Source organism: Nitrospira sp. T9 (assembly GCF_052156535.1).
GTDB lineage: Bacteria > Nitrospirota > Nitrospiria > Nitrospirales > UBA8639 > Nitrospira_E.
Genome location: NZ_JBQKUP010000018.1, coordinates 1 through 48,534, shown reverse-complemented (window position 1 = coordinate 48,534; position 48,534 = coordinate 1). Strand labels below are relative to the sequence as shown.

Here is a 48,534-nt window from a genome sequence, read left to right as displayed (position 1 = left end):
CCCAGCCTTTCGGTGCCATGGGTGCGCGTGATGCTGGTCCAAGAAACGGAAGGACCCTATCATCCCCCCATTGCCCACAGTCAGGATGTCGCTCGGTTATGTGCGGACATGCTCCGCCTCGACCGGGAAGAATTTCGCGTGCTGTTGCTCAATGCCAAGCATACGGTGATCGCTCAACATACCGTTTCAATCGGCTCGTTAACCGTCTCGATTGTCCATCCACGGGAAGTTTATAAAGCGGCCCTTCTGGCCAATGCCGCCGCCATCATTGGTGTTCATAATCACCCTTCGGGCAATCCCGACCCAAGCCCGGAAGACCATGCTCTCACCAAGCGATTATCAGAGGCTGGAGCGTTGTTAGGTATTACGCTCCTCGATCACGTCATTATCGGGGAACATACGCATTACAGTTTTGCCGACCAAGGACAATTGGCTACAGCTCAACCCGTTCCCAGCCCGTAGCTTTCCCCATTTTATTACTCTCAAATAGGGTTCCCCTGAAATTCGATTTTGAAAACGCCCATTTTCAGCGGCTGTTCCAATATGAATTGTTAATTTTAATTTAAGTCCGTGGCCCCAACCTCTAGAGCCCGATTAAACAAAATATTATATTTCTGTTCTGGAATTTTATCATCCTCGTAGTGCTTCTTAATAATGGGGTATGGGTTTAGCAGTAGAATATAGTCGTATTGCCCACCAGTCCCTTCCTTGGTCAGCACGAAACCTAAGTCAACGAGTGAAGACATTCGTTGTTTCCATAGAGTCACAGCGCGCTGCCCACTAAAGCCAGCCTCATACGCCAAATCTGGGTAGCTTTTGATTTCCAAAAATGCCTCATCAAAAACTCGACACCAAAGACTCAAATACACTTTTGATAGTGGAGTGCCTTTCCCTCCGAGATCGTCTAAAATTTCGCAAATATGGGGCATTGTACGTGGTAGAGTAGTAAACCCTTTAGCAGTCTTACGATCCCAGAGAAGTGATTCGTCCAATTTTGGCCAAAATTGTTTTCGAAGCTTCAGTGTTCGTGAACTCATTTTAGAAGCTCTTAGTTGGGTCTGCTTTTTAGTAGCCATGGTATACTCCTTTTTAAAGGCGGGCGGGCTTGGCTAGGTTTTGGAGGCCTAGCCCTATTTTTCTTTTTTGCTGAGCTTGGAGGTCAGTAATGTTCACAGAAATAGTGCCCGCCCACCTTTTAATATTACTCCATAATTCGCTAAAAAGCCAATAAAAACAAAGACTTATATAATTTTTTGGTGAAATTATTCATCACTGAAAATATTAACTCAAAGTTCTAGTTGAAATATAAAAAACTTTTAATCATCTTTAATTGTATTATTTAATTACATTAACTAGCAATATGTTCAGTAATGATAATGTATTTGCGTTACAAGGTAGTGCTCGTAGTGCTCTGTGTGCTTATGGTGATCAGCGTGCTCAATGGTGCTCATGGGGATTCCCAAGGGGACATGAACTAGGCTCGACAAACAGAAAAATATTTTTATTTCCTTAAATTTTTATCCGTTTGGCCAAATCGAGAGCCTTCCTTTGGTCCACGCCCAAATACAGGGCGGTGCTTCCAATACTTTTATGTCCTAAGAGTTGCTGACAGGCTGCGAGGTTCTGAGTTTTGTCATAGATGACTGAAGATTTCGTGCGGCGCATGGAATGTGTGCTATGCCGTTTTGGGTCTAGGCGGGCGAGATAGGCCCATTGTTTGACCAAGTTGGCATATTGTTCTCTGGTCAAGTGAGGGCGGGTTTTGCGATTGCCGATACTCGTCCACAAATAGTCCTCTGATTTCTTCCCACTGTGCAAAATCCAATCGGCCAGACTGTCTCGCGTTTCGGATGACAAGGCCACCAGATGCCCTCGGTTGGTTTTCTTCTGCCGGATATTAATCTCACTCACCACATCGCCGTTATGATCGGTGACATCGGCGGTTGAAAGCCGAAGCAGGTCAGATGCCCGCAACATCGTATCGATCCCCACATTAAAGAGCGCCAAATCCCGAATTTTTTTTTCCGTCGTTAACAAAGAACGGATGACCTGCGCTTGTTCCGGAGTAAACGGCGTCATTTGGCCAACGGCTTTTCCCTTGTTCCATGGCGCATTTTCAATTTGTGCTTTTTTGTTTTTTATCATAAAAGCCAAAATAGCATGAGAATTAAATACTGTAAAGTGTTGGTTTTGTGTAGTTCCCTATTTCTGGTTTTTACAAAAGCAAAAATAGGATATTTTAAACATTCCACATTCTTCATAAAAACAATTGGCAATTGAGTTTTAACGAGTAGCAATTAGTTTCTTTTATTGGTTTACGGCTGCCTCCTTGAGCATGCTAGCGATGTGGGGAGTTCTTGCCACACTGAGTGCATTGTTGCCATCTGATGTTTGAATATTCACTTTGGCCCCTGCTTCGAGCAGTAGTTTCACTATTTCTTCATGGCCATGTTCAGAAGCTCCTATCAATGCCGTCCACCCACTACTATACATTTGTTGGTTAACATGAGCTCTGTGAGCCAAGAGTAGCTTAACTATTTCTTTGTGTCCCCTTTCAGCAGACACCATTAAGGCCGTTGCGCCATATTTCCCCTGAATGTTTACCTCGGCGCGCTCGTCTAATAAAGTTCTTACAACACTCAGATGACCATTCGCAGAGCCCCAATGTAAGGCCGTCCACCCAAAACTGTTTTGGTGGTTCACTCTTGCTCCCTGAGCCAAGAATGCCTTAACCATATCTATGTACCCCCGCGAAGCGGCCGCGGACAAAACGGTTTGTGAAAGTTGTGTTTGAAGGTTGACATCAGCACGATGAGCTAAGAGCGTCCTGACCATTCCCATGTTCCCTATCTGAGTTGCCATCATCAAGGCCGTATGGCCGTCGTTGGCTTGGTGGTTCACCGTCGCCCCTGCTTCGAGCAGGACTTTCATCACGTCTTCATGGCCATATTCAGAAGCCAAAAGTAACGCTGTCTCGCCATTAAAATTTTGTTGGTTTACATTCGCACCTTGTGCTAACAGAACCCTGACTTTCTCTATGTTTCCCTCATACGCAGCTGTTATTAGGATACCGGGATTTCCTGAAACGGTTTCAGTTACACCACAGATACCACCAATGAACAAAAGGATTAGGAAATGTTTCCACGAGGTTGGGTTTAAACGCATATAACTCTCAATAAGGGTCTCCTACAAATCTCTTAATATCGTTATCCATGAGTCTTTTTTAGCTTTTTGGGAAATTTTTCGACCATCTCATTTAGCGTGTACCCTAACTAGGAGGAGCATAAATATCATTTGTCCCTTAATAAATCTATAAATACTGCTAATAATAGTGCTGCAAGCATTCCACATATGCTAGCACTCGGGTTTTCCCAGTTTATCGTTTGGTTAATGAGTAATAATGGATTTGATGTCCAAACCTTTCTAGTGGCGGCAGTGTAAATCGCAATAGGGATATTTATGAGTAATACTGGTATTAAAAAAAAATCCTGCTATTAATTGTTTAACGTTAATCACCAAACCAATAATGCTAACTACAATAAGAACAATTCCTGCATCTTTATAAGAAATGGTCTGTTGTTTTTTTGGTGTTTGCATAAAAAATTTATAAGATAATTCTTTACCGCAAACATTAGAACGGGTATTGCCCGGAAACTGGACCGACTAGGTCACAAGCACCATGAAGGCATTAACGTCAATTGCCTATTGATCCCATTGAATGAATAAGCCATTTTCCAGAAGTTTTTTTCATTTCAATCGTTACGGGCTGGGCACGGCCTCTATTTTTGGAAATGCCATGTATTTCAACTATGTCACCATTAATGTTTTGTGATTTAAATCCATATTCATCCGTTTCCCTAAGAGAGAGCAACATATCGAACGCTTCATAATCTGAAAAGTTTTTTCCTTTCTTTAATTTAAGGCCTCCCATCGTTGCGATAGCCCTCATAAGTGCTCCTGTTTGCTATTTCGCATGGTCATCAAGGTAAAGAAAGGCCCTCTGATGATCTCCCGCATAAACCAGTTCCCTAAAATGAAGGTAAACAGCTTTAGGAATATTTTCTACTTTCTTTTCTGCCTGCTTTTCACATCCTGGCAGAAGCAAAATAAAAATGAGAAAAACCCCAAAAGCTCTAACAAATAAGGTTTTTAACTTTTTTTTGAATTGTGCATAAGTAACTCATTTTAAAATTGTTAATAACATGATCGCTGTTTATATTCGCATATCTTCCCACAGCCAAAAAACCGATAGCCAGAAAGCGGAAATCGCCCATTGGCTCACCAGTCAAAAACTTCCAGCCAAACAGATCATCTGGTTTGAAGATATGAAAGCGGACGGAATTTACAACGGCCCGCCTTTCAAAAATTGCAGGAAGCAATATTTGACGGCTCAATTAAAACTGTCATTGTCTGGAAATTGGATCGTCTGGCGCGAAATCATCGGGAGGGCGCGTCGTGTCGGTCACGCAGCAAATAGACCTGAAAGGTACGATCGGCCATATCGTGGCCGGGGTGCTCTTCGGGTTGGCGCAAATCTAATTACAGCATACGAAAGAGCGCCAAGCCGCCGGGATCAAGCTTGCAAAGAAAAAAGGCATCTATGCCGGCAGGAAGGCCGGCACGATGAAAGCCGACCCCACACGGGTTACCGTCTTACGCAAACAAGGGATGACCGATTCCGAAATTGCCAAAGTATTAGGCATCAGTAAATCGTCTGTCTATCGGTATTTGACTCTGGCCAAACAAAAGCGTTTATAATTCTGGTATGGACGATAAAAAAATATAGCATTCAAATGGGCGACAAAAAATTCGTTGTGGAAAAAGTCAGCCCTGCCGTCAAGATCGAAACCGATGAACAGGGTCGCGAGTTTATTGCCAACCCGGACACAGGCAAGAGGATGTATTTTTTTGGTATTGCTAAAAATTTCGAAGAGGCTTTGGCGTTGACGATTGAAGAACGGGAGAAAGAAAAACGTAAGGAACAGAATCCCGATTCGACTTTTCCCCAAGATCACGCCTAACGCCACCATCCTCACATCTACCAAGACCCTGCCGCTCAAGCCGGAACCTTCTAATCACCCTTCCCTTCCTGTTTACACCATGAGAGCGTTTTTCTGTCATTTTGGGGAAAATGCCCGTTTGCATATCCCGTCCGCTTGCGGCTGGTAAGGCATTGATTATTAAACATTTATTGTGGTTGTGTTTAAGTTTCACGATAATTATCCGAATAATTATTATTATGATGATAATTTTTATTGACATGATAATATTTTTCGCGTACGATCAGCTTCATCTTATTAATCACTCTAATAGATTCACTTGAGCTGACCTCGGATTGCTCCAGTAGTGAAGATTCATTTGTTAAACCAGTATTGGTTTAATTTCGATCGTGTGTTTATGTACCCTACAGAGTGAAGATTATTATTACCGACTGAAATAAGGGAGGTTTTATGGGTGTTGAAAAATTAACAGAAAAAGTCCTAAAGCAGGATTTAGCAGTTAGGAAAATGTTTGCGGATACGTTGGCCGAAAATGATTTTATAAACTCCCTTAAAGACGATCCAGAATCATTTCACGAAATCCTTGTCTTAGCAAAAAAAAGAAATTGGATACATCCGACTCAGTTAGCGAAAAGCTTGAACCTTTCTGATTCCAATGTTTATAAGTGGTTTCAAACACATCACGAAAAGGATTTACGTTCTACGCCGAATTTTCCAACGATGCGCTCAGCAATAGAAGCTTTGAAAAATATTATAAATGAAGATAGAAAACGAATAATTAAAAACCAAAGTCCTATAGGACATACTATTTGTAGAGAGTTAGCTGGGGCAGCTAGATAATAATTAAACTTCCCTAATTCCACTCACCTAAAAAAACTCCGCACTAGCAAATGCTTTGCGGAGTTTTTTGCCTTCCTCTCTAGTTTATTAAATTCATTGTCTATCCTATAATGGGTCCCAGTCCTGACCATTAACCCGCGGATTGTTTTATTTTATCAGTCTTCTATTTATATTGCTCTTCTTAGCAAAGGGAATGATATGCGATTATTAAAGTCCTAATTTAAATCGAATGAACTTTAGAGAAGGAGAATTTATGTCATATGAAAATTTGTCTGTTTCTGCTTCTGGATTAAAGTACAAGGAGTTTAATGACCCCGGAAAGGCGATTAGAGCAGTGGCTTCGGGTATATGTCATGCTGCTAAAGTACCTAAACTAATGGACCCCAAAGAAGCGGATAAACAGGCAGAAATTATCTTAAGTGATTATGATTTACGGAGTGATGGAGTTCCGGGAGGGACCTTAGGAGCAAGTCTTTTTGGGTTTCCTAATAACCCACTTGAATATTTCAAGGAGTCCATAAAAGCTAATGCTCGAATTTTAAAAAACATTGGTGGCGTACAAGTCCAATTACAGAATGCTCTTGATTCGTTCGAATCTCTATCCCAAGATGAAATGCATCCAGAGAATAGTTATCGAATAAAGCCAGTAACACATAGAGGGATGAGTGCCGCTTTTTATCGCGCATTAATTTTTTCAAGCCGAAGTACTGTGATAGTTCCTATTCATGAAGATTTAGCTAATGTTAGAGCCCTCGCTCCCTACAATTTTGAAATTGCATCAACTGATATGATCTTGGCCCACAACCTCTATCTACGCAATCGTCCCGGCGAGGGGACGTTGTTTGTTTATGGGAAACAATTAACTGAACAAGATAAAAGAGACTTGGATGCTGCGAGGGGTTTAAATATTTTTAAAACAGGCTACCCCTATCCAGAAGATATATTTAAAGATAGTTTCATGCAAGAAATTGAAGTTGAAACAGGTGATTATGTCGTTTTCAGAGCTGATTATCCCCATAAAGTGGCCAATAAAAATATAGCTAAAAATACGGACGAACATTTTCGAGTGAGTTGGAATGGTTTTATGACATTACTTTATGGCCAAGAGAACCAATTGGTATATTGGACTTGAAAAATACCTGTCTTTCTCGAAAAATTTTCAACGTGTTTGGCTTTTAAGGCCACTTAAACATTTTCCGTGATGTCTAGCATCCACTGATTTCCTCCCTCTCTCAGCTTTGTTCCCTTCAGAGGAGTTTTTTAAAGGGCCTTGCGCCCGGCACCGCCCACGCCATCCATTTCAGTCCCTTCCATTCCTGTCATGTTCGGCTGCTCACCCGGCGCGGCGGCGCTCGCCTGAAACATTTTCTCCGGGTTGATGAAATTGGCTTCCGTTCCTTGTGAGAAGCCAAGTTTCAACAACCAACAAAGGAGAAAACATCATGGCGACCAAAAGTAAAAACCCACCACTTCACAAAATCCGTATCGGAGCCATTCAAGCGGATATCTGGGAGCAGACCCCGGAAAAAGGTCAACCGTTTCTTACCGTCACGTTCACCCGGTCCTACAAAACGAAATCGGATGAATGGAAGAACGGGCATTCCTTCAGCCAAGAGCATTTGGACACGCTCATGGATGTAACCCTAGAGGCCAAGGAATGGATGCGCCAGCATCGTCTTTCCAAAGCCAAAGCCGCCTAGCGTGCCTTCCCGATAGAGGTTTCTGGACTTTTAGCGGATTGTTTGGACCCTAACTTGTCTAGAATTAGGTTGCGATTACAAGGGAGACAGTTCACACCAGACTGGGGTGTGATCGGAAGGTTTGTCCATTCCGCGCGGTCCCCGATCAACATCTGCAGCGACTAACCGGTCTGCCGCTTGTGGAGAGAGCAGGAGATGGTCGATGCGGAGCCCTTCGTCCCGATTCCATCGGCCGGCCTGGTAATCCCAATAGGTGTAGAGTCCCAATCTAGGGTGCAGGGCTCGAAGGGCATCGGTGTATCCGAGATGGCAGAGGGCACGAAAACGGGCACGTGACTCAGGACGACAGAGGGCGTCGTCGGCAAATCCCATTGGATCATAGACGTCATGGTCGGTGGGACATACGTTAAAGTCTCCCCCTAAGACCACGGCTTCTTCCAGGGCTAAAAGCGATTGCGCATGCGTGATCAGGCGATCTAACCAGGCAAGTTTATATGTAAACTTCTCGGTTTCCACCGGATTCCCATTTGGCAAATAAATTGAAGCTACTCGAACGTTCCCCACCACCGCTTCCACGTAGCGGGCTTGTTCGTCGGAAGGGGCGCCAGGCAGTATGGTGTGTTCGATTTCGATCGGGGCTTTGGAGAGAATGGCGACTCCGTTGTAGGTTTTTTGTCCGACTATGGCCATATTATAGCCCAGTTCCTCAATCGCCATTCTGGGAAACTGGTCCTCAGTGGTTTTGAGTTCTTGCAGCAGGACAATGTCCGGGTTGGCCTGTTTGACCCATTCCATCAAGTGGGGGATCCGGACTTTAATGGAGTTGACGTTCCAGGTGGCGATTTTCATATGAGTTTCAGAATGTGGATTGAGGAAAAATTTTGATCATAGTGAGTTTAAGGTTCTTGGGTCATCTCGTGATGGTTTGTATTCAAAGGAATACATCATGGGGGGTTCAGAAAATTGTTGGAAGGTGAAGGGATTTTATTTGTGTTCCCAAATCTCGCCCCCACGGCATTTCCCGTATTGCCGGGTTTCGGCCCGGCAGCCGAGGCCCCTTCGGCTTGGCTCAGGGCAGGCCTTTTGTTTCGGCAAAAGGACCCAAAACCAGTGACGCCCCATCTGGCCTTATGAGAGCGGAGGCACGCGAATCTAAGGAGGGCGGACCAACTCGCCGGGCTCAAACAAGGCCCGCCGGTGGATGAGAGCGTCCCTCCTTTAGGCCAGACGGCAGGCGTCGGACCAGGAGAGACGAATATTTCAGTGACACACCTGAAGGAGACAGAAATCATCATATGCTGAATGAACCCATTTTTAGGATGAGGAAAGTGGTGGTGAGTCGGGGTCGCGTTGGAAGATGACTTGAAAGCCTTGAAATTGTTTTTGAAAGAGGGTCTTCAATATAAACGGGGTGATGCCGAAGAATAACACCCCATAAATACAGATTTCTAAAATATACTGAGAGTCTGCAGAGATCGTGCTATTGAAGATCACAGGAACCGCCCATCCGATCGTCATACTCACAAACATCAGAATCACCACGTGTCGCCACACCAGAAACCACATTAATTTCAACAGTTCTTTATATGTTGGTATTTCCATACGACTCCTTTGTCAGCACAGCGTTCCAGAGGGTAACAGATTTATGGGGAGTGTTGAAAAATGCCGCCAGCGGCGTTCTCGCCCCTTGGCCGTGCTCACGTACTCCTTCATACGCTCCGCTCGTCCAAGTGGCTGCGGCCTTGCTGGACGGGAATTTTTGAATACTCCCCCAATTTTCCATGTTTGCATTTTGGTCACCCATGGGTTTCTGAATATGGGATATGACTCAAGTGGGCGGTGCCAAAGAGAGACTCTCTTCGACAAAGTCCAAGATTTGCAATAGTTTTTTTCGAAGTTCTGCAAGATACGGATCGGGTAGCGCACCGAGTTCTTTGCGAAAGCGTTGATTATCAATGGCCTTGATTTGATCCACTAAAATGTCAGAGATGGCGGTCAGCCCTGAGACCCCTTCAGGAATTGATACTCGAAGGGGAGTGTGGACATCAAGCACCTGAGTGGTTAATGGACAAATGAGCGTGGAAAGGTGATAGGGATTCAAAGCATCAGTTTGAACGACGACAACCGGTCTAATCTTTCCGGCTTCGGTTCCAAATCGTGGATTCAAGTCTGCCAAATACAGATGGCCATATTGGGGCGTCATAGGTTGTTTGGCAGATCATCGAGAAGTTCGGTTTCTTTCAAATAGGCGAGATGAGCAGCGGATACCTGCTGGGAGGCCTTTTGATAGTCCTGGGCCAACGCTTTTCTTGCGTAGAGGGCGTTGAAGTGAGCCAGAGCTTTTTTGATATACAGGTTTCGAGGCATGTTCAAACGTTTTCGAATGGCTTCAGTTTCTTGGTAGGCGTTTTCGTCGAGTTTTAGGGATAACACTTTACTCATCTCTCCCTCCTTCCAGGTATCACCAAAAGTATATACCTCCATTCCTGAAAAGTGAACCCGTGCGGGAGAAGTAAAAGTAAGGAGTGAGTGGGAAGGATCCTCCGGTCCCTTACCCCTTACGTTTCACGTTTGCCTTCTCCCTTTATCCTTTGGTTCTTCCGGGTTTAGTGTGGGCAAACCCATCGGCCAATGCTTGAGAACATGTGCCGAAATATTCCTCCCCTTTGTAAGGGGTTTCATCCCGAAGAGGATTTAAAGGTGGGGTAGAGATTCAACTGTGTGCCCATGTTATGCCGCCAGCAGCACTTGCGGCATGTTGGCATAGAGCGTTTCTACCTCCCCTTACCCCTCCTTACAAAGGAGGGGGTCCTTGCCAGATCCGTGTTGCCCGAACAACTCACACGATTTCCTGAAGAGCCTAACCTCTAATGGGCTTTGTCCCAGGAGTGACCCTGTCCGGCTTCGACCGTGAGCGGGATCGACAATTGTAGGGCAGGCAGTGTGGCCCCTTCCATGACCTGCTTGATGACCGCAGTGGTTTGCTCGACCGCCCCTTCTTCTACCTCGAATAATAACTCATCGTGGACGGTTAACAGCATTTTCGCCTTGGGGGATAGCCCATGCTGTGCCAATGCTGCGGGTACGCGGATCATGGCCCGCTTCAGGATGTCGGCCGCCGTGCCTTGCAATGGGGCATTGATGGCCGCTCGTTCAGAGAAATTTCGTCTGGCGGGATTTTTATCATGAATGCCAGGGACATGGCACCGACGTCCAAACAATGTCTGGACGTATCCATGTTGTCGGCAAAATTGTTTGGTGCGCTCCATGTAATCCTGGATGCCGGGATACTGTTCAAAATAGGTTTTGATGTAGGCAGCGGCTTCGCCCGGCTCCACGCTCAATTGGCGGGCCAACCCGAAGGCGCTGATTCCATAAATGATGCCGAAATTTATCGCCTTGGCTTTACGTCGAATTCCCGGATCCATCTGTTCCAGGGGAATGCCGAAGACCTGGCTGGCGGTGAGTGCATGAATATCGTGGCCATCCCAAAAGGCTTTCTTGAGTACGGGAATATCCGCGACGTGGGCGAGCAGACGCAGTTCAATCTGTGAATAATCCAGCGAAAGCAGTGTCCAACCAGGTTCCGCGACAAAGGCGCGCCGGATTCTTCGACCTTCTTCGGTGCGAATAGGAATGTTCTGGAGATTGGGGTCTGTGGAGGAGAGTCTTCCCGTTGCGGCAGATGCCATGGCATAGGAGGTATGCACCCGGTTCGTGTCGGGATTGATTTGACGGATGAGCGCATCGGCATACGTGCTGCGCAGTTTTTCCAAATGCCGCCATTCCAGGACCCGTGACGGGAGTTCATGGCCTTGGGCGGCTAAGGATTCGAGGACATCGACCCCCGTGCTATAGCTGCCGGCTTTGCCTTTTTGACCCCCTCCCAAGGCGAGGTCGTCAAACATCACTTCGCCGAGTTGTTTGGGGGAACCAACATTGAAGGTCTTTCCGGCCAGGCGATGGATCTCTTGTTCCAATTCCCGTAGACGAAGAGAAAACTCCTGGCTGACCTGTTTGAGTTGAGACACATCGACTTTGATACCTGTTTGCTCCATGGTCGCCAGCACGGGAATTAAGTGACGCTCGAGCGTTTCGTAGACGGTGGTCATGTGTTCACTGATGAGACGAGGCTTGAGGACCTGATGCAGCCGCAGGGTCACTTCGGCATCTTCCGCCGCGTATTCCAACGCTTTTTCTAAAGGAACCTGATCAAACGTGATTTGAGACTTTCCGGTACCCGTGACGTCTTTAAATTTGATCGTTGTATGGCCCAAAAAATGTTCGGCTAGTTCGTCCATGCCATGGCCATGCATGCCACCTTCTAAGACGTATGAGAGCAGCATGGTATCGTCCACGGGAGACACGTTGAGGCCATATCGGCGAAACACCACCATATCGTATTTGATATTGTGCCCGATCTTGAGCACACCGGGGTCTGTCAGCAGTGGCCCAAGGATGTCGAGCGCCTGTTGAAGGGGAATCTGTTCCGGTCTTTCCGGTAAGGCAGCAGACGTATCGTGTGAGAGCAAATCCTGATGCGACGTGGATCCCGGGGCCACATGCCCCACAGGTACATAACAGGCTTGGCCGGGTTCCAGGCTCAGTGAGAACCCAACCAACTCAGCTCTGGTTTGATCGAGAGAGGTGGTTTCGCAGTCGACGGCCACCACCCCGCGACGAGTCGCCTCATCTATCCAGCCTTGAAGGGCCGACACTCTTTGAATTAATTCGTACTGGGCTTGGGTAGGCAGCGGCCTTGGTTCGGAATCTTTCGTGGCTGGTGCATCGCTGGCCGGTGTTGGAGAAGGAGTGATCCCGGGTTCCTGTTCACCCTTCACGCGGCTTTGTATGCGAGCCAGAATCGATTTGAATCCTTGTTCATTGAGGAAGTTGACTAATAATTCCATGTTCGGCTGGCGTCGCTCTAATTGTTCAAGCGGAAAAGGCAGCGGGACATCGGAACGAAGCCGGACTAATTCACGGGAGAGGCGGGCCTTATCGGCATGCTCAATGAGGCTTTCCCGTCGCTTGTTTTGCTTGATTTCAGAGGCGCGCGCAAGGAGGGTGTCCAGGTCACCATATTCCTGAATGAGTTGCGCGGCTGTTTTGATGCCGATACCCGGGACCCCGGGCACATTGTCCGTCGAATCTCCTGCCAAGGACTGCACGTCGACAACTTTCTCAGGTGGCACACCGAATTTTTCCAGAACTTGCTCGGGACCGATCTTTCGGCTTTTGATCGGGTCGAACATACTGACCTGTTCTGATACTAACTGCATAAGATCTTTGTCCGATGACACGATGGTCACATTCGCGCCGGCTTCCATGGCATGTTTTGCGTAGGTAGCGATCAGATCGTCGGCTTCGAAACCGTTCAGTTCAATGCAATCAAAATTAAAAGCTCGTGTCGCCTCCCGGACGAGAGAAAATTGAGGCACCAACTCCTCAGGTGGTTCGCTGCGATTGGCCTTGTAGCTGGGGGCCAGATCGTTTCGAAAGGTTTTGCGTGCGGAGTCAAAGATGATGGCGATGTGGTCGGGTTGCATATCTTCTAAGAGTTTCATCAACATGGTGATGTATCCATAGACGGCGTTGACGGGAGTGCCATTCGGACTGTTCAAAATCTTGATGGCATGAAAGGCCCTGAAAATGTAGCCTGAGGCGTCGACTAATACGACATGACGAATCGGAAGAGGGGAAGACGGTTCACTCACAGTGGTCACAGGAAAATATCCTCTTTGTGTGATTGTTGGCCCTTGAAGATACCTGATAGTCCTTGAGGTGTCGATATCTTAGGATGGTTTATCTACGGAGAGAAATAGAACATGGTAAACTACCGAATCCTCTGGCTCATGACGGGAGCATGTCTTCGTGAAGAGTACTATCATGGTTGGTCTCGCTATCCTCATTGGCCTGGTGATTGTGGTCATCCTGCTTCTTCCGGTTTTGCTGGATTTGAATCGGTATCGGGATCGGTATCTCCCCTTTCTGGAGCAGGCCCTTCATCGACCGGTGGATGTTCAGGATGTCCGCTTGACGGTTTTTCCACAACTGGGTTTTCGGGTGCGAAATCTGACAATAGGGGATGACCCGGCGTTCAGTCCTCAGGCGTTTGTCACGATTCCTTCGGCTGAGGTGGAGATTCGGTGGCTCCCCCTGTTGCGCCGGCACATTCAGGTTGAACATGTGCGTTTCCATGATCCGAGAGTCCACGTCATCCGCAGGCATGATGGGGCGTTGAATATGGCCACCATCGGAAACGATCCGGCTCTTCAGCCCCCTGAGAAGGGGGGTTCGAATCCAGCCAATGCTTTCAAGCCCTTATTCGGTGTGTTTGCGGTGGAGCGGTTCTCTATGAGTGGAGGAATCCTACAGTATGAGGATCGTGCCAAAGAACCATTCCGTTCCTACCACCTTGAGCAACTGGAGTTGGTCACGAATTCGGTTCAATTGGGACAGATGGCCAGTCTGCACGTGAAGGGCGTGGTGATGCCCAATCAGCTCCCATTGGAAATGACCGGGCGATTTGGCCCCCTTCAATCCACTGTTGATCTTCCAATGATCGATCTCGCGGGCAGCATAGGTCGTGTAGAGGGAACCGCAAAGGGCCAGGTGATTGATGGAAGACTTGAGTTGGACGTGCAGATTCCAGACCTATCGACGGATGACATGCCCCTGAATATAGCGTTGGATAAACCTGTGTTCGTCAAGGACCTTCAGGCTCATCTGATGGCATCTCTGATCTCCAAGGGGTCCCCGAAATCGTTTACAGGAGTGAGGATTGATCCGTTGACCGTTGATCTCCAAACGGGTGGGGCGACGATTCACCTTTCGGGTCAAGGTACCCCTGGACGTCTGATTTTGTCAGGTGAGGCCCCTGCTCTGGCCTCCGAAGATCTTCCCTGGGCGCTTTCCGTGCACCGCCCCTTTTCACTGGAGCAGATTCGGTTTGAAACGGTGATCCAAGAGACAAGGGTGGACCTGGTGTTCCTCAAGGCTCAAGCGTTTAGGGGAAATCTTGAGGCCCATGGAAGGTGGGATGGGACACCAACTGTTCCCTTGCTCTCGTTCCAGGGAACGTTCACGAATTTTGCGGTTGAATCAATTACTCAGGCTTTACGGTCTTCCTCACCCCGGTTGACCGGTGTGGGAGAATTGCATTGGACGGTGGCGCGAGCGGCACACTCCCCCTCCGGGCCACTAAAGATGACCGGACCAATCCGATTGATGATCCGGGATGGGCAATTAGTTGGATTTGATGTCATGCAAGGGATTGAAGATGCCCTTCAGCTACCGGACCTTCTGGAGGAATCCACCGGTGCGACAAAATTTTCCTTGATTGATACCAACGTGGAACTGGAAGGCAAGGGACTGATGATTCGGCAATTGACCGTTGAGGCACCAGATTTCTCAATGACAGGGGTGGGAAGTCTCGCCTTTGATGAATCGTTGAGTCTGCAAGGCAATCTGGCTGTTTCACGGACGATCGGCGACCGGATTATTCAGCGGTTTCCGATGGCCAAAGTTGCGTGGCATCAGGGAAGGTTGGTGCTGCCTTTTACCGTTATGGGAACCGTTCAGAAACCGCTACTGCAATTGGATACGCAATCCTTTGGGCATCAGGTCAAAACGAACGTGGAGCGGAGGATTGAGAAAGCCCTTCAGGGGGATGAACAGGAATTACAACAACTCTTACAAGACGGAGCGGATGTTCTGAAACAGTTATTTGGACAATAGCCCCGGAGAGCGCAGTTTTTAAATGAATGATTCCTTCAACCCTGTCTCAAGCCGGAGGGGGGCTATAGGTTTGGGACATGTTGGCCAACAAAAAGGAAGGGGGTTGTGGAGAACCGGCTGAAGGACATAATTGAGTGACAATGGCCCGTAATTCACCAAAATCATACGGTTTACCGATTATCGCATAGGCTCCTAAGCGGGTGGCGTTTTCGCGGACGACGGCGTTGAGGAACCCGGTCACCATAATGATGGGGATGTCGGGTTTGCGTGGGATATGCTGTAACCGGTCCAAAAAATCCATGCCGGTCATGACAGGCATCGCATTATCCAGAATCACAATATCAAAAGTTTTTGATTCAAGAAGTGATAACCCTCTGGCTCCGTTTTCGGCTTCCACGCACTGACATCCATCATATTCCAGGACCATCCGGAGCAATCCGCGACTCATTTCATCATCATCAATAATGAGTATGTTTTTTGACATCAAGGTCTCCTTTTTTACCCTATGACTGAATCCACCATCCTGATGGATCGAACCCATTCAAGATTGATTCACCGTTGGTGAAATCACTCAAAGATGGCTCATGAACAACTATCGGGTACGCACAGATCTGTTTTGGCCATCTCTCTACCGTGTATGGGAAGTGCCAAGTGCCTTAGAAGGTACAGAGTTCTGACCATTCCAAATGACGAGCATTCCTCCGAAGATTCCAATGCCTGTGATACAGATGGCTAAAATAATTTCCATGGCTTCCCTCAAATGTTTTGTGGTTGCTCTGGTATTTACATTACAAAGCAAAGAATGTACCCAAAGAGAAAGCGAGAGATCAGTTTAAGGTTATCATACATGTAACTCATTGAAATTCTGATGAATGGAGAGCAAAATTTTTATAATGGGTTTTGAATTTCTTTAAAAAATGTAAAGAGGATGAGGTATTAGGGCATCAGTTGTGGGACAGGTTGTTACTCAACACCATACAGTCTGTATCTAAATGGATAACATCGGGGAGGGGCTCAAGGATTAGGAGAAAAATGGGCACTTGTGAGGTTCAGGGGTTGGGCTTTGGCGAAAGAGGCTTGTTGAACATTCGAAATTTGCACACGGTCAGTTAATCTCGGTTCATCGGGATGAGGAAATGCCGGCATCTTCTTGGGGCTGTTCAATAAGATTCGACCAGCAAGGCCGCAGGCCATTTGGCGCGCGGAACGTACAGGTTGTTACGTGAGCACGACAAAGGGCTGAGAACGCAGCTGGCGGACTTTTTCAACAGCCCCTGACTATTCTTGACGGAGGACGGACAGGGGAGGGAAGCCCAGCAACCGATACGTTCCGAGAAAGCCCGTCGCGAGGCATAGTAAAATTGTCAAAAGCAAGCCTGTGCTCAATATGATGAGATCGACAGTCCAGGTCAGGTCAAAAAAGAAGTACAAGAGAGACCAGGAGAGGAGACACCCCAATCCTAGTCCAACCAGGCCTGCAAAGGCTCCAATGACACCGAATTCAACTCCCAGCGAAAATACCAGTAGCCCGCGACTTGCTCCCAGGGCTTTCACGATTGCCAATTCATGAAGACGCCGGTACCGGTTAATGGAAATCGCCGCAATCATGACTACGCCGCCGGTGACCAGACATAGAAAAGCCAAGGCTTGGATCCCCAGGGCCAATTGGTGAAAGATCCGACCAATACTCTCCAGCACATCTCCCACCTTGATGGCTGTGACATTGGGCAGGACGGCGACGATGGCTTGTTGTAAGGGGACCTCGAGAGTTGTTGGCACTCTGGTTGTGGCAATGTAGGTGAACGGGGCACCGTCAAAAGACCCAGGCTGGAGAATCATGAAAAAATTTATGGAAAAACTCCCCCAATCGACCTGTCGAAGGCTGCCCACTTTTGCGACAAGTGGTACCCCTTGAATATCCAACGTCAGGGTTGAGCCTAGGGTGAGCCCCAGGTTTTTGGCGGCCTCTTCCTCCACGGAGACCAAGGGGAAATCTGAGGGCGTTTTCATCGCTCCATCCGCGTCTGATTGGTTGGTGTGATCCCACCATTGCCCCTCAGTGAGGACGTTATCTTTGGGAAGATTCCGGGATGTCGTCAAGACGTATTCCCTGGTGAAATACCATCCGTTTCGTTGGCCTTTATGCTCTTCCGGATCGATGGGTTTCCCGTTGATGGCGGTGAGACGAGACCTCACCACCGGAACTAAATTATACGGTGAATCCGGGAATTGTTGTTGTAGCACGTCCTCAAATTGGGAATGTTGGTCTGGTTGGATGTCTATGAAAAAAAATGAAGGAGCCTGAGAGGGTATCTGGTTTCCTATCAGATCAAGTAGGGACCGTTGCACAATGGTTAGCGTGGTTAAAAGCATGACACCTATTCCAATGGCCAACGTCATGGCTTTGGTAAAGTTTCCAGGCCGTTGAAGATTTCTCACTGCATGACGCAACAAATACCGCTGAGGAATCGGCACATGCCGGAGAATGCCATACAGTACCCCCGTGCCTCCGATGAGGAGGAGAACGGCCACCGCACAGGCAACGGAAAAAAATAAACCGAGGGTCAGTGAGCGGGCTTGCCACATGGCCAGGCCGGTCACTCCCACCATCATGCTGATGCCGACCATGACCTGTGCCCGGTCATTCCACCAATGCGTAAGGATGGTCCGCCATCGGGTAAGTCTGGATTGGGTGTTGGCTATATTCTGGGAGTGGGTCACTGTTTGTCGATTCACCAATGCCGGAGAGACATGACGAATGGCCAACAGAGGCCAGAGTGAGAAGGCCAGTGTGGCGAGGATGCCAAGAACGATCCCCCGAAGGATTGGAGTGACAGTAGGATTCATCGGCATGGTTTCAGGAATAATGCCTTGAAGCAATAGCGGTAAGCCTCGGTGGAGGACTACGCCGACTATGACCCCAAGAAGACTGCCAATCCCTCCCAGGATGAGGCTTTGCGTGAGGTAAAGGCGAATGATTTGTGAAGAATCGGCTCCCAGGGTTTTGAGTGTGGCAATAATGGGTATTTTTTGTGTGAGGAATCCTTGAATCGTGCAAGCCACTCCGATCCCACCGACCAATAAGATCGTAAAACCGATAAGCCCCAGATAGAGATTTAATTGGTCAAGGAACCGGCGGAGTCGTGGCTGGGCATCGCGAAATGAGGTGACCCGGGCCCCTTCCTGGCTGAGACGCCCGCGTAACTCACCCATCAAAGGCTCAAGAGAAGTGGAGTTGGATAAGGACAGACGATATCGTTCCTGAATCCGGCTTCCGGTTTGGATCAACGCGGTGGCCTTGAGCGCGTCCTGGGAAATCATGACCCGGGGGCCCAAACTAAATCCATTGGCAATCTTGTCGGGTTCCTTGTTCAGTACGGCGGTAATAAGGAAGTTTCCTTGGCCAATCTGCAGCTCGCTGCCAACGGTCAGATTGAGCCGGATCAGCAAGGATTCCTGGACAAGTGCTCCAAAACACGGCGAGCGACCACAACCGGATTGAATCGGATCCAGCAGTTGCGCTGTCGGGAGATCAGGCTCCGCTACCAACCGACCATAGAGAGGATACGCAGAATCTATGGCCTTGAGTTCCACCAATTGAGAAGCCATTTTCGGGAGGGCCGCTTGGGAGGTAGGGTTGTTCACCGTCGCCATTGCGGCGATTTCAGTCACGTGCGAGAGAACGATGTCCCGGTCGGTGAGGGAGTCCAGCACTTTATGGCCCTTGTCTGAAATCGCCCGCCGCCATGATAGCTCGATATCACCGCCTAATAGAGCACGGGTATCCCCCAGAATGACTTGTGCGACATTCACGGCAAACAGGTCCACGGCCACAATGGCGCCGACACCAAGTGCAATGCAGAGAAATAAAAATAGAAACCGAGACCAGGCGCTCTGGATTTCCCGCCAGGCGAGTTTGACAGAAACAGGGATCATGCCTCTGAGCCGGAGGATAACAGCGGAGGGGTCGTCTCGTTCACCATTGCTCCATCCCGCAAGGTTAGGATACGTTGAGCCCGAGCGGCCAATGACATGTCGTGAGTGACTAAGACGAGAGTGCTGCCGTGTTGTTGATGAAGTTCCCACAGCAGATCAATCACCATTGCCCCGGTTGAACTATCCAGATTGCCGGTGGGTTCGTCTGCAAGCAGGAGGGGAGGGCGGACAATAAAGGCGCGTGCCAGGGCCACACGTTGCTGTTCCCCACCGGAGAGTTGAACGGGATAATGGTGGAGACGATGTTCGAGTCCGACGGATTGTAACAGTGTTTTGGCTCGTAAGTTGCCCGTGGTTATTCCTTGCAATTCTAAAGGGAGTGCCACATTTTCCAGTGCCGTCAAAGTGGGAATGAGATGAAAGGCTTGAAACACATAGCCGATGTGCTTGCGTCGAAAGTGCGCCATTTCGGTCTCGCTTAAGGTCGTGATGTCGGTCTGGTGAATGCGGATAGACCCCTGAGTTGGTCGGTCGAGGCCTGCAAGCAATCCCAGGAGAGTTGATTTACCGCTTCCGGACGGTCCGACAATAGCAACAACCTGATTAGTAAAGACCTCGAAGGAAATGTCCTGTAAAATCTGGACGGAATGGCTCCCCGCCTGAAGCTGCATTCCAAGATGACTGACGGAAATGAGAAGCTGGGATGCTGGAGATTGGGCGGTCAAAGAGAGCGAAGAGGAGGTAGACGATGAAAAAACATTCACGTTGATTACACAAATCGGTTCAAATGGTGAATAATAGAGTTAAGAGATCCTATCCAGCTATTATGCATACATGCATCCTATCAGTCCTCGTGCTCTTCTGTCTGGGAATCTGGGGGTGTGGCCCTGAGGAGAGTCCTTCACCCGGTCTATCAGAGTCCATGAATCGCAGTTCCGACTTGTTAGACCCTCAGGCCCAATTCCCGGCCGAACCATCTTTATCCGAACCAATGGTGCGAAAGGAGGAATCTCTTCCAAAAATCGTAGCCTTTGGTGATAGCTTAACGGCTGGATTGGGCGTGTCATCGGAGGAGTCCTATCCGGCTCAATTGGAAAAACATTTACAGGAACGTGGATTTTACTATGAGGTGGTTAATGCCGGGGTTAGTGGAGAAACCTCAGCGGGAGGATTGCGACGGGTAGAGTGGATTTTAAAAAATCAGCCGACGGTTGTCATATTAGAATTGGGAGTCAATGATGGACTCCGGGGCTTACCCCTGGAACAGACTTATGCAAATCTTCGTAGCATAATTGACCGGTTGCGGAATGCAGGGGTGATGGTCATTTTAGCGGGGATGCGCATTCCGCCAAATTATGGCGAAGCCTACACGGGGGAGTTTTTTGAAATGTATGAACGGCTGGCCAAGGAATTGAGTCTTCCACTGGTTCCATTTTTATTAGATGGAGTGGCTGCTCAACCTGGCTTAAATCAGGCAGATGGAGTTCATCCTACGGCAGAAGGCTATACCATTGTGGCTCAGAATGTTTTCCAAACATTGGAGCCTTTACTCAAAACTGGATCGAGTCATCAGGCCAAGGAATAGATGCCACCCCTCCCCTGATTGGGAAGGGGTAAGAAGTGGAATTCTCTCAATGGTGTGTTATGGAATGCGGGAGGCGTTATGACTTTTTGAAGAAAATGTCATAGACCCCGTAAGCCAGGATAATTCCGATCATTCCGTAGTACATGGCCGTAATCCCCTCATATCCTCCGCCTGGTGCATTGGCAAAGGCTGGGTTTGCGGCTAATACAAGAAAAGCACTCAGAAAGCTAGTAATCCGCCTCATACGAAAATCCTCACTTTCGGACATTGAAAATTTCTTACACAACTTTATTTTTGGGATAGCATTCCAATAACAAGATCAGCTACCCACAATCGTTGTGGATTGTAGTAAATTTTATTTCCGTGATGCAAGTCATTGAATAGTAAATTATAATTAGATTATTTATGCTAGCTTAAAATACATAAATTTGCGAGGAAGTATTGAGTATGGTAGCAATCGAAGACCTCGGTATTACATGAAGGATCCAAGCAGGGCCTACGCGATTGTTTAAAATATCTGGCTGAATTTTCAATGGGCCGAGGGCCGTATTTTACGACTCCAGTCTGGAATGTGTCCCGTCGCAGAATGGGGATTTTTTGCTGTGCTTGCACCCGCACCAAGCCACCTTTTGTGGTTCTTTGAGTTCCACCTCGATTGGGGAATATTCGGTTCCGGTGTGAGACCCATCACAAAACGGCTGGGTTTTTGATCGCCCACATCGGCACCAATAATAGGTTCCCGGTTCCATGTCCAGGACGTAAGGGATTCGTTGTGCAATGATAATTGGGTCGCCCATGTACTTGGTTCTCCTTTATTCTTCAAGAAATTTGGGGATACATACAGTTAGCCGCAACGGGGCTGAAGGCCTTGGGGGCCCAAAGGGGTAAGCCAGAGAAAATCGGCAATGCCGGTTTGCATCTCCGAACGAACCTCCTGTTCTTTGGAGGGATCCCATGCTTCGAGATAAATGGTAATGGATTTGGCGCCGGGGTGCTTTCGTTCCACTCTCTTAGGGACAGGGATCTTATACTGAATATGACCGCCACCCGTGTAGCTCACCAGTGGTCCGTCAGTCCGGGATCGCGTGTTGAGGTAATTGGCGATAATCTGAGCCATGCCCTCATCCCGGAAGATGGATGCTTCGAAGATTCGGCGATACACGTGCTTTGGCAAGCCAGGATGGCACGCTTCAATTTGTTCAAAGATCAATTGCTCATATGCGGGGTTATCGGTCACAATTTCTTGAATTGGCCATTTTCGCATTTCTGGATCTTGCAAGGCTTCGGTTAACCCCTTTGTGGCGACAAGGCGAACAAGGGGACGTGGCGGGTTAAGACCAAAAATTTTGAGTTTATGCGATTTAGCAAAGGTCACCAACGATTGATAATCTGAAAACTCCCCACCCCAATTCGTGTTCCATTGTGAATCCTTTATCATTTGTTCTGTCGTAAATTCGGATTCTTGAATGTACCGGTCTAGCCCGGATTGTCCATCCCAACTAAACATTTCCATGGCCAGCACCGGGTGCCGGTCATGGGCAAGGAGAGCATTCAGGATTGTCTGGGCTGCCTCAAGATGTGAGGGGGTATAATGTTCTTCGCCGATATAAATCACATCGGCGGCTAATAGTTGGGGGAGAAGATCGTCGAATGTGATGGCTTTCTGCCGGGAGACATCGTAGATGTGGTTGACTGCAAATGTCGGCGGGTTGGCTTGTGATGTCGCACATCCGGCGTTGGCGCTCATCACCATGATGCCCAGGAGTAGGGAGAGGAAGTGTTGTTTCGCACGTGGAAAATAAGGGGTGATCATAACGAGGCAAGGTGTAGCATAGTTCTCTCCTTTGGGCAATATTTCGGAAGTCCTTCGGTTGTTTCAGAATATTCAGAGCGGCTAAGGTGCGTGAAGAATAGAATTAGGGGACTGTCAGCAGGGGGCGGTTGAATGATTCAAATATTTGGCCTTTTCATTCACATGTGAGGACTGAGACCCACTGGAAGAAAATCATGGAGTGTTCAAAAAGGTGCGTCCAGTCTTGCCCTGAGTCATGCCGAAGGGAAGGCCGCAGTCACTTGGACGGAAGGAGCGTACGAAGGAGAACGTGAGTACGGCCAAGTAGCGAGAACGCCGCTGGCGACCTTTTTCAACACTTCCATAAGGGATGACACATTATGGATGATCCGCGACTCGGTTTGGCGGCATTTCGGGAGACAATCAAGGTCAGTCGGGAATCCTCTCCACACCACTGGGAGGCAAGTAGGAAATGCATGGTTCCTGAAACCTTACAAATCATGCTGCCCGCACTTATTCATCATATACAAGAGGTCCCTCTTGATCCTTCCCTTCGCGATCGATTAGTCGATGCCCTGCAACAATTCTCGACACCCACCGGAAGCAAAGAGGGGAACAAGGTCCTCAAAGAATTGACCGGCTTTCCCCCTTCCAAGGCCGTGCGTGCGCTCATGGTATGGGGACTCTTAGTCAATGGCGGAAGTAAGGAAAATCCGGAAGAGCTGCCCGAAGCCCGATGGGAGGAAATTATTTGGAATGTCTCAAATCCCTATGACGCTTTAAGGCATACGGCCACACCATCCCTGTTAGATGTCGGGGCTGGAGATTTGTCCTTTGAGCAGGAATTGGTGGATCACTATATCCCGTATTTACGGACGCAACGTACTTCACTGACTTTGCATGCGTTTGATCGGTTGATGCCCGGATCTCGGGTGGGCGGCCTCTATCACAAAAATCTGGATCGTGAGCGAAATTTACAGAGCTACCCGCCCGAAGAATTACGCTTTAAATTTTGGGGCGGCATGGGCCTGGAAACATTTTCGAAGAGCAAAGGGCGGTTGCCCCGTTACACTATCAGTACCTGCCATGCTCCGGCCAATCCCACCTTCGCCTATGAACCCAGTCGCTTGGCTCCTGAAATTATCAAGGCACATCTTCAATCCAGCCGGGGGAATTATCACCAGAGTCGCTATGAAGGGGAAGCCGTTTTAGAGGTATCCCACCAGGGACGCACATTAACCTTCCCCGATTGGAAATTTGACATTCTGGGTCCCCTGGCCCTGTTAGGATTCATGGCCGAACGAAGCAGGGTAAGCGTTTTTTCGGCTATCGATGATGAGGTTTTTTGGGAGATGCTCAGCCAGTTGCTGGCCGATGATCGATTCCGCCCAAGAAATGAGATTTTTACCAAAGCCCTCCTTCCGGAAATTTTTGGGAAAGTCTATGAGGAGTTGTCCACCATGGCTGTCGGGGAGAGAAAAGACCTTTCCCGGGTGGCCAATCTGCGAGATCCTATGCCTTTTGTGGGTTCGAAAAAGGAAGATGTGCAGATGTCTTGCCGGTTCAGGTATGTGGAAATTCGACGTGGAGCAGTGTTGGAAGGCGTTCCCAGCAGTTTTACGGCACGGCAGTTTTCCCGGATGCATGAAGAATCCACGCCGTGGTGGGTGATTTTGGTGACCGACTGAAGGAAAGAAATAAATGCTGCCCTATGCGCGGAAAAACAGAAAAAAATACAGTGATGAGACCCGTCAGGGCCTACATATCCTTTAAGGTAGAATAGGAAAGAATAGAAGTGACAACAGGGGGAAAATTTTTAACTTTCTTTATAGAAAGGCATGAACCATGACAGTCGGCCAAATGAAAGATTTTCTCAAAGATTTGAATGAGGACTTAGAAATATTGGTAAAAATTCCCGGTCCAACCAAGGAGGAATGCCTTTGGGAGCCATTAGACGGCATGAATATAAAAGTTGAACCCCACCCGCCCAGCAAGTGAGAGGTGAGAAGTAGAAATCGTAATGAAGGGGAAAAATCCGCTTGAATTGGAGCGGGAAAGGGGATTTGAACCCCCGACCCTCGCCTTGGCAAGGCGATGCTCTACCACTGAGCTATTCCCGCTCGGTTGGAAATTTTGAACTGATTCTAGTTGGCACCCTGGAGGCTGTCAAGCAACATTGAATAGGGTATACTTATTCGTTCTTTTTTAAGTGCAATAAGATTTTAACCGAGTAAAATGGGAATATCATATTGAGATCAAGGAGGATAGGTTCATGTATGTCAGCGTGATAGGAACGGGGTACGTTGGATTGGTCACAGGGGCTTGTTTTGCGGAATTCGGCTTGAATGTGCTGTGTATGGATACGGATGCCAAACGGATTGCGGCTTTAGAGAAAGGCAAGGTGCCATTTTTTGAGCCAGGCCTCTCCGAACTCGTGACCAAGAATCTGACGGCCGGCCGTCTTCGATTTACCACCGATTTACACAAAGCCGTTGATGAAGCCCTCGTCATTTTTATTGCCGTGGGAACCCCCTCCCGTGAGGACGGGTCTGCCGATCTGTCCTTTATCGATGAAGTGGCCAAAAATGTGGGAACCCGGATGACCGGATATAAGGTGGTTGTGACCAAATCCACCGTCCCGGTCGGAACGGCCAAACGTATTCGATCGATTATTCAGGCAAACCAGGAAACCGCCTCTAGTTTTGGCGTGGTCTCGAATCCTGAATTTCTTCGGGAAGGATCGGCGATTGAGGATTTCATGCGGCCCAATCGGGTGGTGATTGGGGCCGACAGTCCTGAGTCGGTGGCGATTATGAAAGATTTGTACCGTCCCTTGTATATCCTTGAAACGCCTATTGTGATTACTGATATTCCAACCGCTGAAATGATCAAATACGCTTCGAATGTGTTTTTGGCCACGAAAATCTCATTTATTAATGAAATGGCCAACCTCTGTGAACGGGTGGGAGCCGATGTGCAAATGGTGGCCAAAGGGATGGGATTAGATAAACGAATCGGGTCGAAATTTCTGCATGCGGGTCCAGGATATGGAGGGTCGTGTTTTGGAAAGGATACGGCCGCACTGATCAATATCGGAAACGAAAATGATTATGAAATGACCATAGCCAAGGCCACCAAACGAGTGAACGACGATCAGCGAGTCCGGATGATGGAGAAAATACGAGAAGCCGTTGGAGAGTTAGGCGGAAAAACCATTGCCATGCTCGGATTGGCCTTTAAACCCAACACGGACGATATCCGGGATTCACCGGCCCTGTTCCTTGCAGAGCAGATCATGAAAGCGGGCGGGACCGTGCGGACCTACGATCCGGAGGCCTTGGAGATATCAATGAAGGTATTGCCGACCATGGTCCCCTGTCAGGATGCCTATCACACGATGGAAGGGGCGGATGCCGTGGTGTTAGTCACGGAATGGAACCAATTTAGAAATTTGGATTTTGATCGGGTTGGGGCGGCGGTGAACTCCCGGATTTTCATTGATCTTCGCAATGTCTATGAATCACAACGGATGGAAGATAAGGGATTTTATTATCTTTCGGTGGGTCGAAAAACCGTGGGAACCCATCCTTCTCAAAAAATCTAGGGGATCGCAAGATACGTTTCTTGCTCGAAACCGTTGGCAAGCCTGTACAAAGAAACAGTCAGGATTAAAGCAAAAGGCGCGTCCAGTTGCCTACTGGGTCTTGTACGCGAGCGGATGTCGGCTTTGGTTTTCCCTGCCGAGTACCCTATTTGCGTTTATAGCCCATGCGGTCCAACACCTTCATGATGCGTTTTTGAAGTTTTTCATCAGCCTCCCCTAATGCCCGGGCCAAAGGCTCCACCGCGGGTTTTCCAATCTTTCGAAGAATTTCGGTTGCCGATTGTCGAAGGTCATCATCTTCGGAGACCAAAAGGGGTATGACGTCAGGGACGCAGGGAGCTCCTATTTTGATCAAGGCCTCATAAGCACGCTGCCGAACGTCACCGACTTCATCGCTGAGCATTTCCACCAACGGTTTCACGGCTGCTTCCACCCGAAGTTCGCCAAGGACTTCAATGGCATGCTTGCGATTGAGCCAGTGCGTATCGGTAAGATCCTGCAGCGCAGCATCGGCTCGTTGAATATTGGGGTCTTTAGAGCGGATACGAAAACTTTTGACGATTCGTTTGCCATCTTCTTCCACGACGCGAAGAGTCGCACCGTCACCGATTTTGATCTTTTTAAGGTCTTCGGCAGCCTCTTCACCGACATCCATAAGAACGGTCTTCCCATCGTACGCCAAGAGTTCGACCTCAATTTGATTTGTCTCAAGATTGATCGCGGTGACGTTTTCGGTCACAAGATTAAACCCATCTTTTTTCGTGCCGCTCTTGGGCCCGATCGAAATGAGTTTTGCGGGTGCTTCATTAGCCATAATGTGTCAGTGTCCTTAGTGAGAGTTAAAAAAAAGCCAAAAGAGCATTGATTGTAATGTACTATGAATGGAAAGAACCGGGTGTCCATCCCAAGCTTGCCAGGGCACCTTCGGCTGTGTCCCGAACCATTTCATTTTCATCTTCGAGCAAGGGGACCAAGGGATCGATGGCTCGACTATCCTTGAAGCGAGCCAGTGATTCTGCGGCATTCCGACGAACCAACCAGTCCTCATCGGCCAGAGCATGAATTAAAGGATCTAAGCTGCGAGGATCGCCAATTTTCCCTAACGCCTCTGCCGCGTGCCGGCGCACAATCCAGTTTGAGGCCTGTAAGCCCTCCACCAGAGCATCAGTCGCGCGGGAATCTCCCAATTTTTTTAACACTCTTGCGGCATCCTCACGTAGAGTCGCGTCCATCAAGGCATCCACCAAGGCGGGAACGGCATCAGGATGACCAATGCGTTCTAATGCCCAGATGGCAGCGGTGCGCACGCCTCCATCCTTGTCAAGGCGGAGGGCTTGTATCAAAGGTTCCACCGATTTAATTGCACGGAGTTTCCCGAGAGCAGTGGCTGCCTGTTCCCGAACAGACCATTCTTCATCATCTTTTAACGCCTCGATCAAGGGATCAACCGCCGGTTCCCCAATTTGAACCAATGCACTCGTGGCTGCCTCACGCACCACACAATCGTCTTCCAGGAACATATTAATCAGCTTGGGAATAGCTTCTGACCCGGCTTCTCCGAGTCTAGAAGCGGCATGATTTCGAAGGGCTTCATTGTCATCGCGAAGTGCCGACAATAAGGGGTCTACGTGGTTACCTTCCGTCATGGGTCATCACTCCTTTATTCCTTTGCGGCCCAGGTCTCTTCAGCCATGTTCATTTGTGCAGTGGCAGCCTCGAGTTTGTCAAGGATGACCCCGGAATTATAGGAAATCAAGCCGTCCCGGTCGGTTTTTAATCGGGCAAATAATTCCATATGGGGTCTCAGGACTTCGATATCTTTCACTTTCTCCAGAGCTTCGACAGCGAGGATGCGAAGAGGGCGAATGGGAATGGATTCTATGAATAATTCTACCGGCCGTGGATCGCCGATGAGCCCAAGGGATTTCAGTGCATGTTCTTTCACCCCCGTGTCTTTGTCAGACCGGAGCCGGATCATTAGCGGTTCCACTGCGCGAATATCGCCAATTTTGCCAAGGGTGTCAGCGGCGGCTTCCCGAACCACCCAGTCATCGTCCTCCAGGTATTCAATCAGAATTTCAACGATTGGCCGTCCGATACGATGCAATTGAATAACCGCTTCCTGCCGGACGCCTTCTTTCAACTCGGATTCGTCCACCGCCCGCAGGTCGTCCATGGTTTGATCGACACGTTCCCGAATCGCACCCAATTTGCGCAAGGTATCGGTGGCCAGGTCACGGAGATCGGGGTCGGACATGGCATCAACAAACGCATTGGCGGATCGAGGGTCAAGGAGGTGGGCGAGAATCTCTGCGGCCCGGAGACGGATGGCCGGATCGGGATCTTTGAGCCGTTCCGACAGAGGGCCGATAGAAGTGGGAATCACACCGAGTAGAGCCGTGACTTTTTCCTGGAGAGTATCGTCGCGTAAATACTCTAAAAGTGCAGACGCGGTGGCTTCATCCAAAATGCCAGCCATATGCTCCAAGGCATCTACGGCTGCCTGTTTCACCTGTTCATCCTCATCCTTCAGGACATGAGCGAGGGCCTGGCCGGCTCGGGGGTCTCGTAGGCGGGCTAACATTTTTGCCGCTTCCACCTTGTAATGAGAAGAGCCCGTCGCCATGGCGTGAATTATGGCCTCAACGGCCTTGGGTCCACCTTTCATGCAGGTGGAGGTGGCCCGCATTCGGCGCCAATCTTCCTCATGATCCAGTTCAGAAATGATGGTTTCGAATGTTTCCTTCGGCATCGTCAGGTCTTTCAGTTAGATGCGTATCTGTCCCGGCCTCCAGCCAAGGTGAGAGAGGGATTCCAACACATGACGACGGAGATTGTCATTCTTGGTCGTTTTTAAGAGATGTAACAATGGATTCACGGCTGTTTGGCCAAACTGCGTAAGGGCTTCGGCGGCTTCTGTCCGCAAGAGTGTACTCTGCAACGCTTGAATAAGGGCGGGAATAGCCTGTGGATCACGAATCTTTCCCAGGGCCCTGATGGCGGCTTCCAGGGGAGGGAGATCTTCTTTATATTGAGGGTCGGTGCATCCTTCCATGCGATCTTCGTAGGCTTCCTTGGGTAGCGAGTTGACCAAGGCGATTAACATGGGAATGGCTTCGGTGGATCTGAGCTGGCCAAGTGCTTCAATCGAGGGTAATTTGAGTGATGGGGTTTCGAGGGCAAGCGACGATAGCAATAAAGGAATGGCACGGGGATCGCCTATCTGTCCGAGTGCTCGCACGGCGTCCTGGCGCACGGCTGTATCGGAATCTTCGAGAACCAGAATCATCAGATGTCCTACCGCTTCCAGGGGTTTCAACAGGGTTAACGCTTCCACCGCCCGCAACCGGATTTTCCAATTTTGATCCTGTAATTTTTCCAACAATTTTGGAATGCTGGTATTGCCGATGGTCTGTATGGCCCGTCCCGCTTCCTCTCGCACGGCCGGCACTTTATCCTGGAGAAGCAAAATTAAGGTATCGATGGCTTGAGAGTTCTGAATGCGACTAAGGCCTTTGGCTGCCGACATGCGCACAATCCAGTTAGGATTTAATGCCGCGGACAACAAGGGATCTAAGACCTGTTCGTTGGCAATATCGGCCAGGATGCACGCAGCCGACTCCTGAACCTGAGGATCCAGATCCTGAAGGCAAAAACCTAATGAGAGAATGGCCGGTTCGCCAAGCGCTTTTAGGGCTGCAGTTGCGGCCTCCCGCACGGCCCGATCCGAGTCACGAAGCGTCCGAATCAATGGTTGAACGCTGCGGGGATCGCCAAGACGTCCGAGGGCTACCGCAGCGTCTTCCCGCACCCCCCAATCCTCGTCGTCCAGGGCAGAGATATGTTCAGCGACTGAGTCGACCATGTCTGTTCCAAGTGGAGAAATCTGGACTTTACCTGTTCCCCTACCATTAGGGAAAACCCGAAGGTCGACGTTACCACACGATTTTTTGGGCGGTCAATGAGGCAGGAAAAAGGTCGTCTGTTGCGGGTGGTGGTATAGGCTATACCGATCGAAACACCGCTAGGAGGTCGCTCAATGCCAACATTTTTATTCTCAGAACGTCATGTTCGTGGTGCAGACTACTTTTAAGGGTCGGATCGTTCGGGGTTTTCAAAAATTGTTCACAGAGGGTCGTGATCCGTTGAAACTCTGTCTCCGCTTTGTTTTTGACCACCCGGTTGGTCGTGAGAAGCTCCGTCACCTGAGTGTGAGTCTCGGCCAGATGTTTTTGAAATTCTCCTTCCGGGAGTGAGCGTTTGGTGGCCTCATCCAGGCAACGATCGATGTATTGGGAGAGGAGGACATAAAATCTCACCAAGGTTTCGGTTGTGGTGATATGTGGGAGACTCGTGTCAGGTTCAGTCATGATTGCTCCTTTCAGATTTGCCCGCTTACTTGAGTCAAGTAGGATTCATTGGTCCCTTTTATGGGACGTTCTAGAGTCATTCTGTCAATAAAGGGGAGATGGTGCAAGTCCGGAATGAGAATTGGATCATTGAGAATTTCTGTTTCTGGCCTTACAGAGTTTCCATGTGGGTCGGGAATCCATCTTGAGATTTGCCAGAACAAAAGAACTGTTCGGAGAATCCGTTGCACTTGTGTTCCCACCTCGTACTGCCTAACGAGATTTTTTGTGTCGGCGGGTTTCGCCAAGGCAGGCGAAGTATTGCTTGCCGCGCCAGGAAGGGCGCCTTTATTGTTGTGGAGGGAAAAACCCTATGTTCTCAAGGCGGAATGTAAGAAACCATGCATGGAAATAATTTGAAACCCAGATCGTGCAGGTTAAGCGTTGGCAAAATATGGGTTTTTCCATGGAAAGATTGGAGTGGGAGATCATGAGAAAAATGATGACAAGGACAAGTAGGAAAGGCGGTCAGGATAGTGCCGGCTTGCAGGTCTTTGAGGCCGCCTGATCACAAAAGGAATTTAATCGCACCATCAAAGAATTTTGGCTCATGATGAGCGTTGACCATCATGAAATATTCGGTCCTTCGAGGTTATCTCGATTCATCTTGCTGTGGTTATCCTTTCCCCACATCAATAAATATTGTTGCCCCGGTTATGGTGTTGCCTGAATACCGGTTAGTCATGACTTTCAGACAGTCATCTTCTAAAAACACATTTATGCCAAATGGCCGAAGGTTACATTGAGAAATTTCCGCACTCTCGCTTGTGATTTCTTTGACTTCAAGAACAATGCTGTCCGACATGGCTACCTGGATCACTTTTCCCTTGATTCTGACCGAAATCACATCAAGCAACGATTCGTTTTTACTGACTATTGGTCGCCATTCTGTTCCTTTTTGGTCCGCAGGAATGGTCACCCAAATCTCCGGAGTTTCACCTTTTCCAATTAAAACTGGAATAAACCCATTTACTGATACCAATGCAACACCATCTATTAATTTGTTCGTGGCAATTTCTAACTGTTTGTAAGGTGTAAACTCTTTTGGAAGCGAATCTAACTTCATTGATTCCTCTCTAATAATTCCGTGACAGGTATATGTTTATGGGGTTGAAGAGACTAGCAGTAATAGCGATTTTTTTGGATCAAATCAACCATTGAGAGATGAGGATCCTTGTCGCGTCGAGCCTACCTAGTTTCCTCCTTGAAAGATTTGAGAAGGGAGATGATGAGGATAATGATGACAAAGACAAACGGAAAGGCGGCCAGAATAGCGCCGGTTTGCAGGCCTTTGAGGCCGCCGGACCACAGGAGGATGGCGGCCGACAGAGATTGAATAATTCCCCAGGTGAATTTGATCCGGTTGGGTGGGTTGAGGCTACCGTTGGTGGTGAGTGTCCCTAGCACGAAGGTTGCCGAATCCGCTGAGGTGATGAAAAAGGTGCCAATCAAAAAAATGGCGATGAGCGACATGACCGTGCCCATTGGATATTGCTCTAATACCGTAAATAGCAGGACCTCGATGCCCTCCGTTTCCATGATGGCTTTCAGAGGCGTGTCCTGGAACAGTTCTACTGCGATACCGGTTCCGCCAAAAACTGTGAACCAAAATGCACAAAAGAGTGACGGAACAAGCAAGACACCCAACACGAATTGACGCACAGTCCGCCCTTTTGAAATTCTCGCGATGAAGGTGCCCACAAATGGGGCCCAGGCGATCCACCATGCCCAATAAAATAATGTCCAGTTGTGAATCCAGGTCGAATCTCGGAAGGGTGCCAGATTCAGGCTCATTGTCGGAAGGTTTTGGATGTAGTTTCCGAATGTCGAGGGAAACACCGTCATAATGAAGTGGGTCGGGCCGAGAAAAAGCAGGAATAACAGGAGAGACAGCGCCAATATCATATTTAAATTACTAAGGTATTTGATGCCTCGTTGGAGTCCGGTTTGTGCGGAGAGCATGAAGAGCACGGTCACAATGGCGATGACGGCTAATTGAGTCGTGAGGGTATTGGGTATGTCAAAAACATAGGATAATCCACCGCTGATTTGCACCGCTCCAAACCCCAGTGAGGTTGCCACACCGAAAACTGTGGCAAAGACGGCGATGACATCCACGGTGGTTCCCAGCCGTCCAGTGGCATGTCTGCCGAGAACCGGCTGGCAACCTGAGCTAAACAGTCCTGGTGTGCCTTTTCGAAATTGGAAATAGGCCAGGGCCATGCCCACCATGGTGTAAATGCCCCATGGATGAAGGCCCCAATGGAAAAAGGAATATTGCAGTGCCAAGCGGGCAGCTTGCGGAGTTCCTCCCTCGCCGACGGGCGGATCATGAAAATGGGACGTGGGTTCGGCAACTCCCCAGAATACGAGCCCAATGCCCATGCCTGCGCAAAACAGCATGGCAAACCAAGTGTGGAGAGGAAATTCAGCCTTGGCTCCATCCGGCCCAAGCGGAATATCACCCCATCGAGAAAAGATCAGACAGAACGCACAAACAAGAAAACCTGTTGCTGCCAGAACATATAGCCAGCCAAACGAATCAAGAAGTGCTGCTTGGAATGTCCCGGTTATTTTCGCTAAATGTTTCGGGGCCATGGCGCCCCAAAGGAGAAAGAGAAAGGCTAGGGCGCAGGAGATGTTAAAGACAAGGGTGGTCGATTTCAGTGGATTCATGGAGTATTAGAAATGGATGAGGAAGGGTAGGCCTTACCATATTTGGCTCTGGTGAACAAGGAAACGTCGGATCATGATAAACCGGATACGTTGACAATGAATGGACATATATCGAAATTGGTAAGGGAAAAACCCTTTTTTTTCATGAAGATTTTACGACTGTCTGTGTGGTATTGGCCATTTTTAGACTTGATAAAAATGGGGACGTAGTCAAAAAGGGGTTGCGAAGAAGAGGCTAACCGGTTAGATTGAAACTCTCACACGTAACAGTCGGGCCTACCTTACGCTCGCAGGAGAAGTTCGGAGGCCTTTTTCTTTCTGGTCCGTTGAGACGCACTACGGTTTTGTCCGTGCGGGTTTTGGCAATTGCGTACTGTAAAGAGGAAATCGCCAGACCTATATTCACTTGCACCCATTATTCTAAAGGTGGTGAGGGCAACAGCCCTCTAGGAGGTGTTTCGATAATGATTCAGAAAGCGACGATGCCCGGTAGCAAGCAAATGTATGGGGAAAATCCCATAGCCCAACGAAAAACGGATTTATACAAACAGGAATATGTGCAGAGTTTTGTCCAAAAATGGGACGCCTTGATTGATTGGGAGGCCAGGGCCTCGAGTGAAGGGGACTTTTTTATCCGGATTTTGAAGGAACGGGGCGTCAGGCGGGTACTGGATGTCGCGACGGGAACGGGGTTTCATTCTATCCGGCTCTTGCGTGCCGGGTTCGAAGTCACGAGTGCGGATGGTAGCCCTGAAATGTTAGCGCAGGCATTTGAAAATGCCCGACGAGCCGGGTTTATTATGCGAACAATCCATGCTGATTGGCGCTGGTTAAGCCGGGATATCCACAATAAATACGATGCGGTGATTTGTCTGGGGAACTCTCTGACTCATCTCTTTTCCGAGCAGGATCGGAGAAAAGCCCTGGCCGAATTTTACACCGCCCTGAGGCACGATGGGGTGTTGATTCTGGACCAAAGAAATTACGATGGAATTTTAGATGAGGGGTTTACCTCTAAGCATGTGTATTACTATTGCGGAGACAATGTCAGTGCGGAGCCGGAACATGTTGATGAAGGACTCGCAAGGTTCAAGTATACCTTTCCCGATGGAGCAACTTTTCATTTGAATATGTTTCCGCTACGGAAAGAATATACGCGTCGGCTCATGAATGAGGTTGGCTTTCAGCAGGTAAAAACCTATGCCGACTTTCAAGAAACGCATAAAGTTGAGGACCCTGATTTTTATGTGCATGTGGCGGAAAAACTCTATAAAAATGAGGAACGTCCGACCACGATCATGGGCAAATTCGGGAATCTGAATTATTCCACTACTGTGGATACGGCTCGAGACTATTACAACAGTTCGGATGCTGACCGGTTTTATGCCACGATCTGGGGTGGAGAAGATATCCACATTGGATTATATGTATCCGACAAGGATTCGATTTTCGATGCGAGCCGACGAACCGTGGAGAAAATGGCGGCTTCTGTCAAGGACCTTGATGCAACGAAACGGGTGTTGGATATTGGGTCGGGGTACGGAGGCTCAGCGCGTCATCTCGTGAGACAATACGGATGCCAGGTTGGATGCCTGAATTTGAGTGAAGTCCAAAATAAACGGAATCGGGCGCTTAATCAGAAAGAGAATATTAGTTTAGCGATTAATGTCATAGACGGGAACTTTGAGTCGATTCCCATGCCGGATGGGAGCGTTGATGTGGTGTGGTCGCAGGATGCCATATTGCATAGCGGAAATCGGGAAACGGTGTTTCAAGAGGTTCATCGGGTGTTGGCCAAGGGCGGACAGTTTATTTTTACCGATCCGATGAAGAGTGCGACCTGTCCCCCGGATGTGCTGCAACCGATTTTAGATCGTATCCATTTGGATTCGCTGGGGTCGATTGAATATTATCGGCAGCTGGCCGTCCAATTAGGGTTTCAAGAAATTCAAATTGAAGATCTTTCTGAAAATCTTGCCGCGCATTATGGACGAGTACTTCAGGAATTAACGGTACAACACCATGCGCTCATTCAGGTTTGTACGGAAGAATATCTCGCTTCTATGAAGGTGGGACTTCAGCACTGGGTTCAGGCGGGGAAAAGTGGCCATCTCAGTTGGGGAATTTTGCACTTTCAAAGAGACTAACAGAGGAAAGAACTTCCGCCAGCGTACGCGCCACTCCCCGATACGCGAATTGGGGTATATTACCTTTCGATTTTTGGTGGTTTGGCCGGCATAGCGAAGTCACCACTCTTGCCAAAGCGGCCTTCTCCTCCCTCACCTAACACATTAGTGGTGTCGGTATATTCAATCTCTCTGGCCTCTTTACTAATGCCTTCAGTTGGTTTCCACCCGAGTTTATCAAGGGTGTCCAAGACTGTTTTTTTAAGGGCGCCACCTGCCGTCATTCGAGTGGTTGCAAAAGCCAAAACTCGCTCGCTTTCTTGCTGAACTTTAGACAAATCCGGGTCATGGAGGAACCATACGAGTGGCTCAATCGCTGCGTCTCCAATCAACACCAAGGAATTGGCGGCATAATCACGAAGGACCAGGTCTTTGAGTAACAGCACTAAATCCGGAATAACTTTGGGATGGCGGAAATGACCTAGTGCTGTAGCAGCCGCTTCTTTAATTAAGAGGTCTTCGCTAATAATGCAGCCAGGGGTTGGCTTCCCCTCTTGATGTATGCCCTTACCCTTTAACGCATCCAGGACGGGAGGATAGGCGCGAGGATCTCCGATCATGCCGAGGGAAGCAATTGCATGGCGTTTAACTGTACCGTCTTTCATGGCTTCCATGAGGGCATCTACTGCACGGGCATCGCCTATATTGCCCAAGGCAATCGTGGCATCTTCGCGAACCGCTCGATCCGGGTCTTTTACCATGTCGATCAGGGCATCGACGACACGAGCCTCACGAACCCACACCCGTCCCATTTGATAGTCGGTCGTCATGCCCCCTAGTGCCCGAACGGCGTGACAGCGCACAACGAAATGAGGATCCTTGAGGGATTCCAATAGAGCATCAACTGATTCTTTACCAATGTACATCAATGCGGTTCCGGCGGTTTCCCGCACGATCTTGGATGTATCTTTAAATAATTTAATCAGGGTTGGAATGGCCTTTGGGTCTCCAATTTTTCCTAAGGCTTCGGCTGCGGCACTCTTGACTGCACCATCCCGGTCGCGACACACCAGGTTCAATCCTGGTACGGCCTGAGGGTCACGCAATTCACCTAACGTTTTAGCGGCTTGTTCTCGCACCCGCCACCGCTTGTCTTTCAGGCAAGTCAGTAATTGCGGGATGACACATTTTCCCATGGAAGCCATGGCTTTTACTGCTTCAGCTTGCACTTCCATCATATTGTCATTGAAAAGCGTAATGAGACCTTCAACGGCCTTCTCTCCGCCAATTTTGGCTAACGCCCAGCCGACATAAGTTCGGACCGACCAATAGTCGTCTTCAAGGGCGTTCAGAAGGGGTTCTAACGTTTTCGGATCACCCTTTTCAGCAAGGGCCTTTGCGGCCTCTTCGCGAGTGGCATCATCGGCATCTTCGAGGGCATCAATCCAGTCTTGCACAGAATTCGGCATGATCTTCCTTCTTATCCCTTCCGACCTATTTCGGGTAGTCGGGTTCTTGTGGATAGGGTTGCGTATGGCTACAACGAATTGTCAGGACCTGTGTTCCTCGTCCATCTACACATTGATCAAGGGTGGGCGAGAATTCCAAGGTTCCGGATAAGGTTACCTTGAATAAAAAATCAAACGTAAAAGTCCCAAAACGATATTCTCCGGGCTTGAGGCTCAGTGTTCTGGTCTCTGATGTTTTGAATGCATCACTACTGATGGGATCTTTGGTCCAAATCAACGGGGTCATGCCGGGTACGTGCCACCATGTCGGAGGGGCAAGGGCACTCGGATTCACGGTAATAGGAAACTCTCGCAACAGAGGATTGATAGGATCTGCTGCGTGCCCGTCGTGAACAAGCAGAGGAGAAATGCCCATCATAAACAGGCAGAAGATCCCATGTCGGATTTGACGAGGCACGTGTGTTCGAATCCAGGTCTTATTGTTTTGTTTGTGGTTCATTATCGGTGGTCCGTCTTTCTGGAACAGCTTGGAAAATATCACCAATTGCGTGACTGTCCCATTCAGTATGCGTTTCAAGCCCCAGGGCATACATGATAGTCGCTCCGGTATCTAATAAAGAGACCGATTGGGTAATGGGATGATTCCTTTTAATATTCGCGCCCCAGGCAATCCAGGGAATTGTGGCATCTAGCTCTGGAGTCGTCAGACTGGTCGAGACTGTTTTACCGCCCCCTGTAGGGGGTGAAAGAGGCCCGCTATTCAGGCCAGTAATAATCACCATGGTTTTGTCCAAAACTCCAAGTTCTTTATACGTTTGGATGATTTGTTCCACGGCGGTATCAACGGACAGTAAGGCAGCGGAATATTTTTCGGAATCCCATCCGTATTTCTGCCCGACCTTCACCGCTGTAGGCAGATGTACTAATAAGAGGTTTGGCACTCCAAAAAGCCGGAAGCCATAGCCTTTCTCACTAGTAACTTTATTTAAAAAGTCTTTGATATATGCCGACGCTCTTTCGGGAGTGCATTGGGGTTTGGTGTAGCCACAGACTTGGGAGTCGACGTAAATTTCCGGTCGAACTAATTGATAGAGTCGTTCATCCATAAGAAAGACGCCCGTATCTTTTCCACCAGCCAGATCCATGTAGTCAAAGACCGTGGGTGAGCGCATAAATGAACGTGCAAAATCGTACGTTTCCCATGCGGCGGTCACCCGATGCTTCTCGACTTGAAGGCCGGTGAGCAGAGAAGCCATCGCCGGAACGGTGAGAGGAGGGGTAATGGATTGAGCAGACCAGGTCACAGCTCCATCCTTGGCTAACTGAGCCAGGTTTGGAGTAGTGCCACCTTGGATGGATGATGATTTGATCCCCTCCAACACGACCAGAATAATATGTTCGGCTTGTGTGGCGGAAGCAATCGAGGCTGTTCCTCCGATTAGCGTTAGCGGAAGCCAGACCACACTCCATGCTAGGAAAACACACCGCATGAGTTTACCACGACGATGTTGTTGAGGACGAAGTTGGGAAGTACTCATAATTTCTGCCCTGCTCCACGACAAGAAAATAAAGATGAAATTGGGAAGGAACCTTTATTGTATATCATTAGGAGAATTCTCCCTCACTTGTGGGGAAAGTGATCGAAACTGAACTTATCATGCAGATTTTCAGGCGGTCAACCAACTGTGAGGGCCAGGATTTTCTTCCCATTAAATTAGCAGACCAAAAATTTTCAAGCATCTCTTGCCCTGGGTGGAGGGTATCCATTATGAATGGGGCCTTACACACAGGTGATTTCCAATGCCCCACGAAAATAATTTCCAACATGCTAATTATTCAAAGTCGGACCCTGGAGTACGGGTAGGCTATCGAACGTTCCAACCTGGAACGGTTTCAGATTCGCCTTCGTGGGGCCAGGCGATGGGTGGCGTTGGCGAGCAGATGGCCCGATCTCGAGTGAAGGGAATTCTCTTCCTCAATGGCCTGCCATTTATGGATCTCTTTGGTGCGGCCAGATTGGATGAGGTTGGAGGGTTAAAACGAGGATATTCCCGAGGAATATCTGGCCTAGAATCGTTGCTGGCTCTCCTTCGCCCTACTACAAACGGTATTTGTCTTCCAGATGATCCCATTCACCCTCCTGTAGCGAACAATGAACCAACTTACGGGAGGGTAGACCTACTCGCTCAGGAAGTAGGAAATTTTTCTTCGTCGTATGTAGGGAAATTTGAACTCGCCCTGACTCAGGGGAGCGGCCGATCAATTCCTTGTCGTCGATACCTTTGGTCTTCAATTAATCATCATGTTGGCCGCGTCGAAGCCGCCATGCATCTTTTGATGTATCTTCGAAGTTGGGTTTCTAGCCTTGACCTAACAAGGGATGACCGGCTTCTTCTCGTTGGCCATGGACATGCGGGTCAGGTCCTGGCTTTATTGTCGAATATTCTAGCCGGAGGGGAATCGGAAATGAGGGGGCGCGTTTTTGAGATTTTGGCTAAATACTGGCAAGCGAGCCCTTCAGCCGATCGGTCCGTCGAACAGCTCGAACGCTTGTATGGTCTTGTCATGGATCAAACCGCGTTAAAAGGCGCATCGGTCGATGTCGTGACGTTGGGAACTCCGGTTCGCTACGGCTGGGATACCGATGGAATTGGTCATCTGCTGCATCTCGTGAATCATCGTGAGATTCGAACTGATGGCAAGCGTTGGTTGGCGAAAATGGAGTTACCTCAAATTGCGTGGGAAATGCCCTATCAAACTGGTGGGGATTACGTACAGCAATTGGCTGTGGCTGGCACGGATATGGTTCCGAATAATCCGGAGGCTGAGCAGGCCAATGTTGATTTCAGAGAAATTTTTGAACCCTATGACGGCTTTGAGCGGTGGCTGGAATGTACTCGGCGTGGGACACGGTGTGCCAATGACGGACAATGTCTGTTGGTGGAATATGGGGTTCAGGCGGAGGAGTCTCCTCGACAGCACTTATTCGGCCATGCATGTTATACCCAGAGCCGGGCCATGTTATTTCTAGCGACTGAAATCGCACAGACATTCTATCCACCGAAGAGTCATTGATTGAGTGAAAGAATCAATTTGGTCCCGGAGGCGGTGGTGAGGTTCTGGGATTTTTCATTCGAGGGGTCATGAGGCGTGTTGCCTCTGTTTCGTCTTTCGCGCTGGGCCGTTAGTCGCACTTCTTCATAGATCCAAAGACACATTGATTCTCTTTGAATCCCTATGATATCAACACAAGGCTTGCCAAGGGGTTTAATAAATCCCTGATGACTAAGGAAATTGTAAAGTTCTCACAACCCTTATATTTAAGAGATAGGCCCTTATGATTGTTGGCGTCCTTCGAGAAACGTATCCTGGTGAACACCGAGTGGCTCTAGTTCCAGCTGTACTTCCCTCGCTGAAAAAAGGGGGAATGGATGTCGTGGTGGAATCCAAGGCTGGAGAACAAGCGGGTTATCCTGACTCCGCGTATGTCGAAAAAGGCGCAACCATTGCCTCATCTCGGGCACAAGTGTTCGAGAAGGCTGATTGCGTGGTTCAAGTGCGGTTGTTGGGAGCTAACCTTGACGAAGGTCAAGCAGACTTAACAGGCTTTCGCAAAGGACAGATGCTGGTTGGAATGGCCGAAGCTTTGACTGCCCCTCAATCGGTTCAAGACCTTGCTTCTCGTGAGGTCATGGCTTTTGCTTTAGAATTGATGCCTCGCATTACCCGAGCCCAAAGCATGGATATCCTTTCCTCCATGGGTACGGTGGCCGGCTACAAAGCGGTATTGATTGCGGCCAGTTCGCTGCCAAAAATGTTTCCAATGCTCATGACGGCGGCCGGAACGGTGACTCCTGCGAAGGTCCTAATCATTGGCGCTGGGGTTGCAGGATTGCAAGCCATTTCTGTGGCTAAGCGGTTAGGGGCTGCTGTTGAGGCGTATGATATTCGTCCTGCGGTCAAAGAACAGATTTTAAGTTTAGGCGCCAAGTTTGTTGAGCTGCCTTTGGAGACAGGTGCGGCGGAAGATAAAGGGGGGTATGCCAAAGCCCAAGATGAAACCTTTTACAAGAAACAGCGAGAGTTGTTAGGAAAAGTAATTGCTACTAGTGATGTGGTGATTTCCACGGCGGCTGTGCCTGGGAAAAAAGCACCGATTCTTATTACGGCCGATATGGTTGGGGCTATGGCCCCAGGGTCAGTGATTGTAGATTTGGCTGCAGAACGGGGCGGAAACTGTGAGCTGACCAAGTCTGGCCATACTATCGTTATGCATGGTGTGACTATTCATGGTCCTGAAAACTTGTCCTCAACCGTGCCGTTTCATGCCAGTCAAATGTATGCCAAAAATGTGGCGACCTTTCTCCTCCATTTAGTGAAAAAAGGGGAAATTCAAATTGACATGAACGACGAAATTACGAAAGAAACCATGTTGACGCGCAATGGGGAAGTTGTTCAGCCACGCATTCGAGAAGTATTGGGACTTCCTGCTTAATCGGCGTAAGAACGAGGGAATTGTTATGGAAATGTTTCTCATGTCCTTTACCGTTTTTGTCCTCGCGATCTTCGTGGGCTTCGAGGTCATCACGAAGATTCCGCCTACTCTTCACACTCCTTTGATGTCAGGTTCTAACGCCATTTCAGGTATCACCTTGGTGGGGGCCATTGTTTCTGCAGGAACAGAGCTGTGGGTTACCACGGTTCTGGGTTTTCTTTCTGTGGTCTTGGCGTCCATTAATGTGATTGGTGGATTTATGGTGACGAATCGAATGTTGGCCATGTTTAAAAAGAAGACCTAAAACATATGTACGATTTTATTATAAATTTTTCTTACCTCGTTGCGTCCGTCCTGTTCATTTTTGGCCTGAAGGGGCTTACCCATCCTCGAACAGCAGTTCGTGGAAATATCCTGGGTGCCTGCGGAATGCTGCTGGCCGTGGTCGTGACCCTCACTGATCGACACATTGTCAGTTATGAGTACATAATTTTGGGAATGGTAGTGGGTGGTGCCATTGGCGCGGTGTTGGCGATGCGCATAGAGATGACCTCTATGCCAGAGATGGTCGCCCTTTTGAATGGATTTGGTGGCGCGGCCTCAATCTTTGTGGCTGGAGCCGCTTTGATTGAAGGTTCTTCGTTAACTGATTCACCTATTTTTCAATTAACGATTGCCACAGCTGCCTCAGGATTAATCGGGGCCGTCACGTTTTGGGGTAGCCTGGTTGCCTTTGGAAAGCTGAAGGGGCTGATTTCCGAAAATGCGATTTTGTTTTCCGGTCAACAAGTGATTAATTCTATCTTGGCCCTATTGGTGCTTGGGTTGAGCATTGGGGTGGTTTTAAGTCCTGAGAACTTCTCGCTGTATTGGTTGTTGGTTGGGGTGGCATCTGTGTTAGGAATTTTGCTGGTGCTTCCTATTGGTGGTGCAGATATGCCTGTGGTGGTGGCGTTATTAAACTCCTATTCGGGGTTAGCTGCCGCAGCAACGGGTTTTGTGCTTTCCAATAATGTCCTCATCATCACCGGTTCATTGGTTGGTGCGTCCGGGATCATTCTTACCCATATTATGTGTAAAGCCATGAACCGTTCGTTGACCAATGTCTTGTTTGGAGTGATGGGGCCTTCAGGTGAGGGTGGACAAACCGCAGATGAAGTGTATGGGGGAAAAGTTAAGTCGGCATCTCCTGAGGAAGTCGCGTTGCTGTTTGATGCCGCGCGGCGAGTGGTAATTGTTCCTGGCTATGGGATGGCCGTATCCCAAGCTCAGCATCCGGTCGCCAGCCTGGCCGCACTTCTTGAGAGCCGTGGGACAACCGTGGAATATGGTATCCATCCTGTGGCAGGAAGAATGCCAGGCCATATGAATGTCCTTATGGCTGAGGCGGATGTTCCCTATGATGCGCTGAAAGACATGGATGAGATCAACCAAACCATTGATCAGGTGGATGTTGTCCTAGTTATTGGTGCCAACGACGTGGTGAACCCATTGGCCAGGACTGATCCCAGTAGTCCAATTGCGGGAATGCCCATCATTGATGTCGATAAGGCAAAAATCGTTGTGGTAATAAAACGCAGTTTAAGCCCTGGTTTTGCCGGAATTCCCAATCCATTATTCGCCTTGGACAACTCATTGATGTTATTTGGGGATGGCAAAAAGATGGTATTGGATATTGTTGCCGCATTAAAAGATTCATAGTGTGATCATTTTAAAATATCATATGTAAAAACATTAGTGCTTTGATTTTAAAGGTAAATTTATAAAACCGTGAATTAATTTCGTCTTGCATAGGCTTACAGGTCGTGATAAAGTGCCAGACTCGTAAGCGGAGTGTAAATTGTAAAATGTTGATTTAATCTTTAGTTTGAGGGACACGTGGAAGTACGAGTTATCAATAACAACGTTGAAAAAGCATTGAAAGTCGCTAAGAAAAAGTTAGCGGCAGAGGGTTTATTTCGTGAATTAAAACGGCGCAGATTTTATGAAAAACCTAGCGTTAAGAAAAAGGGTAAAGAGCGTGAAGCCGCACGTCGTCGCCAAAAATGGCTTTCAAAGAATAGGATGTTTTAGCCTTCTTGTAACTATTCCACTCCTGCAGCATCACAATTTCTCAACAATTTTTCTCTCCAAGTCTAATTAAATAAAGGGAAGTATGAGTGAGGATGACAATCTTGTCTTCCTCAGCATGGTTAAGAAGGCCATAAGGCCATTTCCTGCCCCAATCCTTAGTCACCTTGCCGAACAAGGCAGTGACCCTTTTAAAATCCTGATTGCCTGTGTTTTGAGCTTGCGAACTCGTGATCAAGTGACCGCCGAGGCTAGTAAGAGGTTATTTGCAATTTCATCTGACCCATTTTCAATGGCAAAAATGCAGGTGAAAAAAATTGAAAAAACTATTTTCCCTGTTGCGTTTTTTCGCGTAAAAGCTAGGCAAATTAAGGGCATAAGTCAAAAAATTTGCAATGATTTTCACGGGAAAGCTCCTGATACCATTGATGCCCTGTTATCATTGCCAGGGGTTGGGCGAAAGACGGCTAATCTGGTGGTTACTTTAGCATATAAAAAGCCAGGAATATGCGTAGATACGCATGTCCATCGGATTTGTAATCGATGGGGTTTTGTCTTTACCGCTACCCCCGATGGAACAGAGCAAGCACTTCGTGGGAAGCTTCCTCGAAGGTGGTGGATTCCGCTCAATGGGATACTGGTCCCCTTTGGGCAAAATATATGCACGCCGATTTCGCCTAGGTGCAGTGTTTGCCCTCTGGGTCAATATTGTCCCAAAAATGGTGTTTTATCTATACGTTAATGAAATTTTTAAATTTTTAGAATGGACTGATTTCTTTGGAAGGTAAGCTATTTGAATGGTTACATGGACCTAATTGTTGTTTTGAGCTAAGGGTTATTAAGGTGACGCCGGTTTGGATATCTGAAAAATCAAACAAATGCATGAGCAATTTGGCAAAATGAATCAATCTCATGCTCGTGCCTAATGTGATTTCCATGGTTATTAGTGGTGAATAGTGTTTGCGCTAAGTGGTGTTACCATTTAGTGCATTGTTACTAAATGGTATTGTTGTGGGATAGCATGATTTTTTATTGTGGTTTTAGTTTTATTTTTCAATAACTTATGGATATTTATTGTACTTTAAGTGAAATTTTGGCTTTGGAAAATAAATGATGCCGTTACCATTTAGGATCATTTTGTTTTTTGTAAAAGATCGTAATTGAATTTTTTATAATTTATACAACGACTTACGATATTTTCATGCTGAATGAAAAAGGTTCAAATCTTGCAAATTTTCATTTTTACAATGAAATTTTTACAATGAATTCCATCAATAAATAATAAAATTGACCAAAATCTTAATTTTTGTAAAGGAGGTGATACGAGTTTTAAGTATGAATTGGTGAATTAAATCATGGACTTAATGTCCTGCACTCACTTAGGAGGTGTAAGCAATGTTTCTTTCTAGACGGCAATTCTTGAAAGTTTCAGCAGGAACAGTCGCAGCGGTGGCACTGGCCGATAAGGCCTTGGCCCTAACGGCGTTACAGCCGGTCATCGAAGTTGGAAATCCTCTCGGGGAATACCCAGACCGGTCATGGGAACGTGTCTATCATGATCAATATCGATATGACAGTTCCTTCACGTGGTGTTGTTCTCCGAATGACACGCATGCGTGTCGTATCCGGGCCTTTGTCCGGAACGGAGTCGTCATGCGCGTGGAGCAAAATTACGATCATCAAACCTATGAAGACCTCTATGGCAACCGTGGAACGTTTGCGCATAATCCGCGTATGTGCTTGAAGGGCTATACGATGCATCGGCGGGTATATGGCCCCTACAGGCTGAAAGGTCCCTTGATGCGGCGGGGATGGAAAGCCTGGATGGATGACGGAAGCCCAGAATTTACCCCCTCTATCATGAGTAAATATAAATTCAACGCCCGCTACTTGGATGATATGTTGCGGGTCTCCTGGGATACCGCCTTTACCTATTTGGCGAAAGCTATGATCATCATTGCAGAGCGGTATAGCGGAGAAGCGGGTGCTCGGAGATTACGGGAGCAGGGCTATCCGCCGGAGATGATCGAAATGACCAAAGGGTCAGCTATTCGCGCATTTAAATTCAGAGCCGGTATGCCCATTCTTGGGGTTATCGGAAAAATGGGCATTACCCGGATGAATGGGGGCTGCGGGGCCTTATTGGACACCTACATTCGAAAGGTTCAGCCGGATCAGGCGCAAGGTGGCCGATACTGGTCGAACTATACCTGGCACGGTGACCAAAATCCTGCTCATCCGTTCTGGAATGGTGTTCAGGCTTCAGATGTCGACATGAACGACATGCGGTTTTCGAAATTGAACACGAGCTGGGGTAAGAACTTCGTGGAAAATAAGATGCCGGAAGCGCATTGGAAGCTGGAGAGTATTGAGCGGGGAGCCAGGTTGGTGGTCATCACTCCGGAATATAACCCCACAGCCTATAGGGCTGACTATTGGATGCCGGTGCGACCAGCAACTGATGGAGCGTTATTCTTGGGTGCATTGAAAATCATTTTTGACGAGAACATGTACGATTATGATTTCTGTCAATCGTATACGGACATGCCCATTTTGGTTCGGACGGATACCCTCCAATACCTGGATCCACGCGAAGTGATTAAGGATTATGCGTTCCCGGATTTTGCCAATTCGTATTCCGGCAAAGTGCAAACCATGAAGCCTGATGTCATTGCGCGTTTGGGCGGTTTTATGGTGTGGGATCTTAATAAGAACCAAGCCGTGCCCCTTCATCGGGAATTGGTGGGCTGGCATTATCGAAAGAGCGGGATTGATTCGGCCTTGACAGGCACCTATCGGGTGCAATTGCTCAGCGGCCGGGAAGTGGACGTCATGCCGATTTTCCAGATGTATCAAGTCCATCTGCAGGACTATGATTTGGATACCGTCCATCAAATCAATCGATGTCCGAAGGACTTGATTGTCCGGTGGGCGCGGGATTCAGGGACGATTAAACCGGCGGCCATTCACAACGGGGAAGGGACGAACCATTACTTCCATCAAACCATCATTGCCCGCGGCGCGGCGATGGTATTGATTGTGACGGGCAACGTCGGGAAGTTTGGGACCGGCCAACATACTTGGGCGGGTAACTATAAGGCCGGAATTTGGAATGCCACCCCCTGGGGCGGCGGCGGTTTAGGGACGCACACAGGAGAAAATCCCTTCAAAATCACATTGGACCCGAATGCCCATGGCAAAGAAATTCATGTCAAAGGGTATTACTACGGGGAAGAAGTGGCCTACTGGAATCACGGCGATACGGCGTTGATTGTGAATACGCCGAAGTATGGTCGGCGGGTGTTTACGGGGAAAACGCATATGCCAACCCCCAGTAAATTCCGGTGGGTAGCCAACGTGAACGTGTTAAACAACGCCAAGCACCATTACGACATGGTGAAAAACGTCGATCCACACATTGAAACATTGGTCAATCAGGATGTGGAGATGACGTCAGATGTCAACCATAACGACGTCTCGTTTGCCGTCAATACCTGGATGGAATTTACGTATCCAGAGCATACGGCGACGGTGTCGAATCCGTGGTTCCAAGTATGGAAGGGTGGAATCAGACCATTGTATGACACCCGGAACGATTTGGATACGGTGGCGGGCGTTGCGGCCAAACTCAGCGAAATGACGGGTGATGGCCGGTTCCGCGATTACTTCAAATTTGTCTATGACAATCGCGTGGACGTGTATCTCCAACGGTTGCTGGATGCCAGTAGCACGGCCTATGGCTATAATGTGGACACGATGTTGAAGTCAGAAAAGGGCTGGATGGTGATGTGCCGAACCTATCCACGGCACCCGTTCTGGGAAGAGACTAACGAGTCGAAACCGCAGTGGACACGCACAGGCCGGTATGAGAATTATCGCGTGGAACCAGAAGCCATTGAGTATGGGGAAAACTTCATCTCGCATCGTGAAGGGACGGAGGCCACTCCATACTTGCCCAATGCGATCATGTCGTCCAATCCGTATGTCAGGCCGGATGACTATGGGATTCCGATCACGGCGCAACATCATGACGATAAAACCGTCCGCAACATCAAGTTGCCCTGGGCGGAAATTAAACGGTACTCCAATCCACTCTGGGAGAAGGGGTATCAGTTCTATTGTGTGACGCCGAAGACCCGGCATCGGGTGCATAGCCAATGGTCGGTGAATGACTGGGTCCAAATGTATGAATCCAACTTTGGCGATGCCTATCGAATGGATAAGCGGACGCCGGGGGTGGGTGAACATCAAATTCATATCAACCCGCAAGCGGCCAAAGATCGTGGGATCAACGATGGGGACTATGTCTACGTCGATGGGAACCCGGTGGACCGGCCGTATCGTGGGTGGAAACCCAGCGATCCCTATTACAAAGTGGCACGGTTGATGATCCGGGCAAAGTACAACCCGGCCTTCCCGTACCATGTCACGATGGCCAAACATGCGCCGTATGTATCCACGGCGAAGTCGGTGAAGGGGCATGAAACCCGGCCTGACGGGCGGGCGATTGCACTGGATACCGGCTATCAATCGAACTTCCGGTATGGGGCGCAACAGTCCTTTACCCGTGACTGGTTAATGCCCATGCAGCAGTTAGATTCGCTGCCGGGCAAACATGCGGTCGGTTGGAAGTTTAAGTTTGGTTACCAGGTGGACAACCATGCGGTCAACACGGTGCCAAAAGAATGTCTCATCCGCATTACCAAGGCGGAAGACGGCGGCATCGGCGGTCGGGGACCGTGGGAACCGGTTCGGACCGGGTTCACCCCAGGCCAGGAGAATGAGTTTATGATTAAATGGCTGAAGGGTGACCATATTAAGATTAAGGTGTAGGAACGGGTTTAGGGGAACCCAAAGAAAATTATGTCTTTGGGTTTCCCTCTCGTTCACTCGGTAATTCAAACAATAGAAATGGAGGACGACAATGCCTGAAGTGTATAATTGGCACCTGGGACGAAAGATGCTGTATCCGTATGAGGAGCGGCATCCGAAATGGCAGTTTGCGTTTGTCTTTAACATCAACCGGTGTCTGGCGTGTCAAACCTGCTCGATGGCGGACAAGTCGACGTGGCTGTTCAGCAAAGGGCAGGAA

Annotated in this window: 46 protein-coding genes and 1 tRNA gene; 19 read left to right on the top strand and 28 right to left on the bottom strand. The window is 48.6% G+C overall.

Translation table 11 applies throughout. The features are described from left to right. A partial coding sequence (locus ACTRXD_RS01380) for a JAB domain-containing protein (protein WP_442430086.1) occupies positions 1 to 462 on the top strand: 462 nt, incomplete at its 5' end. 95 nt (positions 463 to 557) lie between these two features. On the opposite strand, the gene ACTRXD_RS01375 is transcribed toward ACTRXD_RS01380, so the two are convergent. From ACTRXD_RS01375 to ACTRXD_RS01355, 5 genes are all read right to left on the bottom strand, one after another. Further along, positions 558 to 1,076, bottom strand: coding sequence for a hypothetical protein (locus ACTRXD_RS01375; protein ID WP_442430085.1), 519 nt, complete (start codon positions 1,074 to 1,076; stop codon positions 558 to 560). 433 nt (positions 1,077 to 1,509) lie between these two features. Beyond that, a complete protein-coding gene (locus tag ACTRXD_RS01370) occupies positions 1,510 to 2,079 on the bottom strand; it encodes a tyrosine-type recombinase/integrase (protein WP_442430084.1) in 570 nt (189 codons plus the stop codon). A gap of 228 nt (positions 2,080 to 2,307) precedes the next feature. Continuing rightward, complete coding sequence (locus tag ACTRXD_RS01365; RefSeq protein WP_442430083.1) at positions 2,308 to 3,165, bottom strand: ankyrin repeat domain-containing protein; 858 nt, start codon at positions 3,163 to 3,165, stop codon at positions 2,308 to 2,310. 529 nt (positions 3,166 to 3,694) lie between these two features. After that, positions 3,695 to 3,949 (bottom strand): hypothetical protein, encoded by a 255-nt coding sequence (locus tag ACTRXD_RS01360; RefSeq protein WP_442430082.1) that lies wholly within the window; start codon positions 3,947 to 3,949, stop codon positions 3,695 to 3,697. Between the two features lie 184 nt (positions 3,950 to 4,133). Beyond that, complete coding sequence (locus ACTRXD_RS01355) at positions 4,134 to 4,394, bottom strand: hypothetical protein (RefSeq protein WP_442430088.1); 261 nt, start codon at positions 4,392 to 4,394, stop codon at positions 4,134 to 4,136. Between ACTRXD_RS01355 and ACTRXD_RS01350 the strand changes: the two genes are divergently transcribed. The 5 genes from ACTRXD_RS01350 (at position 4,367) to ACTRXD_RS01330 (ending at position 6,972) form a co-directional block, all read left to right on the top strand. After that, complete coding sequence (locus ACTRXD_RS01350) at positions 4,367 to 4,477, top strand: hypothetical protein (RefSeq protein ID WP_442430081.1); 111 nt, start codon at positions 4,367 to 4,369, stop codon at positions 4,475 to 4,477. The genes ACTRXD_RS01355 and ACTRXD_RS01350 overlap by 28 nt on opposite strands. A 146-nt stretch (positions 4,478 to 4,623) precedes the next feature. Continuing rightward, a complete protein-coding gene (locus ACTRXD_RS01345) occupies positions 4,624 to 4,758 on the top strand; it encodes a helix-turn-helix domain-containing protein (protein ID WP_442430080.1) in 135 nt (44 codons plus the stop codon). A 35-nt stretch (positions 4,759 to 4,793) separates the two neighbouring features. Beyond that, the gene (locus tag ACTRXD_RS01340; protein ID WP_442430079.1) at positions 4,794 to 5,021 is read left to right on the top strand and encodes a hypothetical protein; all 228 of its coding nucleotides are present in this window, start codon (positions 4,794 to 4,796) and stop codon (positions 5,019 to 5,021) included. 429 nt (positions 5,022 to 5,450) lie between these two features. Next, positions 5,451 to 5,840, top strand: a complete 390-nt coding sequence (locus ACTRXD_RS01335) for a hypothetical protein (protein ID WP_442430078.1) — start codon at positions 5,451 to 5,453, stop codon at positions 5,838 to 5,840. 253 nt (positions 5,841 to 6,093) lie between these two features. Further along, complete coding sequence (locus ACTRXD_RS01330; RefSeq protein WP_442430077.1) at positions 6,094 to 6,972, top strand: hypothetical protein; 879 nt, start codon at positions 6,094 to 6,096, stop codon at positions 6,970 to 6,972. Positions 6,973 to 7,100: 128 nt separating this feature from the next. Here ACTRXD_RS01330 and ACTRXD_RS01325 read toward each other — a convergent pair whose 3' ends face one another. Beyond that, the gene (locus tag ACTRXD_RS01325; RefSeq protein ID WP_442430076.1) at positions 7,101 to 7,262 is read right to left on the bottom strand and encodes a hypothetical protein; all 162 of its coding nucleotides are present in this window, start codon (positions 7,260 to 7,262) and stop codon (positions 7,101 to 7,103) included. 20 nt (positions 7,263 to 7,282) lie between these two features. Here ACTRXD_RS01325 and ACTRXD_RS01320 point away from each other — a divergent pair, with 20 nt between their 5' ends. Continuing rightward, the gene (locus tag ACTRXD_RS01320) at positions 7,283 to 7,540 is read left to right on the top strand and encodes a hypothetical protein (RefSeq protein WP_442430075.1); all 258 of its coding nucleotides are present in this window, start codon (positions 7,283 to 7,285) and stop codon (positions 7,538 to 7,540) included. Between the two features lie 75 nt (positions 7,541 to 7,615). Here ACTRXD_RS01320 and xth read toward each other — a convergent pair whose 3' ends face one another. From xth to polA, 5 genes are all read right to left on the bottom strand, one after another. After that, positions 7,616 to 8,389, bottom strand: coding sequence for an exodeoxyribonuclease III (gene xth, locus ACTRXD_RS01315; protein ID WP_442430074.1), 774 nt, complete (start codon positions 8,387 to 8,389; stop codon positions 7,616 to 7,618). 465 nt (positions 8,390 to 8,854) lie between these two features. Next, entirely contained in the window at positions 8,855 to 9,142 is a 288-nt protein-coding gene (locus tag ACTRXD_RS01310; protein ID WP_442430073.1) for a hypothetical protein, read from the bottom strand. 226 nt (positions 9,143 to 9,368) lie between these two features. Beyond that, positions 9,369 to 9,743 carry a type II toxin-antitoxin system PemK/MazF family toxin gene (locus ACTRXD_RS01305; protein WP_442430072.1) on the bottom strand — a complete coding sequence of 125 codons (375 nt, stop codon included), beginning with the start codon at positions 9,741 to 9,743 and terminating at the stop codon, positions 9,369 to 9,371. Beyond that, positions 9,740 to 9,982 (bottom strand): hypothetical protein, encoded by a 243-nt coding sequence (locus ACTRXD_RS01300; RefSeq protein ID WP_442430071.1) that lies wholly within the window; start codon positions 9,980 to 9,982, stop codon positions 9,740 to 9,742. The genes ACTRXD_RS01305 and ACTRXD_RS01300 overlap by 4 nt, the downstream gene beginning before the upstream one ends. A gap of 425 nt (positions 9,983 to 10,407) precedes the next feature. Next, positions 10,408 to 13,266, bottom strand: a complete 2,859-nt coding sequence (polA, locus tag ACTRXD_RS01295) for a DNA polymerase I (RefSeq protein WP_442430070.1) — start codon at positions 13,264 to 13,266, stop codon at positions 10,408 to 10,410. Between the two features lie 148 nt (positions 13,267 to 13,414). Here polA and ACTRXD_RS01290 point away from each other — a divergent pair, with 148 nt between their 5' ends. Next, the gene (locus ACTRXD_RS01290) at positions 13,415 to 15,280 is read left to right on the top strand and encodes an AsmA family protein (RefSeq protein ID WP_442430069.1); all 1,866 of its coding nucleotides are present in this window, start codon (positions 13,415 to 13,417) and stop codon (positions 15,278 to 15,280) included. A 46-nt stretch (positions 15,281 to 15,326) separates the two neighbouring features. Here ACTRXD_RS01290 and ACTRXD_RS01285 read toward each other — a convergent pair whose 3' ends face one another. From ACTRXD_RS01285 to ACTRXD_RS01275, 3 genes are all read right to left on the bottom strand, one after another. Beyond that, complete coding sequence (locus tag ACTRXD_RS01285; protein WP_442430068.1) at positions 15,327 to 15,764, bottom strand: response regulator; 438 nt, start codon at positions 15,762 to 15,764, stop codon at positions 15,327 to 15,329. A 794-nt stretch (positions 15,765 to 16,558) separates the two neighbouring features. Next, on the bottom strand, positions 16,559 to 19,216 hold the full coding sequence (locus ACTRXD_RS01280; RefSeq protein ID WP_442430067.1) for an ABC transporter permease: 2,658 nt from the start codon (positions 19,214 to 19,216) through the stop codon (positions 16,559 to 16,561). After that, positions 19,213 to 19,980, bottom strand: coding sequence for an ABC transporter ATP-binding protein (locus tag ACTRXD_RS01275; RefSeq protein ID WP_442430066.1), 768 nt, complete (start codon positions 19,978 to 19,980; stop codon positions 19,213 to 19,215). Before ACTRXD_RS01275 ends, ACTRXD_RS01280 begins: the two co-directional genes overlap by 4 nt. A 62-nt stretch (positions 19,981 to 20,042) precedes the next feature. Here ACTRXD_RS01275 and ACTRXD_RS01270 point away from each other — a divergent pair, with 62 nt between their 5' ends. After that, a complete protein-coding gene (locus tag ACTRXD_RS01270; protein WP_442430065.1) occupies positions 20,043 to 20,801 on the top strand; it encodes an arylesterase in 759 nt (252 codons plus the stop codon). Positions 20,802 to 20,877: 76 nt separating this feature from the next. On the opposite strand, the gene ACTRXD_RS01265 is transcribed toward ACTRXD_RS01270, so the two are convergent. From ACTRXD_RS01265 to ACTRXD_RS01255, 3 genes are all read right to left on the bottom strand, one after another. Beyond that, the gene (locus tag ACTRXD_RS01265; protein WP_442430064.1) at positions 20,878 to 21,045 is read right to left on the bottom strand and encodes a hypothetical protein; all 168 of its coding nucleotides are present in this window, start codon (positions 21,043 to 21,045) and stop codon (positions 20,878 to 20,880) included. Positions 21,046 to 21,352: 307 nt separating this feature from the next. Continuing rightward, the gene (locus ACTRXD_RS01260; protein ID WP_442430063.1) at positions 21,353 to 21,598 is read right to left on the bottom strand and encodes a CDGSH iron-sulfur domain-containing protein; all 246 of its coding nucleotides are present in this window, start codon (positions 21,596 to 21,598) and stop codon (positions 21,353 to 21,355) included. Between the two features lie 47 nt (positions 21,599 to 21,645). Continuing rightward, complete coding sequence (locus ACTRXD_RS01255; RefSeq protein ID WP_442430062.1) at positions 21,646 to 22,614, bottom strand: ChaN family lipoprotein; 969 nt, start codon at positions 22,612 to 22,614, stop codon at positions 21,646 to 21,648. A 359-nt stretch (positions 22,615 to 22,973) separates the two neighbouring features. On the opposite strand from ACTRXD_RS01255, the gene ACTRXD_RS01250 reads away from it, so the two are divergent. Further along, on the top strand, positions 22,974 to 24,281 hold the full coding sequence (locus ACTRXD_RS01250) for a hypothetical protein (protein ID WP_442430061.1): 1,308 nt from the start codon (positions 22,974 to 22,976) through the stop codon (positions 24,279 to 24,281). A 357-nt stretch (positions 24,282 to 24,638) separates the two neighbouring features. Here the strand turns inward: ACTRXD_RS01250 and ACTRXD_RS01245 are convergent. After that, positions 24,639 to 24,713: transfer RNA gene (locus ACTRXD_RS01245), tRNA-Gly, on the bottom strand. Positions 24,714 to 24,865: 152 nt separating this feature from the next. On the opposite strand from ACTRXD_RS01245, the gene ACTRXD_RS01240 reads away from it, so the two are divergent. Continuing rightward, the gene (locus tag ACTRXD_RS01240; protein ID WP_442430060.1) at positions 24,866 to 26,197 is read left to right on the top strand and encodes a UDP-glucose dehydrogenase family protein; all 1,332 of its coding nucleotides are present in this window, start codon (positions 24,866 to 24,868) and stop codon (positions 26,195 to 26,197) included. A 145-nt stretch (positions 26,198 to 26,342) separates the two neighbouring features. Here ACTRXD_RS01240 and ACTRXD_RS01235 read toward each other — a convergent pair whose 3' ends face one another. The 7 genes from ACTRXD_RS01235 to ACTRXD_RS01205 all read right to left on the bottom strand — a co-directional run bounded on the left by ACTRXD_RS01235 (position 26,343) and on the right by ACTRXD_RS01205 (position 33,273). Then, entirely contained in the window at positions 26,343 to 27,011 is a 669-nt protein-coding gene (locus ACTRXD_RS01235; RefSeq protein ID WP_442430059.1) for a HEAT repeat domain-containing protein, read from the bottom strand. A gap of 61 nt (positions 27,012 to 27,072) precedes the next feature. Next, positions 27,073 to 27,843, bottom strand: coding sequence for a HEAT repeat domain-containing protein (locus tag ACTRXD_RS01230; protein ID WP_442430058.1), 771 nt, complete (start codon positions 27,841 to 27,843; stop codon positions 27,073 to 27,075). A 14-nt stretch (positions 27,844 to 27,857) separates the two neighbouring features. Next, complete coding sequence (locus tag ACTRXD_RS01225; protein WP_442430057.1) at positions 27,858 to 28,949, bottom strand: HEAT repeat domain-containing protein; 1,092 nt, start codon at positions 28,947 to 28,949, stop codon at positions 27,858 to 27,860. A gap of 15 nt (positions 28,950 to 28,964) precedes the next feature. Beyond that, a complete protein-coding gene (locus tag ACTRXD_RS01220) occupies positions 28,965 to 30,062 on the bottom strand; it encodes a HEAT repeat domain-containing protein (protein WP_442430056.1) in 1,098 nt (365 codons plus the stop codon). A 139-nt stretch (positions 30,063 to 30,201) separates the two neighbouring features. Further along, positions 30,202 to 30,567 (bottom strand): hypothetical protein, encoded by a 366-nt coding sequence (locus ACTRXD_RS01215; RefSeq protein WP_442430055.1) that lies wholly within the window; start codon positions 30,565 to 30,567, stop codon positions 30,202 to 30,204. Between the two features lie 655 nt (positions 30,568 to 31,222). After that, the gene (locus ACTRXD_RS01210; protein ID WP_442430054.1) at positions 31,223 to 31,672 is read right to left on the bottom strand and encodes a hypothetical protein; all 450 of its coding nucleotides are present in this window, start codon (positions 31,670 to 31,672) and stop codon (positions 31,223 to 31,225) included. 122 nt (positions 31,673 to 31,794) lie between these two features. Continuing rightward, a complete protein-coding gene (locus ACTRXD_RS01205; protein ID WP_442430087.1) occupies positions 31,795 to 33,273 on the bottom strand; it encodes a glycine betaine uptake BCCT transporter in 1,479 nt (492 codons plus the stop codon). A 473-nt stretch (positions 33,274 to 33,746) separates the two neighbouring features. Here ACTRXD_RS01205 and ACTRXD_RS01200 point away from each other — a divergent pair, with 473 nt between their 5' ends. After that, complete coding sequence (locus tag ACTRXD_RS01200; RefSeq protein ID WP_442430053.1) at positions 33,747 to 35,429, top strand: glycine/sarcosine N-methyltransferase; 1,683 nt, start codon at positions 33,747 to 33,749, stop codon at positions 35,427 to 35,429. A 59-nt stretch (positions 35,430 to 35,488) separates the two neighbouring features. Here the strand turns inward: ACTRXD_RS01200 and ACTRXD_RS01195 are convergent, their stop codons facing one another. From ACTRXD_RS01195 to ACTRXD_RS01185, 3 genes are read right to left on the bottom strand one after another with little or no spacing between them, the layout of a single operon-like run. After that, positions 35,489 to 36,877 (bottom strand): HEAT repeat domain-containing protein, encoded by a 1,389-nt coding sequence (locus ACTRXD_RS01195; RefSeq protein WP_442430052.1) that lies wholly within the window; start codon positions 36,875 to 36,877, stop codon positions 35,489 to 35,491. A 25-nt stretch (positions 36,878 to 36,902) separates the two neighbouring features. Then, positions 36,903 to 37,376 (bottom strand): hypothetical protein, encoded by a 474-nt coding sequence (locus ACTRXD_RS01190; RefSeq protein WP_442430051.1) that lies wholly within the window; start codon positions 37,374 to 37,376, stop codon positions 36,903 to 36,905. Further along, entirely contained in the window at positions 37,354 to 38,415 is a 1,062-nt protein-coding gene (locus ACTRXD_RS01185) for an alkaline phosphatase family protein (protein ID WP_442430050.1), read from the bottom strand. The genes ACTRXD_RS01190 and ACTRXD_RS01185 overlap by 23 nt, the downstream gene beginning before the upstream one ends. A gap of 262 nt (positions 38,416 to 38,677) precedes the next feature. Between ACTRXD_RS01185 and ACTRXD_RS01180 the strand changes: the two genes are divergently transcribed. The 7 genes from ACTRXD_RS01180 (at position 38,678) to ACTRXD_RS01150 (ending at position 48,275) form a co-directional block, all read left to right on the top strand. Beyond that, positions 38,678 to 39,952, top strand: coding sequence for a hypothetical protein (locus ACTRXD_RS01180; RefSeq protein WP_442430049.1), 1,275 nt, complete (start codon positions 38,678 to 38,680; stop codon positions 39,950 to 39,952). A gap of 262 nt (positions 39,953 to 40,214) precedes the next feature. Then, positions 40,215 to 41,372 (top strand): NAD(P) transhydrogenase subunit alpha, encoded by a 1,158-nt coding sequence (locus tag ACTRXD_RS01175; protein WP_442430048.1) that lies wholly within the window; start codon positions 40,215 to 40,217, stop codon positions 41,370 to 41,372. A 25-nt stretch (positions 41,373 to 41,397) separates the two neighbouring features. Next, a complete protein-coding gene (locus ACTRXD_RS01170; protein ID WP_312645167.1) occupies positions 41,398 to 41,676 on the top strand; it encodes a proton-translocating transhydrogenase family protein in 279 nt (92 codons plus the stop codon). Between the two features lie 5 nt (positions 41,677 to 41,681). Next, entirely contained in the window at positions 41,682 to 43,073 is a 1,392-nt protein-coding gene (locus tag ACTRXD_RS01165) for an NAD(P)(+) transhydrogenase (Re/Si-specific) subunit beta (protein WP_442430047.1), read from the top strand. A 177-nt stretch (positions 43,074 to 43,250) separates the two neighbouring features. Continuing rightward, a complete protein-coding gene (gene rpsU / locus ACTRXD_RS01160) occupies positions 43,251 to 43,445 on the top strand; it encodes a 30S ribosomal protein S21 (protein ID WP_312645163.1) in 195 nt (64 codons plus the stop codon). A gap of 82 nt (positions 43,446 to 43,527) precedes the next feature. Then, on the top strand, positions 43,528 to 44,184 hold the full coding sequence (locus ACTRXD_RS01155) for an endonuclease III domain-containing protein (RefSeq protein WP_442430046.1): 657 nt from the start codon (positions 43,528 to 43,530) through the stop codon (positions 44,182 to 44,184). Positions 44,185 to 44,837: 653 nt separating this feature from the next. Further along, positions 44,838 to 48,275, top strand: coding sequence for a molybdopterin-dependent oxidoreductase (locus ACTRXD_RS01150; protein ID WP_442430045.1), 3,438 nt, complete (start codon positions 44,838 to 44,840; stop codon positions 48,273 to 48,275). Positions 48,276 to 48,534 lie beyond the last annotated feature (259 nt).

Bases quoted from the DNA above. Each gene is read 5' to 3' on its own strand.
- ACTRXD_RS01335 (WP_442430078.1), top strand. From the start codon at position 5,451: ATGGGTGTTGAAAAATTAACAGAAAAAGTCCTAAAGCAGGATTTAGCA.
- ACTRXD_RS01190 (WP_442430051.1), bottom strand. From the start codon at position 37,376: ATGAACCACAAACAAAACAATAAGACCTGGATTCGAACACACGTGCCT.
- ACTRXD_RS01255 (WP_442430062.1), bottom strand. From the start codon at position 22,614: ATGATCACCCCTTATTTTCCACGTGCGAAACAACACTTCCTCTCCCTA.
- ACTRXD_RS01365 (WP_442430083.1), bottom strand. From the start codon at position 3,165: ATGCGTTTAAACCCAACCTCGTGGAAACATTTCCTAATCCTTTTGTTC.
- ACTRXD_RS01265 (WP_442430064.1), bottom strand. From the start codon at position 21,045: ATGAGGCGGATTACTAGCTTTCTGAGTGCTTTTCTTGTATTAGCCGCA.
- ACTRXD_RS01340 (WP_442430079.1), top strand. From the start codon at position 4,794: ATGGGCGACAAAAAATTCGTTGTGGAAAAAGTCAGCCCTGCCGTCAAG.
- ACTRXD_RS01200 (WP_442430053.1), top strand. From the start codon at position 33,747: ATGATTCAGAAAGCGACGATGCCCGGTAGCAAGCAAATGTATGGGGAA.
- ACTRXD_RS01280 (WP_442430067.1), bottom strand. From the start codon at position 19,216: ATGATCCCTGTTTCTGTCAAACTCGCCTGGCGGGAAATCCAGAGCGCC.
- ACTRXD_RS01215 (WP_442430055.1), bottom strand. From the start codon at position 30,567: ATGACTGAACCTGACACGAGTCTCCCACATATCACCACAACCGAAACC.
- ACTRXD_RS01300 (WP_442430071.1), bottom strand. From the start codon at position 9,982: ATGAGTAAAGTGTTATCCCTAAAACTCGACGAAAACGCCTACCAAGAA.
- ACTRXD_RS01225 (WP_442430057.1), bottom strand. From the start codon at position 28,949: ATGCCGAAGGAAACATTCGAAACCATCATTTCTGAACTGGATCATGAG.
- ACTRXD_RS01260 (WP_442430063.1), bottom strand. From the start codon at position 21,598: ATGGGCGACCCAATTATCATTGCACAACGAATCCCTTACGTCCTGGAC.
- ACTRXD_RS01375 (WP_442430085.1), bottom strand. From the start codon at position 1,076: ATGGCTACTAAAAAGCAGACCCAACTAAGAGCTTCTAAAATGAGTTCA.
- ACTRXD_RS01170 (WP_312645167.1), top strand. From the start codon at position 41,398: ATGGAAATGTTTCTCATGTCCTTTACCGTTTTTGTCCTCGCGATCTTC.
- ACTRXD_RS01370 (WP_442430084.1), bottom strand. From the start codon at position 2,079: ATGACGCCGTTTACTCCGGAACAAGCGCAGGTCATCCGTTCTTTGTTA.
- ACTRXD_RS01230 (WP_442430058.1), bottom strand. From the start codon at position 27,843: ATGACGGAAGGTAACCACGTAGACCCCTTATTGTCGGCACTTCGCGAT.
- ACTRXD_RS01270 (WP_442430065.1), top strand. From the start codon at position 20,043: ATGCATACATGCATCCTATCAGTCCTCGTGCTCTTCTGTCTGGGAATC.
- ACTRXD_RS01155 (WP_442430046.1), top strand. From the start codon at position 43,528: ATGAGTGAGGATGACAATCTTGTCTTCCTCAGCATGGTTAAGAAGGCC.
- ACTRXD_RS01165 (WP_442430047.1), top strand. From the start codon at position 41,682: ATGTACGATTTTATTATAAATTTTTCTTACCTCGTTGCGTCCGTCCTG.
- ACTRXD_RS01210 (WP_442430054.1), bottom strand. From the start codon at position 31,672: ATGAAGTTAGATTCGCTTCCAAAAGAGTTTACACCTTACAAACAGTTA.
- ACTRXD_RS01305 (WP_442430072.1), bottom strand. From the start codon at position 9,743: ATGACGCCCCAATATGGCCATCTGTATTTGGCAGACTTGAATCCACGA.
- xth (WP_442430074.1), bottom strand. From the start codon at position 8,389: ATGAAAATCGCCACCTGGAACGTCAACTCCATTAAAGTCCGGATCCCC.
- ACTRXD_RS01175 (WP_442430048.1), top strand. From the start codon at position 40,215: ATGATTGTTGGCGTCCTTCGAGAAACGTATCCTGGTGAACACCGAGTG.
- ACTRXD_RS01360 (WP_442430082.1), bottom strand. From the start codon at position 3,949: ATGAGGGCTATCGCAACGATGGGAGGCCTTAAATTAAAGAAAGGAAAA.
- ACTRXD_RS01240 (WP_442430060.1), top strand. From the start codon at position 24,866: ATGTATGTCAGCGTGATAGGAACGGGGTACGTTGGATTGGTCACAGGG.
- ACTRXD_RS01235 (WP_442430059.1), bottom strand. From the start codon at position 27,011: ATGGCTAATGAAGCACCCGCAAAACTCATTTCGATCGGGCCCAAGAGC.
- ACTRXD_RS01220 (WP_442430056.1), bottom strand. From the start codon at position 30,062: ATGGTCGACTCAGTCGCTGAACATATCTCTGCCCTGGACGACGAGGAT.
- ACTRXD_RS01345 (WP_442430080.1), top strand. From the start codon at position 4,624: ATGAAAGCCGACCCCACACGGGTTACCGTCTTACGCAAACAAGGGATG.
- ACTRXD_RS01185 (WP_442430050.1), bottom strand. From the start codon at position 38,415: ATGAGTACTTCCCAACTTCGTCCTCAACAACATCGTCGTGGTAAACTC.
- ACTRXD_RS01150 (WP_442430045.1), top strand. From the start codon at position 44,838: ATGTTTCTTTCTAGACGGCAATTCTTGAAAGTTTCAGCAGGAACAGTC.
- ACTRXD_RS01330 (WP_442430077.1), top strand. From the start codon at position 6,094: ATGTCATATGAAAATTTGTCTGTTTCTGCTTCTGGATTAAAGTACAAG.
- ACTRXD_RS01180 (WP_442430049.1), top strand. From the start codon at position 38,678: ATGCCCCACGAAAATAATTTCCAACATGCTAATTATTCAAAGTCGGAC.
- ACTRXD_RS01250 (WP_442430061.1), top strand. From the start codon at position 22,974: ATGGATGATCCGCGACTCGGTTTGGCGGCATTTCGGGAGACAATCAAG.
- ACTRXD_RS01195 (WP_442430052.1), bottom strand. From the start codon at position 36,877: ATGCCGAATTCTGTGCAAGACTGGATTGATGCCCTCGAAGATGCCGAT.
- ACTRXD_RS01310 (WP_442430073.1), bottom strand. From the start codon at position 9,142: ATGGAAATACCAACATATAAAGAACTGTTGAAATTAATGTGGTTTCTG.
- ACTRXD_RS01285 (WP_442430068.1), bottom strand. From the start codon at position 15,764: ATGTCAAAAAACATACTCATTATTGATGATGATGAAATGAGTCGCGGA.
- ACTRXD_RS01320 (WP_442430075.1), top strand. From the start codon at position 7,283: ATGGCGACCAAAAGTAAAAACCCACCACTTCACAAAATCCGTATCGGA.